At 60.3% G+C, this 42539-nt stretch carries 36 protein-coding genes and 1 tRNA gene (1 of these 37 cut by a window edge); 24 read left to right on the top strand and 13 right to left on the bottom strand.

The genetic code is table 11. The features are described 5' to 3' along the window. Positions 1 to 34: 34 nt before the first annotated feature. A tRNA-Met gene (locus ACIK7D_RS11945) sits at positions 35 to 111 on the top strand. A gap of 175 nt (positions 112 to 286) precedes the next feature. On the opposite strand, the gene dsbG is transcribed toward ACIK7D_RS11945, so the two are convergent. The 3 genes from dsbG to dsbD form a co-directional block, all read right to left on the bottom strand. Then, on the bottom strand, positions 287 to 1090 hold the full coding sequence (gene dsbG / locus ACIK7D_RS11940; protein ID WP_400156378.1) for a thiol:disulfide interchange protein DsbG: 804 nt from the start codon (positions 1088 to 1090) through the stop codon (positions 287 to 289). Positions 1091 to 1176: 86 nt separating this feature from the next. Further along, a complete protein-coding gene (locus ACIK7D_RS11935) occupies positions 1177 to 1785 on the bottom strand; it encodes a DsbA family protein (protein ID WP_400156377.1) in 609 nt (202 codons plus the stop codon). 62 nt (positions 1786 to 1847) lie between these two features. Beyond that, complete coding sequence (dsbD, locus tag ACIK7D_RS11930; protein ID WP_400156376.1) at positions 1848 to 3659, bottom strand: protein-disulfide reductase DsbD; 1812 nt, start codon at positions 3657 to 3659, stop codon at positions 1848 to 1850. 125 nt (positions 3660 to 3784) lie between these two features. On the opposite strand from dsbD, the gene ACIK7D_RS11925 reads away from it, so the two are divergent. From ACIK7D_RS11925 to ACIK7D_RS11915, 3 genes are all read left to right on the top strand, one after another. After that, positions 3785 to 4444 carry a response regulator gene (locus ACIK7D_RS11925; protein ID WP_400156375.1) on the top strand — a complete coding sequence of 220 codons (660 nt, stop codon included), beginning with the start codon at positions 3785 to 3787 and terminating at the stop codon, positions 4442 to 4444. Beyond that, a complete protein-coding gene (locus ACIK7D_RS11920) occupies positions 4444 to 5802 on the top strand; it encodes an ATP-binding protein (RefSeq protein ID WP_400156374.1) in 1359 nt (452 codons plus the stop codon). The genes ACIK7D_RS11925 and ACIK7D_RS11920 overlap by 1 nt, the downstream gene beginning before the upstream one ends. A gap of 80 nt (positions 5803 to 5882) precedes the next feature. After that, positions 5883 to 6584 (top strand): L,D-transpeptidase, encoded by a 702-nt coding sequence (locus ACIK7D_RS11915; RefSeq protein WP_400156373.1) that lies wholly within the window; start codon positions 5883 to 5885, stop codon positions 6582 to 6584. A gap of 122 nt (positions 6585 to 6706) precedes the next feature. On the opposite strand, the gene ACIK7D_RS11910 is transcribed toward ACIK7D_RS11915, so the two are convergent. Further along, complete coding sequence (locus tag ACIK7D_RS11910; RefSeq protein WP_400156372.1) at positions 6707 to 7555, bottom strand: LysR family transcriptional regulator; 849 nt, start codon at positions 7553 to 7555, stop codon at positions 6707 to 6709. Positions 7556 to 7658: 103 nt separating this feature from the next. Here ACIK7D_RS11910 and ACIK7D_RS11905 point away from each other — a divergent pair, with 103 nt between their 5' ends. Next, positions 7659 to 8993, top strand: coding sequence for an aspartate aminotransferase family protein (locus tag ACIK7D_RS11905; protein ID WP_137003994.1), 1335 nt, complete (start codon positions 7659 to 7661; stop codon positions 8991 to 8993). Here the strand turns inward: ACIK7D_RS11905 and ACIK7D_RS11900 are convergent. Beyond that, positions 8990 to 11095: a sensor histidine kinase gene (locus ACIK7D_RS11900; protein ID WP_400156371.1), complete on the bottom strand. Its 2106-nt coding sequence runs from the start codon at positions 11093 to 11095 to the stop codon at positions 8990 to 8992. The genes ACIK7D_RS11905 and ACIK7D_RS11900 overlap by 4 nt on opposite strands. Further along, positions 11092 to 11826, bottom strand: coding sequence for a response regulator transcription factor (locus ACIK7D_RS11895; protein ID WP_120947629.1), 735 nt, complete (start codon positions 11824 to 11826; stop codon positions 11092 to 11094). Before ACIK7D_RS11895 ends, ACIK7D_RS11900 begins: the two co-directional genes overlap by 4 nt. 238 nt (positions 11827 to 12064) lie before the next feature. Between ACIK7D_RS11895 and ACIK7D_RS11890 the strand changes: the two genes are divergently transcribed. The 4 genes from ACIK7D_RS11890 (at position 12065) to ACIK7D_RS11875 (ending at position 17591) form a co-directional block, all read left to right on the top strand. Then, positions 12065 to 13063: an ABC transporter substrate-binding protein gene (locus tag ACIK7D_RS11890; protein ID WP_400156395.1), complete on the top strand. Its 999-nt coding sequence runs from the start codon at positions 12065 to 12067 to the stop codon at positions 13061 to 13063. 114 nt (positions 13064 to 13177) lie between these two features. Next, positions 13178 to 14203 carry an ABC transporter substrate-binding protein gene (locus ACIK7D_RS11885; RefSeq protein ID WP_003503939.1) on the top strand — a complete coding sequence of 342 codons (1026 nt, stop codon included), beginning with the start codon at positions 13178 to 13180 and terminating at the stop codon, positions 14201 to 14203. 98 nt (positions 14204 to 14301) lie between these two features. Further along, entirely contained in the window at positions 14302 to 16533 is a 2232-nt protein-coding gene (locus tag ACIK7D_RS11880) for an ABC transporter permease (RefSeq protein WP_400156370.1), read from the top strand. Further along, a complete protein-coding gene (locus ACIK7D_RS11875) occupies positions 16530 to 17591 on the top strand; it encodes an ABC transporter ATP-binding protein (protein ID WP_400156369.1) in 1062 nt (353 codons plus the stop codon). Before ACIK7D_RS11880 ends, ACIK7D_RS11875 begins: the two co-directional genes overlap by 4 nt. Positions 17592 to 17666: 75 nt before the next feature. Here ACIK7D_RS11875 and ACIK7D_RS11870 read toward each other — a convergent pair whose 3' ends face one another. Continuing rightward, the gene (locus ACIK7D_RS11870; RefSeq protein ID WP_400156368.1) at positions 17667 to 19703 is read right to left on the bottom strand and encodes an FAD-dependent oxidoreductase; all 2037 of its coding nucleotides are present in this window, start codon (positions 19701 to 19703) and stop codon (positions 17667 to 17669) included. A 141-nt stretch (positions 19704 to 19844) separates the two neighbouring features. Here ACIK7D_RS11870 and ACIK7D_RS11865 point away from each other — a divergent pair, with 141 nt between their 5' ends. The 4 genes from ACIK7D_RS11865 to ACIK7D_RS11850 all read left to right on the top strand — a co-directional run bounded on the left by ACIK7D_RS11865 (position 19845) and on the right by ACIK7D_RS11850 (position 23635). After that, complete coding sequence (locus tag ACIK7D_RS11865) at positions 19845 to 20486, top strand: TetR/AcrR family transcriptional regulator (RefSeq protein WP_175422033.1); 642 nt, start codon at positions 19845 to 19847, stop codon at positions 20484 to 20486. Between the two features lie 161 nt (positions 20487 to 20647). Continuing rightward, entirely contained in the window at positions 20648 to 21322 is a 675-nt protein-coding gene (locus ACIK7D_RS11860) for a response regulator transcription factor (protein ID WP_080815821.1), read from the top strand. 35 nt (positions 21323 to 21357) lie between these two features. Next, a complete protein-coding gene (locus ACIK7D_RS11855; RefSeq protein ID WP_400156367.1) occupies positions 21358 to 22752 on the top strand; it encodes a sensor histidine kinase in 1395 nt (464 codons plus the stop codon). A 253-nt stretch (positions 22753 to 23005) separates the two neighbouring features. Further along, a complete protein-coding gene (locus ACIK7D_RS11850; protein ID WP_127757697.1) occupies positions 23006 to 23635 on the top strand; it encodes an outer membrane protein in 630 nt (209 codons plus the stop codon). A 130-nt stretch (positions 23636 to 23765) separates the two neighbouring features. On the opposite strand, the gene ACIK7D_RS11845 is transcribed toward ACIK7D_RS11850, so the two are convergent. Together ACIK7D_RS11845 and ACIK7D_RS11840 are read right to left on the bottom strand one after the other, a co-directional pair. Continuing rightward, positions 23766 to 24155 (bottom strand): hypothetical protein, encoded by a 390-nt coding sequence (locus ACIK7D_RS11845; protein ID WP_020810134.1) that lies wholly within the window; start codon positions 24153 to 24155, stop codon positions 23766 to 23768. A 133-nt stretch (positions 24156 to 24288) separates the two neighbouring features. Beyond that, complete coding sequence (locus ACIK7D_RS11840; RefSeq protein ID WP_004433168.1) at positions 24289 to 24720, bottom strand: MarR family winged helix-turn-helix transcriptional regulator; 432 nt, start codon at positions 24718 to 24720, stop codon at positions 24289 to 24291. Between the two features lie 206 nt (positions 24721 to 24926). Here ACIK7D_RS11840 and graD point away from each other — a divergent pair, with 206 nt between their 5' ends. The 7 genes from graD (at position 24927) to ACIK7D_RS11805 (ending at position 31607) form a co-directional block, all read left to right on the top strand. Then, positions 24927 to 25466 (top strand): FADH(2)-dependent resorcinol hydroxylase reductase component, encoded by a 540-nt coding sequence (gene graD, locus ACIK7D_RS11835; RefSeq protein WP_127757696.1) that lies wholly within the window; start codon positions 24927 to 24929, stop codon positions 25464 to 25466. A gap of 79 nt (positions 25467 to 25545) precedes the next feature. Next, on the top strand, positions 25546 to 26775 hold the full coding sequence (gene graA / locus ACIK7D_RS11830) for an FADH(2)-dependent resorcinol hydroxylase oxygenase component (RefSeq protein WP_400156366.1): 1230 nt from the start codon (positions 25546 to 25548) through the stop codon (positions 26773 to 26775). A 46-nt stretch (positions 26776 to 26821) separates the two neighbouring features. After that, a complete protein-coding gene (gene tsdA / locus ACIK7D_RS11825; protein WP_080815830.1) occupies positions 26822 to 27805 on the top strand; it encodes a gamma-resorcylate decarboxylase in 984 nt (327 codons plus the stop codon). A 3-nt stretch (positions 27806 to 27808) separates the two neighbouring features. After that, positions 27809 to 28864, top strand: a complete 1056-nt coding sequence (gene graC, locus ACIK7D_RS11820) for a maleylacetate reductase (protein WP_400156365.1) — start codon at positions 27809 to 27811, stop codon at positions 28862 to 28864. 15 nt (positions 28865 to 28879) lie between these two features. Then, a complete protein-coding gene (gene graB / locus ACIK7D_RS11815) occupies positions 28880 to 29767 on the top strand; it encodes a hydroxyquinol 1,2-dioxygenase (RefSeq protein ID WP_400156364.1) in 888 nt (295 codons plus the stop codon). Further along, positions 29764 to 30102: a YciI family protein gene (locus tag ACIK7D_RS11810; protein WP_400156363.1), complete on the top strand. Its 339-nt coding sequence runs from the start codon at positions 29764 to 29766 to the stop codon at positions 30100 to 30102. The genes graB and ACIK7D_RS11810 overlap by 4 nt, the downstream gene beginning before the upstream one ends. Before the next feature lie 218 nt (positions 30103 to 30320). Then, positions 30321 to 31607: an MFS transporter gene (locus ACIK7D_RS11805; protein ID WP_400156362.1), complete on the top strand. Its 1287-nt coding sequence runs from the start codon at positions 30321 to 30323 to the stop codon at positions 31605 to 31607. 99 nt (positions 31608 to 31706) lie between these two features. Here ACIK7D_RS11805 and ACIK7D_RS11800 read toward each other — a convergent pair whose 3' ends face one another. The 3 genes from ACIK7D_RS11800 to mprF all read right to left on the bottom strand — a co-directional run bounded on the left by ACIK7D_RS11800 (position 31707) and on the right by mprF (position 37239). Beyond that, the gene (locus ACIK7D_RS11800; protein WP_400156361.1) at positions 31707 to 33035 is read right to left on the bottom strand and encodes a telomere resolvase; all 1329 of its coding nucleotides are present in this window, start codon (positions 33033 to 33035) and stop codon (positions 31707 to 31709) included. A gap of 221 nt (positions 33036 to 33256) precedes the next feature. Continuing rightward, positions 33257 to 34642 carry a virulence factor gene (locus ACIK7D_RS11795; RefSeq protein ID WP_059755126.1) on the bottom strand — a complete coding sequence of 462 codons (1386 nt, stop codon included), beginning with the start codon at positions 34640 to 34642 and terminating at the stop codon, positions 33257 to 33259. Then, the gene (mprF, locus tag ACIK7D_RS11790; RefSeq protein WP_400156360.1) at positions 34639 to 37239 is read right to left on the bottom strand and encodes a bifunctional lysylphosphatidylglycerol flippase/synthetase MprF; all 2601 of its coding nucleotides are present in this window, start codon (positions 37237 to 37239) and stop codon (positions 34639 to 34641) included. Before mprF ends, ACIK7D_RS11795 begins: the two co-directional genes overlap by 4 nt. Before the next feature lie 275 nt (positions 37240 to 37514). Here mprF and ACIK7D_RS11785 point away from each other — a divergent pair, with 275 nt between their 5' ends. Further along, entirely contained in the window at positions 37515 to 37808 is a 294-nt protein-coding gene (locus ACIK7D_RS11785) for a hypothetical protein (protein ID WP_400156359.1), read from the top strand. Positions 37809 to 37863: 55 nt separating this feature from the next. On the opposite strand, the gene ACIK7D_RS11780 is transcribed toward ACIK7D_RS11785, so the two are convergent. Then, positions 37864 to 38904 (bottom strand): dipeptidase, encoded by a 1041-nt coding sequence (locus ACIK7D_RS11780; RefSeq protein ID WP_400156358.1) that lies wholly within the window; start codon positions 38902 to 38904, stop codon positions 37864 to 37866. 235 nt (positions 38905 to 39139) lie between these two features. Here ACIK7D_RS11780 and ACIK7D_RS11775 point away from each other — a divergent pair, with 235 nt between their 5' ends. The 3 genes in view from ACIK7D_RS11775 to nikC are tightly spaced (at most 2 nt apart) and all read left to right on the top strand, a layout consistent with a single transcriptional unit that may run on beyond the window. Further along, positions 39140 to 40735, top strand: coding sequence for an ABC transporter substrate-binding protein (locus ACIK7D_RS11775; RefSeq protein ID WP_400156357.1), 1596 nt, complete (start codon positions 39140 to 39142; stop codon positions 40733 to 40735). A 2-nt stretch (positions 40736 to 40737) separates the two neighbouring features. Then, complete coding sequence (locus tag ACIK7D_RS11770; protein WP_065114132.1) at positions 40738 to 41751, top strand: ABC transporter permease; 1014 nt, start codon at positions 40738 to 40740, stop codon at positions 41749 to 41751. Continuing rightward, on the top strand, positions 41748 to 42539 hold the 5' portion of the coding sequence (gene nikC, locus ACIK7D_RS11765; RefSeq protein ID WP_004433196.1) for a nickel transporter permease. The gene runs 111 nt beyond the window's last position; the window shows 792 of its 903 coding nt (coding positions 1-792); it begins with the start codon at positions 41748 to 41750; its stop codon lies beyond the right edge, outside the window. The genes ACIK7D_RS11770 and nikC overlap by 4 nt, the downstream gene beginning before the upstream one ends.

Genomic DNA, 42539 nt, shown 5'->3' with positions numbered 1-42539 from the left:
CAAGCGGCCTTTATGCTATAATAAAACCAGTCAACGCGGGGTGGAGCAGCCCGGTAGCTCGTCAGGCTCATAACCTGAAGGCCGCAGGTTCAAATCCTGCCCCCGCAACCAAATCTCAAAACCCCGTGGCACAAGCGACGGGCTTTTTGTTGTCACCAAGCGGGCAAGATTGATGACGGCCGCACGCAACATGGCGGGGTCGCTTATAGGATAATCATCCTTACATTAGCATATTCGATGCGTTTGATTTGCGGTTTGCCAGAGCGTCTCTTTCTCGAATTCTCAACTATCTCGAACCCAGAATCATTTCGAGCGCTGAATCTTGCGGCATGCCCGCAACGGTTCCGATGGTGCCATCGGCTTTCTTGAAGATGATTGCGGGCGTGCCTCCGAAACCGAGCTCGGTCATGAGATTGGCGTTGCGGTCGAGGCTGGCCGTGGTCTGTTCTTTCACGGACTGCAGAGGGGCGATGCCGCCATCCTTGTGCTTCAGTTCGTTTTCCTTCAATGCCTCCGAAGGAGACCTCGCTTCGAGTATGGCGGCTGCCTTTGCAGGTGAATCCTGTCTGATGACGCCGACCATGATGTGTCGCAACTGAACCTTGCCGCTGTTGATCCATGGACGCGCCGCCTGCCAGAATTTGTTGCAATAGGGGCAATTGGGATCGGTGAAAGTGTAGACGATCCGGGGTGCATCGGCCTTTCCATCCTGAACCCAGGTTGACTGGGAAAGCTGGTTCCAGCCATCTTCCAGAATCGGCTTCTCGACCATTTTCTTCATTTGCGCCGCAGCCATGTCCTGTCCCGTGGCATCGACCAGGGTGCCGACGACAACGTGTTTATTGTCGGGTGTCAAATAGATCGCGATCGGTTGTGCTCCGGCTTTTGCGGCAAATCCTCTCAGCCCTCCCGGAACATCCATTTCTCCGAGGATTCTAATGCCCTGAAGCTCGATAGAATGAAGAATTTCCGGAAGTCCGTCGTTCGATCCATTCTTTGCCGTATCCTGCGCCACGGAAGGAGAGACAAGCAGCAGGCTCGACAGAAAGGCGGCGATCGGCAAATTTCGTGTAAGATAATCATAGGGCATCGAGGGGTTCCTTAGGACGATTTCAACTGGCCACTCCCCTGACAATTGAGATGAAAGGGGGCGTTGTTCCGGGGGAGATTCGCGAATTATGACCGGGCCTGTTTGATGGCGGCCTTGAGGCCTTTCTCATCCAGAACACCGGGATAGATTGTCTTGCCGATGACGAAGGATGGCGTGCCGACAAAGTTGAAGGCGAGCGCCTGGCGATAGTTTCGATCGAGCAGCGCGGAGATTTTCCTGTTGTTGCTGTTCACCGCTGCGGCGATGTCTTTCATCGCCAATCCGGCGCCGGTCAGGGCGTTTTCGACATCGTTTTCGGAAATACGCGCTTTTGTTTTCATCAGCGCTTCCATGGCGACTTCATATTTGCCGATCTGGGCGGCCCCCAGCACCGCCTGTGCCGCGAAGACAGATGCGCCGCCGAAGATCGGCCAGTCCTTCAAAACAAGCCTGATGTCGCCGTCATTTGCGACAATCTTTTTCACCATGGCATGTGAAGTCTTGCAGTAGGGGCATTGATAATCGAAATATTCGACAATCGTGACCTTGCCTTTGGGATTTCCAAGCACGGGTGCGTCCCTGTCGAAGAACACCTCGTCCGTGCTGACCTGCTGTGCGAAGCCGTCTCCTGCAGACACCAGCGCCCCGCTAAAAGCCGCCAGTCCGCCCGCCATGAAATCGCGTCGTGAAAACATCAGAATTTTCCTTGTTGGATTATTGGATACCGGCAATGCGGCAGGATTGATCGCGACGTCGTTCACGGAGGCGATCCCTGCGCCCTGCGAGCCGATGCTGCCAGATCTGCGGCCGAGAATTCGCCGATCAGCCGCGTTGCTTTCGGCTCCCTTCGGTTGCTGTCGAGAAAAACCATCGTCGGCGGGCCGACCACCTTCAATGTCGAAAGCAACGCCTGTTTATTCGCGTCCAGTTCTGTCAGGTCCAGGCTGACGAGGTTAACTCCCTCCAACGCTTCAATCACATCGGGTGCGGTCAGAAGTGAGCGCTCGATTGTGCGGCAGGTCACGCACCAGTCGGCTGTCACATAGAGGAGTGTCGGTTCCTGTGGCGGCGAGGTGTCGAGCCGGGAGCCCAGGCCCGCGATGGAGGAAATCTTCTGGAAGTCGCTTTTCTTTATCGATGCGAGCGATCCGGAGCCGCTGGCGTAATTCAGCGGCTTCAGGGGAGAGAGCGGATCCGTTGCACCGATGCCGAGACCGACGAAGATCAAGATTGCCCAGATGATGGATGCGAGACCCGTCGTGCGCGAAAGTACGCTCACACCCGACTTCGGATCGCCGGCCCCTGCACCGAAAGCAAAAACGCCGAAGGAAAGGGCAAGTATTGCCCATCCGAGCAATGTCAGCCGTTCCGGCATGAGCGGTGTTGCCAGCCAAAGCGCGGTGGCCAGAAACATGAAGCCGAAAATCTGGCGCACTTTTTCCATCCACAGCCCTGCTTTCGGCAGCGCCTTGCCGCTTGCGGTCGCCATGATGACGAGGGGAATTCCCTTGCCCAGTCCAAGGGCAAATAGTGCGGCGGCGCCGATGACGACATCACCGGTGCGGGCAATATAGAGAAGCGCACCTGCAAGGGGAGCCGTGACGCAAGGTCCGATGAGCAATGCCGAGGAGAAGCCGAGCAGCATCGCGCCGGGAATCGTCCTCGCGCCCTGCGGTGATTTCGCAAACTGGGCCGAGATCGCGGTGGGAAGCTGAATGTGGAAAAGGCCGAAATTTGCGAGCGCGAGGACGGCGAACAGGATGGATATCGCGGCTACGGCGTAGGTTGATTGCAGTGCGATCTGGAGGTTTTGCCCTGACCATGCGGCGGCCATTCCCATCAGTCCGAAGGCGGATGCAAGCGCAAGCGCATAAGACAGGGACAACATGAATCCGCGCCGTGCGGTCAGTTTTTCGCCTTCTCGGGCGAGCATGGCCGCAACGATAGGATACATCGGGAAAACGCATGGCGTGAAGGCGAGCAGCAATCCGAAACCGAGAAATCCGGCAAGAAGCAGGATCAATCCGCCATCCGCCAGCAGCAGGTCGACCGCCGTCCGCGCGCTATCCTCCGCCAGTGAAAATCCTTCCCGTGTGGCGTCCATGGAGACGCCCGCCGAAGCCTGTGGGGCTTTAGCGAAGCTGTTTTGGGAAAACACACCTTCAGCGCCCACGGTCAGGCTTGCCATGTCGACCGTCTTGGTGGTCGGCGGATAGCAGAGCCCCTTGTCCTGGCAACCCTGATAGGTAAGGCGGAATTTTGCCGGCGCCCCGGCGATCGATGCCGTTGCGGTCTTGTAGTAAATCTCGGTAAAGCCGAAACTGGGGTCCTCTTTCATCTCGCCGGGGAGGGACTGGATTTCCAGTTTGCGGCCGTCCTCGCCTTCTGCGCTCAGATAGTCACGGTAGAGATAATAGCCGTCATTGATCGCCCAGCGAATGATGGCGCGGCCGTCGTTTCCTCGCTCGACCGTTGCCTTGAACGCCTGGTCCATGGCAAGTGGTGTTTCCAGCGCGGCCGCCGGGGAGACGACCCTGAAAAGCGCCAGAATCACAAATGTGAACGCCAATATGCGCATCCGGCATATCCTTTCATGTATTCTTCCATGCCGGGACTGATCTCGCCGTGAGCTTAAGGCAGGCTTAAGCTGAGGCGCGCATGGCAAAATTGGATGAACCGCTTGCGGAGGCGTGATTGCGAATTCTCATTGTCGAAGATGATCCGATCCTGCTCGACGGGTTACGGGAAGGTTTGAAGCTGAGCGGCTTTGTCGCGGACGGCGTGACAACGGCCGCAGATGCGTCGGAGGCGCTCGCGACAGATAATTTCGATGCGGTCGTTCTTGATCGAATGCTTCCGGACAGTTCCGGGCTGGATGTCCTTAATCGCTTACGTCGCAGTGGAAACCGGATCCCCGTCCTGCTTCTGACGGCCAAGGATGAGGTTGGAGACCGCATCGATGGTTTGGATGCGGGTGCCGACGATTATCTTGGCAAACCTTTCGATCTGGATGAGGTTGCCGCCCGTCTGCGGGCGATCATGCGCCGTGCGGCCGGGCGGGCGAGTGCGCAGATCAGTCTGCGAGGGCTGACGCTGGATCCCGCTTCGATGCAGGTTTTTCGGGATGGGTCGACCGTAATCCTGTCGCGCCGCGAGTTTTCGATCCTTCATGCGCTCATGGAAAGCCCCCAGGCAATTCACTCCAAACAGGCACTGGAAGAGCGTCTCTACGGCTGGCAGGAGGATGTGGAGAGCAATACGATCGAGGTGCATGTGCATAAGCTGCGCGCCAAACTTGGAAGTGCCGCCATCGAAACGGTGCGCGGCGTTGGCTACAGATTGGGGATGCCCTGATGCGTTCGATCCGGTTGCGGCTTTTTGCGATCCTGCTGGCGACGACGGGAGCCCTCTGGCTGCTTGCCGTCATGTGGACCTATTTCAGCGTGCAGCACCAGGTCGAGCGGGTGCTGGACGCGCGACTGATGGAAGCCGCCCGCATGGTCAGCTCGCTCCTCACCGATCACCATATCGACGTGGCTGCCGCCGTGGATGACACGAAAGCCACCGACGCGGCATCGCCGTTCGATCTCCAGGGGGACTACCGGCGGCAGCTCTCCTGCCAGATATGGTCGCTTCAGGGGCAACTCGTCAGCCGGTCGGAAAGTGCGCCGCGTGAATCGCTCACAGACAATCGCGACGGGTTTAGCGAAACCATCGTCGATGGTGTCCGCTGGCGTGTCTTTGCGGTTGTGAATTCCAACCTCAATGCCCGTGTTCTTGTGGGCGATAGTCTGGAGATACGCGACAGGCTTGTTGCCGATGTGGTCAAGGGGCAGCTCGTTCCGGCCGTTGCCATTTTGCCGATCCTTGCGGTGCTGATCTGGCTCAGTGTTGGACAGGGGCTGGGACCGCTCAACAGGATTGCCATGTCACTGGGGTTGAGGTCTGCAGATGAACTGCACGCCATAGAAAACAGGGACACACCCAGCGAAATCAAGCCATTGCTCAGATCGCTGAACTCCCTCTTCCTGCGGGTAGAGGCAGCCCGTGAGCGTGAGAAGACGTTTATCGCCTATGCCGCCCACGAGTTGAAGACCCCGCTTGCCGGATTGAAGACCCAGGCTCAGGTGGCGCTGCGGAGTAAGGAGGATGATGTTCGAGACAAGGCGCTGGCGCATATCTCGACGAGCGTTGACCGGACCGGGCGTCTTGTACGCCAGCTTATCGACCTGGCGCTCGTCGATTCGGCGGATCGCGGCGACGGGATCGAGACGGTGCGGCTCGCAGGGATAATGGAGGACATTCGTTCCGATCTTGAAGCCCAGAGCAGCAGGCGTGGCACCTCCGTGAAGCTTCGCATGCAACCGGATGAAATGGTGACCTTGAGAAACGTCAATCTCCTGCGTTTGGCTCTGCGCAACGTGATCGAGAATGCGATTCAATATTCGCCGGAAGGCTCAAGCGTTGAGATTTGTGCACTGAAGAACGGTCCCAAGGTCGAAATCGAAGTGACGGATCAAGGGCAGGGCATAAATCCGGAAGATCAGGCCACTGTCAGGGAGCGGTTCAAGCGAGGACATTCGGCCCATGGCGAAGGCAGCGGCCTTGGCCTGGCGATTGTCGACATGGCGATGCGAAAGCTCGGCGGGGAACTTGAATTTCGTCAGGCTGATTCCGGTTTCGTCGTGACGCTTATTCTGCCGCAGGATTGACCGGACTAGCGTTTAAGGCAGCCTTAAGGTTGGAGCTTCAGCCAAGTTTTATAGGCTCCAACCAATTCCAGCAGGCTCCCATGATTCGTCTAATTGTTTCTCCTCGCAGGCCGATGGCCGTCGCGTTGACAATCTTCCTCACCGCTTGCGCAAGCAATGCCGACCGTATTCCCAGCGCTGTGCCGCGCCCTTCCAATGAGCGTGTCGAAGATCGGGAGGCAGCCCCAATCGGAACCGACCCGATGCTTATGTATGGCGAAAAGACGGATGCCGGTTTTCATATTGCCGGCGTTAATACCGGAAAAATGAATCCTGCCTTCGCGCGACAGGTCGTAAGCTATGCCACGGACGAAAAGCCCGGTACGATCATCGTCGATCAACGAGCACGTTTCCTTTATCTGATTCAACCCGGCAACACGGCGATCCGATATGCCGTTGGTGTCGGCCCTGTTGCGCGCGCCTTCGATGGTGGCGACGCGATTATTGCGAGAAAAGCTGCCTGGCCTCGGTGGATCCCAACACCCGGCATGATCGCAAGGAACCCCGCGCATTACGGCCCGAACAAGGATGGAGTCGATGGCGGCCCGTCGAACCCGATGGGTGCCCGCGCGCTGTATATGCATAAGGATGGCAGGGACACATACTATCGCGTTCACGGCACGAATGATCCAGGCTCAATCGGCAAGGCTGTATCGGCTGGCTGCATTCGCCTTTTGAATCAGGATATCATCGACCTTTACGACCGGGTAAAGCCCGGTGCCCGGATCGTTGTACAAGGATAGGGTCGAGCCGCTTGATAGTCTGGCGAAGTTCCAGACGATTGTATCCTGCGTGATTGAAACGGAAATCGTGAATATCGCTAATAGCGGCAGTCCGTCGCTCCGAAGCCCGGATTAACCTAACGCTAGAGGCTGAGACCGGGAAGAACGGTGCGGATGTGATCGCCCAGCGCCCTGGCTGCCGACGATGTCTGCGTGTCGGCAAACTCGATGGCAATGCCGATCGTCGGCAGGGGTGGTAGCCCGCTTTTGACGATATGAAGGTCGGCTGGAACTGCTGTCCTTGTCAGCACGCTGATGGCAAGGCCGGAGCGCGCGATTGCGATGAGGCCGGAAAGGCTGTTGCTGGCGAAGGCGATGCGGTAGCGGCGATTTGCGCTTTGCATGGCGTCGCAGGCTGCGCGGTGATCGAGCGTCACGGGCGCGGAGAGCGCCAGGGGCAGGACATCCTTGGTGATGAGATCCGGCTCCGGCCTGTCCGCCACCCAGACGAAGCTTTCCCTGCGGAGCACGTCGCGGTGATCCGGATCGGATTGCGAAACCAGCGCCATGTCGATCTGGCGGCGCTGCAGCAGCGGACGCAATTCCGTCGTGGGCGCGCAGACCATGCGCAGATCGACTTTCGGGTAGGTGCCGAAGAAGCCTCTCAGCAGTTCCGGCAGGAAGGCGATGGAATAATCTTCAGGGCAACCAAGGCTCACGGTTCCCTGCAGCGTCGCCTCGCCCATATCGGCAAGGATTTCATCATGCCGGGCAAGCAGGGCGCTGGCGTGGGCAAGCAACTTCTCGCCCGCCGCGGTTACGCGCACTCCGGAACCCGTTCGCTGCAGCAGGGTATGGCCGACCAGCTCTTCCAGCCGCTGCATCTGGGTGCTGAGCGCGGATTGGGTGCGCCCGATCTGCGCGGCGGCGACGCTGATGGAGCCAGCGCGAGCGACAATGATAAAGTTCTTCAGCAGGGTAAGGTCGAGCATGGCGATATCAAAATTATCGATATCGGAGTAAAATACTATCAATTGGACTGAGGTGGCAATGGGTTGTTATGTTTCGGCAAGATAAACTTTTGGGGAACGTGCCATGGACAAGCTTGCGCAGAATTTCGCCTCGCTCAATGACGAACCGGCTTTCTGGGAGGCCGCCAATAAACATCTGACCCGCTACGGACCGGCCTTCGAGGAGATCATCGTCGAACGGGCCGAGGGAAGTTTCGTCTATGATGCGGATGGGCGCGCCATTCTCGATTTCACCTCCGGCCAGATGAGCGCTTTGCTCGGGCATACCCATCCGGATATCGTCACCACCGTCAACCGGCAGATGGCATCGGTCGCGCATCTCTTTTCCGGTATGTTGTCCCGCCCGGTCGTCGACTTGGCGGCGCGGCTGGCGGCGCTCGCGCCGGGTCTCGATCGCGTGCAATTGCTGACCACCGGGGCTGAATCCAACGAGGCGGCGATCCGCATGGCGAAGCTCGTGACCGGCGGGCATGAGATCGTCGCTTTCGCGCAGAGCTGGCACGGCATGACAGGCGCTGCGGCCTCCGCGACCTATAGCGCCGGCCGCAGGGGTTATGGCCCGGCCACGGCCGGCTCACTCGTTATTCCCGCGCCGAATGCCTATCGTCCGCGCTTCAAGAACCCCGATGGATCGAATGACTGGCAGGCGGAACTCGACGATGCCTTCGAACTGATCGATCGCCAGTCGACCGGCAATCTCGCCGCCTTTATTGCCGAGCCGATCCTGTCGAGCGGCGGTATCCTCGAACTGCCGGTCGGTTATCTCGCTGCGCTAAAGAAAAAGTGCGAGGAGCGCGGCATGCTGCTCATCCTCGATGAAGCCCAGACCGGCATCGGCCGGACCGGGCATATGTTCGCCTTCCAGCGCGATGGGGTGACGCCCGATATCATGACGCTGTCGAAGACGCTCGGCGCCGGCCTGCCGCTTGCGGCGGTAATGACGAGCGCCGAGGTCGAGCAAAAGGCCTTCGAGAGGGGCTTCCTGTTCTATACGACCCATGTTTCCGATCCCCTGCCGGCGGCTGTCGGCGTAACGGTTCTCGATGTGGTGGCGCGTGATGGGCTGGTGGAACAGGCGATTGCCCGCGGAAACCGTTTGAAGGAGGGGCTGCTCTCGCTGCAGCAGCGGTTCGAATGCGTTGGAGATGTGCGCGGGCGCGGGCTTCTGCTCGGACTTGAAGTCGTCGCTGACCGGCATACGAAAGCTCCGGGTTTCGAACTCGGTGCGCGCATCATGCAGGAGGCGATGTTGCGCGGCCTCAGCATGAACATCGTCAAGCTGCCCGGCATGGGCGGCGTCTTCCGCATTGCGCCGGCGCTGACGGTATCGGATTCGGAAATCGACCTTGGGCTGGAGATACTGGCGGATTCGATCGAATCCGCACAGCTTGCCCGCTAGGTGTGGCCGGCATTTGCCGGAAACGTCAGTTCAACCCTTGCGCCTTCGCCGGGTCTGGAACTGATATGCGCTTCGCCGCCGCTCTGGCGCACGAACCCGTAGACCATGGCGAGGCCGAGACCCGCACCGCCATGGTCACCCCGCGTGGTGAAATAGGGCTCGAAGGCCTTGTCCACGGCCTCCGGCGTCATGCCGACGCCCTCGTCGGTGACGGCGATCACCAGCGTATCTTTGCCCGAAGCGGCCTGGATTGAAATCAGGCCGCCATCGGGCATGGCGGCTGCGGCATTGAGGCATAGATTGAGGATGGATTGTTCGAAAAGGGCCGGGTCCAGCGGTATCGAGGGAAGATCGTCATCGATATCGAGCGCGATCCGGCATTTGGGACCGACGGCGATTTCGAGAATATCGGCCATGCCGCGCAGCAGACTTGCGACATTGATGACGCTTGGATGAATCGGCTGCTGGCTGCCGATGGTGAGCATGCTGCTGGCCAGAGAGCGGCCGCGATCCGCCGCCTTGCGGATGCGGGCGATATGCCGCTTCTGGCGATCGTTGAAACCGGCTTCCCGTTCCAGAAGACCGAGACTGCCGGTGATGATGCCGATCATGTTGCCCACCTCATGGCTGACCTGATGGGTCATGCGCATGATGCCATCAAGCCTCTGGGCTTTGACGGCCTCCGCTTCCTGGCGGTCGAGAGCGGTCACATCGCGGGCGAGCAGCACGATGCCGCCATCCGGCTGGCGTGACATCGATACTTCGATCACCCGCTGATCGTCGGTGCGATGGCGCAGGACCGCGCGGTCGAGCAGTTCTCCCGGCTCAGTATCGAAGGGCAGCAGAGCCGGATCGATTTCCGGGATCGGTTCGACAAACCTCCGAAGCGGCAGTTTTCGCGACGAGCCGGAGCGTCCGACGAGTTCGATGATGCGGCGGTTCATGGTGATGGGCCGGCCGGCCGGATCGAAGAGCGCAATTCCCTCATTCATGGTGCGGAAGGTCGAGCGGATGGTGCGGGCCGCCGCTTCGGCCGTGCGCCTGAGGCGCGAGACGCGGTCGACGCTGTCATGGAAGGCGCGAAACGCATCGAGCAGCCGGATCAACTCCGTCTCGGGACCGGTATAGGAGGGCGGGCCGACATCCTTATCTCCCTTGGCGAGGGCATTCATGCCATTGGAGAGCATCACGATCCCGCGCGAGACACGCATCACCGAGCGGATCGAGAAGATCGCCACGATGAGAACCAGAAGCGAGGCGACGGCGACAATGATCAGCAGCCGGTTGAGGGCATCAGAGGTCGAAATCAGGTCTTCGTTCAGGCTGCGCGCAACCGCATCGCCCTGGGTCTCGGTCACATGGGAAAGATCGCGCGAGACGGTGTGAAGGCGGGAGACCGAGGCGCGGATCGCGAACATTTCCAGAAGGTAACGGCTCTGGGCCTCGAAGACCCGCTCGTAGGGCTGTAGTTCGGCCACGGGCAGGCGCTCGCCGGGATAGCCCTGCTGGCGCGCCGTTGTTTCCGCCACGTAGCGGCGGCGCAGTTCGCCAAGCTGGAAGAGGCTGTCGGATGCGGATGCGGCCTGTACGATGCCGTTCATTCGCCGGCGCAGTTCCGGATCAAGGATGCCCTGACCTGTGGCGATTTCGCCGAGCGCCGCTGCCGCTTCCGCCTTGTGACCCTGTGCCGCATCGGCATCCTTCGCAAGATCGAGCGTCTGTTCCCGGATGATCTGGAGGAGTTCGACGATGCGTTCGCTGGCAAAGCCACGGGTGATCCGTTCGCCACTGTCCGGTCCTGTCATTTCGAGCAAGATATCGACCTGCTGGACCACCGAGCGGCTTTCGCTGGAAACGCGATAGGGCGAGGCGGCATTCATCAGGAACGGTGCGCTGGAGACGAGATCGGAGACCTGCCGCGAGACCAGCGACGCCTTGGCGAGACTGGAAAAGGCCTGCAACCCATAGGCCGCCATTTCATCGCGGGCCCGCTGCAGGCCGTAAATGGCGATGGCGGAAAGGCTGAAGACGAGGAGGCAGGTAAAGACGATCGCAAAGGGCAGGCGAAAGGCGATGGAGGAAAGGAAGGAGCGGCTGATCACGGGGAAAGCTCGCCCTCATCGGTGTGCAGAACATAACCCTTGCCGCGCCGCGTCTTGATATGGCGCGGCAGATCAGGATTGATCTCGATCTTGCGTCTGAGCCGCAGCACCAGCACGTCGACATTTCTGTCGATGTAGCGGTCGCTCTCCGAACCCAGCCTGTCGAGAATCTGCGAGCGGCTGACGGGCTGGTTGGGTGTTTCCGCCAGTATTTCCAGAAGCGCGAATTCGGCAGTGGTCAGCGTCCGGCTGCGGTCCGCGAGGCAGACGGCGCGGCGGGCATCGAGATCGATTGCCCAGTCGCCGAGGCGAAGCGCCCCGCGCCCATGATCGCTGTCCTTCTCCTGTTTCAGCGAAGGGATCGTCCGGCGCAGTACGGCTTTGATCCGGGCCGTGAGTTCGATGGGTTCGAAGGGTTTGACCACATAATCGTCGGCGGCTGTTTCCAGACCGAGAACCCGATCGGCGGCGCTGCCGGCGGCGGTGACCATGACGATGCCGATGTCGATCTGGCTGCGCAGCCGCTGGGCGAAGGTGCGTCCGGACGTTCCCGGCAGATTGTGATCGACGAGCACAAGCTGCATCCTGTCCCTTGCCAATATCTCTTCCGCCTCCTCGGCGGAGCGCGCGCAGGTGGGCAGCCAGCCCTCCGCCTCGATGAGGTCCGAGATGAGCTCGGCCATATCCGGATCGTCCTCGACGATCAGAATGCGAACCTTCTGATTAAGCACTGCACTTCCTCCCGCCATCATCATAGGCGCGGCGGCGACGATCTTCAAAGGCTCGCTGGTTATCTCCCCTGTCATAATTGTAATATCTGTAATCTTGTTCGGCGGTGCGGTGAAAGATTGGTAACCATTCTTCGATTGCGGTGCGGACAGGATGTGACATGCTATAGGTGGAGACTGGAACGGGGAGGTTCCGGGCAGGGAGGCTTAATTGAAAGCATTGACCGCACTTGCGGCGAGCATGGCTCTATGGCTGTGCGGCGCAGGGCATGGCATGGCCGAGCCGAAGTTGAACGTCCTTTGCGGCGTCGACGAGGCCTGGTGCTTGACCATGCAGCGGGCTTTTGAAGCCAGGGCCGGTCTCGAGATTTCGATGGTGCGCAAGAGCACCGGCGAAATCCTCGACCAGATTCGTGCCGAACGATCCCATCCCACTGTCGATGTCTGGTGGGGCGGTACTGGCGATACCCATTTGCAGGCGGGTTCTGAAGGGTTGCTGGATGAATACCGGCCCGTCCACCAGCAGGATTTGCTGCCCTGGGCGCAGAATTTCTCGGTGATGTCGGGATCGCGGTCTGCGGGAATTTATGCCGGCGCGCTGGGCTTCGCCTATAATTCGGAACTGCTCGCGAAGAACAATCTTCCGGCGCCGACCTGCTGGAAGGACTTGGCGAAGGATGTCTATCGCGGCCATATCCTGACCGGCAATCCGAACTATTCAGGGACGGCCTTCACCATGCTGGCCACTCTCGTCCAGCTTTTTGGCGAAGAGGAAGCTTTCGGATTCATGGCGAAGCTCAACCAGAACGTCGTGAGCTATACCAAGGTTGGTGCTGCACCGGTGAAGGCGGCGGCGCGGGGCGAGATCATGATCGGTATTTCCTTCATGCACGACGCCGTGACCCAGAAGATCGAAGGTTTTCCGCTGGTGATCGTCGCGCCGTGCGAGGGTACGGGCTACGAAATCGGGGCTGTCAGCATCGTCAAGGGCAATCGCAACGCGGCCCTTGCGCAGGATTTCGTGGAATTTGCGCTGAGCCCGGAAGGGCAAGCTACAGGGGCTGCGGCCGGCCAGAACCAGGTGCCTTCCAACGCCCGGGCGACATTGCCGCTGACGGCGCCTGACATATCGATGATCAAGATGGTGGACTACGATTTCGCCACCTTCGGACAGCCGGAAGAGCGAAGTCGGTTATTGAGCCGCTTCGACAGCGAAATCCACCCGACCCAGACCCAGTAGGGCCAAAACCAACATACCGCAAAAGACAGCGCGCGCGCCGCAAAGTGCCGCGACCGGCAGCGCCATGTCTGCGCGCGGCCCAAGAATTCAGACGCAAGCTACAGGAGGATAACCATGCGACTGACGATACTTTCCACCCTGCTTTTTGCCGGCACGGCACTCAGCGCCGTTTCCGCGCAGGCGGCGGGCGAACTCAACCTGATCTGCTCGGCCGATGTCGTGATCTGCGAACAGATGAAGGGCGATTTTGAAAAGTCGCACGACATCAAGGTCAATATGGTGCGCCTGTCTTCGGGCGAGACCTATGCCAAGGTGCGCGCGGAAGCCCGCAACCCGAAGACGGACATCTGGTGGGCCGGCACCGGCGATCCGCATATGCAGGCGGCGTCCGAGAACCTGACGCTCGAATATAAGTCGCCTATGCTGGATCAGTTGCAGGACTGGGCCGTGAAGCAGGCCGAAAGCACGGGTTACAGGACTGTCGGTGTTTATGCCGGTGCGCTGGGCTGGGGTTACAACACGGAAATCTTCAAGTCCAAGGGTTACAAGGAGCCGAAGTGCTGGGCCGACCTGCTGGCGCCGGAACTGAAGGGCGAAATCCAGATCGCCAATCCGAACTCGTCCGGCACCGCCTATACGGCGCTGGCGTCACTGGTGCAGATCATGGGCGAGGATCAGGCGATTGACTATCTGAAGAAGCTCAACGCCAATATCTCGCAATATACCAAGTCCGGCTCGGCACCGGTCAAGGCGGCGGCGCGCGGCGAAACGGCGCTCGGTATCGTCTTCATGCATGATGCGGTGGCGCAGACGGCGGAAGGCTTCCCGGTCAAGTCCATCGCGCCCTGCGAAGGCACAGGTTATGAAATCGGCTCCATGTCGATCATCAAGGGCGCACGCAATCTCGACAATGCGAAGACCTGGTACGACTGGGCGCTGAAGCCGGAAGTGCAGTCGCGCATGAAGGACGCCAAGTCCTTCCAGCTTCCCTCCAACAAGACGGCGGAAGTGCCGAAGGAGGCGCCGAAGTTCGAGGACATCAAGCTCATCGACTATGACTTCAAGACCTATGGCGACCCGGCCAAGCGCAAGGCGCTTCTGGAACGCTGGGACCGTGAGGTTGGTGCGGTCGCGAACTGATCTGAACCACTGATCTTAACTCCGGCGACAGGCATCCCGGCTTTTTAAGCCGGGGTGTCCGCCACTCTTTCATCGGCATGAAACAAGCGAGGTCGGCCATGACACGTGGCAATCGCAGGCTGGACATCGTCCTGGCGCTCGGGGCTTTTGCCCTCATTCTTCTCCCCTGGTATCGCATCGAAGGCGGCTTTTTCAGCTTTCGCTGGCTGTCCGGATTTTTCTCTTCCGCCAGCAATGCGCCCGGTGTTCTGCAAATATTGTCCTATGGAAAACCATGGCTGGTCGACGTCGTTGTCTTCTTCCTTGCCGCATGCCTTGTCCGGCCCATCCGTGATCCGATGCGGCGCGGGCGGCTGCTCGCGATTATCGGAGCCGTCGGGCTCATTTTCCTCGCCTTGCAGGGGCTGGCCATCGGCTTTACCGGCTGGAGCTGGACGGTAAGCGAAAACCTCTTCGGCATGCTTGCCGATGGCCAACCCTCCATGGGTGCCGGTGCCGTCGTCATGTCGTTCGTCTTCGTGCTGCTTTTCGCCTTCGGGCTTGCCGAGCGCGGCGTCATGAAAGGCGACGCCTTCGTCGTCGGCGCCATTTCCGTTCTGGTTTTCCTCGTCACGGTTTTTGTCTTTTATCCGATCGGCAGCATGCTGGTCGCATCCGTTCAGGATTTCGATGGCTCCTTCAATGCCGATGGCTTCATCCGCAATATTCAGGATCCCGGCATCTGGAGCCTTGGCTGCGTCATCGGTGAAGAGCGCTGCGGTGTTGCGTGGCGTACGCTGTTCCTCGCCCTGATGACCGCATTCGGCTCGACCGTGCTCGGTCTCGGCTTTGCCCTGATTGCCACCCGCACGCGCTTTCCCTTCAAGAAGGGCCTGCGGCTTCTGACGGTTCTGCCGATCATCACACCGCCTTTCGTCATCGGCCTTGCCCTGACGCTGCTTTTCGGTCGCGCCGGTGTCGTCACCGAGTGGCTTTCCTATCTCTTCGGCATAGAACCGGGCCGCTGGCTTTATGGCATGACAGGCATCTGGATCGCGCAGGTCCTTTCCTTCACGCCCATCTCGTTTCTGGTGCTGATCGGCGTGGTTGAAGGCGTCAGCCCGTCGATGGAAGAAGCCTCGCAGACGCTGCGCGCCGACCGCTGGCGCACCTTCTGGCGAGTGTCGCTGCCGCTGATGAAGCCCGGTCTCGCCAATGCCTTCCTGATCGGCTTCATCGAGAGCATGGCGGATTTCGGCAATCCGCTGGTGCTTGGCGGCACGCATGGCGTGCTGTCGACGGAAATCTTCTTTGCCGTCGTCGGTTCGCAGAACGATCCGTCCCGCGCTGCGGTTCTGGCGATCATCCTGCTGTGCTTCACGCTTTCTGCCTTCCTTGCCCAGCGCTTCTGGCTGGCAGGCAAAAATTTCGCGACGGTGACGGGCAAGGGTGACAGCGGTGCGCATATCGCGCTTCCGCGCGGCCTGTCCATCGGCGTTCACGCCGTCGTGGTGCCGTGGATGGTTTTCACCATCGTTGTTTATGGCATGATCCTTGTGGGCGGTTTCGTGAAGACATGGGGTCTCGACAATTCCCTGACCCTAGACCACTACGTCCGCGCCTTTTCCATCAGCTTCTCCAATGGCTCCATTGCCTGGACGGGCGTTGCCTGGAACTCGTTCTGGACGACCATGAAGATCGCGCTGGTTTCCGCGCCGCTGACCGCTGCCGTCGGTCTTTTGACCGCCTATATCATCGTGCGGCAGAAATTTGCCGGGCGGAACCTGTTCGAATTCGCGCTGATGATGAGCTTTGCCATTCCCGGCACGGTCATCGGCGTCAGCTACATCATGGCCTTCAACCTGCCGCCGGTGGAAATGACCGGCTCGGCGCTGATCCTGATCGCCTGCTTCGTGTTCCGCAACATGCCGGTCGGCGTGCGCGGCGGCATCGCGGCGATGAGCCAGCTGGACAAGAGCCTCGACGAGGCCTCGCTGACGCTGCGAGCCAATAGTTTCCGGACCATCCGCAAGGTCATCCTGCCGCTCTTGAGGCCCGCGATCACGGCCGCGCTGGTCTATTCCTTCGTGCGCGCCATCACCTCCATCAGCGCCGTCATCTTCCTCGTCAGCGCCGAATACAACATGGCGACCTCCTATATCGTCGGCCTTGTCGAGAACGGTGAATATGGGGTGGCGATTGCTTATTCCTCCATGCTGATCGTGGTGATGATCACCGTCATCACAGGCTTCCAGCTCATTGTCGGCGAGCGTCGCCTGCGGCGCGAAAACCGCGTCGCCGGCCTGCCATCCGCTTCCTCCGTTCCTCTTGCCCAGGAGAAAACCGCATGATTTCCGTAAAGCCCGGCTCCGTCACCTTTCAGAATGTCCGCAAGACCTTCGGCGCCTTCACCGCCATTCCCGACCTGTCGCTCAGCATTGAGCCCGGCACGCTGGTAACCCTGCTTGGCCCCTCCGGCTGCGGCAAGACGACGACGCTGCGCATGCTGGCGGGTCTTGAACATCCGACCTCCGGCCGCATCCTCATCGGCGACAAGGATGTGACCATGCTGCCCGCCAATGAGCGCGATGTCTCGATGGTCTTCCAGTCCTATGCGCTTTTCCCGCATATGACGGCGCTCGACAATGTCGCCTATGGCCTGCAATCCTCCGGGCTGCGCAAGGCGGAGGCGCGGGAGAAAGCGGAAGAGGGCCTGAAGCTCGTCGGTCTTGCCGGCATGGGCCATCGCCTGCCTGCCGAACTTTCCGGCGGCCAGCAGCAGCGCGTCGCGGTCGCGCGCGCTCTGGTGCTCGAGCCCCAGGTGCTGCTGCTGGACGAGCCGCTTTCCAACCTAGATGCCCGCCTTCGCCGGCGGGTTCGCACCGAAATCCGCGAATTGCAGCAGCGACTGGGTTTCACCGCGGTTTACGTGACGCATGATCAGGATGAGGCGCTGGCCGTTTCCGACCGGATCATCGTGATGAAGGACGGCGAAATCGCCCAGTCGGGTGCGCCACGCGATCTCTACGAAGCGCCGGCCTCCGCCTTCATCGCGGATTTCATGGGCGAGGCGAATGTCGTCGGTTGCGAGGTCATTGGCGTTGAGGGCGCCGATGCGCTGATCCGCGTCGGCGGAATCGATCATCGGATCTCGGCCCGCAATGCCCGGCCAGGCCCAGCCAAGCTTGCGGTCCGCCCCGGCTCGATTTCCATTGGACAGCCGGGTGGGCAGGGGCTTGCCGGCCGGGTGCTGCACAGCGCCTATCTCGGCGGTCATGTCGAATATGAGGTGGAAACCGATATCGGTACGCTGTTCATTGTCGACCATGCCGTGGAGACCAGCCTGCCGGCGGCGAGCGATGTGACGCTGGGGTTCAAGAACCGGGGCATTGCCTTGATTCAGGCTTGAAGCGTCCGCCGATCCCGCATTCCTGTCGCGACAGAGGCAGATTTGTTCTGCCTCTGTCTGTCGGGAACGCCGGTTTCAAATGTCCTTTGCCAGACGAAGCGCATCGTAGATTGCCGCATGGGTATTACGTGCGGCGACCGCATCGCCGATCCGGAAGAGCCGGTAGGCGCCTTGCGGGTTGCGCTCGACCGCTTGGACGGCTCCCGCAAGCAGGGCGTCGTAGGAGATTTCCCCGAGGTTCTTCGAACCGGGCTTGAGTTCGAAATAAAGGTCATCCAGCGGGATCGTGCCGTGGTTGACGACGATCTGGTCGACGGTTCTCGATTTCGTCACGCCGCCATAATCGCTGCCGACATGGGCAATGAGTTGGTTGCCGTTTCTTTCCGCCGCTTCCAGCCGGTAGGTAACGGTGAAAGTCACATCGAGTTTTTGCAGCGAGCGCATATAGGGAACGAGGTTCATGGCCATGACTTCCGGGGCGAAGGCCCGGTCAGGCGTCATGATCTCCACTTTCGCCCCTGCTTTTGCGAGGAGTTCGGCCGCCTGCAAACCTGCATGATCGCCGGCATCGTCAAAAACCAGCACATTCGTTCCCGGCTTGACGTCTCCTGAAATGATATCCCATGCCGAGACGACGAGATCGTTGCCGCGGGAAAGCACATCGGTGTGCGGCAAGCCGCCGGTGGCGATGATGACCACGTCAGGGTTTTCCGAAAGAACCGTGTCCGCTTCGGCCCAGTTGTTGAAATGAAAGGTGACGCCCAGCCTTTCGCACTGGCTCATGCGCCAGTCGATGATGCTGATCATCTCACGGCGGCGCTCGCTTTGCGCCGTCAGTCGAATCTGGCCGCCGGGATTGTTGGCGGCCTCGAACACGACGACCTCATGGCCGCGTTCGGCACAGACACGCGCGGCCTCGAGCCCGGCCGGACCGGCGCCGACGATCACCACCTTCCGGCGTTCCGCCGCTTTGGGTATCTCGTGCGGCATGGTCTCCTCACGACCCGTTGCCGCATTGTGAATGCAGAAGGCGAGGCCGCCCTGATAGATGCGGTCGAGACAATAATTGGCGCCCACGCAGGGGCGAATATCGTCCTCGCGTTTTTCCATGATCTTGCGCACGATATGCGGATCGGTCATGTGGGCACGGGTCATGCCCACCATGTCCACCTTGCCGGCGGCGATGGCGTGGCGCGCGGTGGCGACATCGGGGATCTTGGCGGCGTGGAAGGTTGGGAAGCTGGTCGCGGCGCGGATTTCACCGGCGAAATCGAGATGCGGCGCGTTGGCCATGCCCTGAATGGGGATGACGTCGGTCAGGCCCGGGTCGGTATCGATATGGCCCCTGATGACATTGAGATAATCGATCAGGCCGCTATCCTTCAGGCGTCTGGCGATTTCGATGCCCTCTGCCTTGCCGGTGCCGCCCTCAAGACATTCGTCGGCGGTATAGCGGACACCGAGGATGAAATCGTCGCCCACGCGTTCGCGCATCGCCCTGAAGACATCGAGACAGAAGCGCATGCGGTTTTCGAGCGGACCGCCATAGGGGCCGTCCAGTTCGTTGGTCAGCGGCGAGACGAACTGGTCGATGAGATGGCCATAGGCTTCCAGCTCCACCCCGTCCATTCCACCCGCCTTCATGCGTTCGGCGGCGTCGGCGAAGTCCTTGATGATACGCTCGATATCCCAGTCCTCGATCTTCTTCGGAAAAGCCCGATGCGCCGCTTCGCGGTGATGGGATGGCGCAAGGATCGGCAGCCAGTCGCCCTTGTCCCAGCGGGTGCGACGGCCGAGATGCGTGAGCTGGATCATGATCGCCGCACCCTGTTCATGCACGGCGTCGGTCATTTCCCGGATCCATGGGACGATCTCATCCTTGTAGGCGAGCAGGTTGTTGAAGACGGGCGGGCTGTCCCTGGAGACAGCGGCGGAGCCGGCCGTCATTGTGAGCGCGACGCCACCCTTCGCCCGCTCCACCGTGTAGGCGCGGTAACGCCCTTTCGGCATGCCATCCTCGGGATAGGCGGGTTCGTGCGAGGTGACGATGATGCGGTTGCGCAGGGTGAGGTGTTTTAGCTGGTAGGGCTGAAGAAGGGGATCGCTCGACATAGCCTGCTCCAAAAGGGTTTCTGTCCCAAGGCTAAGCGGAAATGTACACTTGTGTCAATTTACAAAACACAATTGTCTTTCCTTTTGACATTGGTGTACATCCCGCTTGTCGCGAAGAGACCGATTTGCTACGAACGCGTCATGGAAGCGACATTGAACGACACCGGCTGGCGTGGATCGCAGGAGGGGTGGCTTGAGGCCGCCTATCAGGCTTTGCTGGAATCGGGCGTGGATTCCGTCAAAATCCTGCCATTGGCGAAGAAGCTCAATCTGTCACGCACAAGCTTCTACTGGTTTTTCAAGGACCGGGAGGAATTGCTGGCCGCGCTCGTCGCCCGCTGGCGGGAAAAAAACACGGGAAGCATCGTCCGGCAGTCGGAGGCCTATGCCGAGACGCTTGGCGAAGCCATGCTGAATGTTTTCGACTGCTGGCTGGATCCTACGCTTTTCGACAACAGATTTGAATTCGCCGTTCGAAGCTGGGCCCTTCAGTCCGATGAGATTCTTGCGGAGGTTCGCAAGGCCGACGAGATGAGAATGGCGGCGCTTGCACGCATGTTCGTGCGGTTCGGCCACAATGAAAACACGGCGGATGTGCGTGCCCGGACCACCTATCTGGTGCAGATCGGCTACATTTCCATGCAGTCTGAAGAAGACGTGGCGGTGCGGATGCAGAGGATTCCCGACTATATCGCCATTTATACCGGTGAGATGCCGCAGCAGCGCGAGCTTGACCGGTTTTATGCGAGACACGGCTACAGGCCTGGAACTGCACAATCGTGACATTTGCAGAGTGGGGTCAGCGTGAAAGCACACGCAATGACGTCGGATTATGTGCTGTAAGGTGGTAGAAGACGAATTGTCTGCCCGCCCTCCTGCAATGTAGCTGCAACATTTTTCGACCAGTGGTGGGGATGGCAAGAATCCATCTCTGGGGGAAGTCATTGCGAATCTTGCTTCTTGAGGATGAACCCGAAATGGCGCGCGCGCTTCTTGAAGCCCTGCGCCGGCGCGATGTGCTTGCCGATCATGTCAGCACCATCAGCGATGCTGACGCCCTTGCGCGGGACGGGTCTTACGATGTTCTGGTCCTCGATCGCCGTCTTCCTGATGGCGAGGGGCTGAACCTGGTGGCTTCGCTTCGCCGGAGCAGGCATTCCGTGCCGATCCTTGTTCTGACGGCGCTTGGAAGTGTCGATCACCGTGTCGACGGGCTCGATGCCGGAGCGGATGATTATCTTGCCAAGCCCTTTGCAATCGAGGAGCTGCTCGCCCGCCTCAGGGCTCTCCATAGACGCGGCCCTTCTCTTTCCGACAAATATGCGCATTTCGGAAATCTGAGCATCGATCCGCGCAGCAATGAAGTCAGCATTGCCGGCTCCATCATCGAGTTGCGGCGTCGGGAATATCTGGTGCTGGAGGCGCTGATGCGGCGTCCGAACCGCATCGTTACGCGGTCGAACCTGATCGAGGCGGTCTATACGCTCGATGACGAGATCGAGTCCAACGCTCTCGATGCGCATATTTCCCGTATCAGGAAGAAGCTGGCACAGGCTGAAGCCACGGTGGAAATAAGAGCCGTGCGCAATATCGGTTATCTCATCCGGTTGAAGACATGAGACAGGAGCGCAATCGATCCCTGCGATGGGGGCTGATGAAGCGCCTTTTCGCATTGCAGGCGTTCCTGCTCGTCCTTTTCGTCATCCTTCTCATCGGCTGGATATGGATCATCGATCCGCGGCTCGAAGGTGCGAATGAAGAGGCTGCCCGCATCGTCGCGGAGAGCGTGACGAAGGACGAACAGGGCAGGCCGCAACTCTCGGCGACGCCGGAGCTGGCGGAGCTGAAACGGCGCTATCCGAATCTCTGGTTTGTGGTGCGCGATGCCGATGCCCTCGTCTTTCAATATGGCGCGGTCCCGCCGCCCGCCCTGTCGGCGGTGTTTCCCCGGAGTTTTGACCGTGCGCGTCTGGAGGCGGCCGGAACGCTCCGCGCGACCGTTGAAAACCGTGATACAGCAGCCGGGCGGCTTCAGTTCATTGCCGGGACGGAGGAAGGAATTCCCAATGACGGGCTGAGCATCTGGATCAATGTTCAGCTGGATCTGGAAAAGGATGCCGAGGGCGCCATCCGCTGGCTGACCATGCTGCCGGCACTAGGCTTCATCATTCTCATCGCCGTCGTGCCCATGCTGATCCTGACGGGCATCGCGACATTGCTCGTGACCCCGCGGGCGGTCGGCCGCTCTTTGAGCGGGCTGATGGAAACCGTCAAACAGGCGCAGTCCATCGATTTCGAGAACCGGTCCGAGCGTATCGACCGTTCGAAAGTTCCCCTTGAAATCATCCCGCTGGTGGATGCCTTCAATGTCGCGCTGTCGAGGCTCGATGACGGGTATAATCGTCGCAACCGCTTTCTTGCCGATGCGGCGCATGAGCTGAGGACGCCGATTGCTATCGTACGCACCAGAGCCGACCTCTTGCCCGATGACGCGCTGAGCCGTCAGATCAGGGCCGATATCGACCGCTTGACGCGCGTTGCCCATCAGCTGCTGGAGATGCAGGCGGTGGGTGCGGTGAAACTGCCGGCGGAGCCGCGCGATCTCAACAAGCTTGTCGAGCGTATCGCGACCGACCTCGCCCCGATTGCGATGGATGCCGGTTACGAGTTCGATTTCGAGCCAGGCGAGGGCGATGTCGTCTTCACGGTGCAGACGTCGATTATCGAGATGGCGGTCGTCAATCTTGTGCGCAACGCGATAGACCATGCCGGCGGCAAGGGCGCAATTGCGATCCGGGTCGATCCGGCGGGGGCCATCGAGGTTTGCGATGAAGGGCCGGGCATAGCTGTCCCGGAGCGCGCGCAGGTATTCGAGCCGTTTCACCGCATCAACACGAACTCGCCCGGAGCAGGCCTTGGGTTAAATCTGGTCCAGAAGGCGGCGGAGCTTCATTGCGGCCGTGTTTTGTTCGTCGATCTCAATCCCGGCTTTTGTGTCCGGCTCGAAATTCGATCGATAGGTTCGAAAGGCACTACGACCGCGTTTTGATAATGAAATTTCTTACGATTTGGTTAAGGAAATTTACCTAACTTATTTATTTAAATAAATAATTTCGAATAAAATTCGTTCCATGCAATGCAGGCGTAATTCTCGCGGGGAAAATCCCCTTATCTGCTGAACGCATCCGCACGTCATGTCGGTCGGCGCAGCAGACAAACGGGAGCCGGTTTCCGGTTCTTCAACGCGAACTGAAACTTGGCTGCGCCGGAAGATGGCGCATCGGTTTCGTCTGGAGTCATTCATGTCGATCGTCAAGAAATCGCTTGTCGCCGTGACCATCGCCGTCGCGGTTGCAGGCAATGCCCATTCCGCCGATCTCACCAACTACAATACGCAGCAATCCTTCGATTACGGCAGTCCGCCGGCCTTCTCCTGGGGCGGGGCCTATGTGGGTGTGCATGGTGGCGTCGCTTCCCCGAAATTCAACCCGTTGGCCAGCGGCCGCGGCCTGACGGGCGGTGTTCAGGCCGGTTATAACTTCCAGTTCGGTTCCGGCGTGGTCGGTGCGGAACTCGAAGGTTCCTATCTCGGGAATGAGGCGCGTGTGCCGAACGGTCGTTTGCGGGAGCGTTTCCGGGGCGCGGCCAAGATGAAGGCCGGCGTGGCGCTCGACCAGACGCTGGTTTACGGCACCGCCGGCCTGACCACGACAAAGTTCAAGGACGGAAACGGCGTGACAGGTCCCGATGGCTGGAAACAGGGCTATCTGGTCGGGGCAGGCGTCGAACAGAGTTTCGGCGGCGGCCTGTCGGCGAAGTTCGAATATAATTATGTGAGCACCGGAAATGTGGCCACGACGACCGCCAGCGGCAAATCGAAAACCGATGTCAGCGATCATGTCATCAAGGCCGGCCTGAACTATCGCTTCTGATCGGCCCTTCCCATGACAGATTCCAGGGAGAATTCTCAAAAGAACGCCGCCGCTTTCGGCCTGGAAGCGGCGGTGAAAAGGGCGGGGCGCAAAACATGCGGAACCGGCCGAAATTTGAAACCCGCAACGGTCATTCGCATTCGAGCGAAGGTTGCCGGAAGCTCGTAACATACCATTCGGCCCCGGAATTGCGAGTGTAGAAGGTATAGAAGCAATCGATGCGCTCGATATAGGCCGGCGTTTCGGACACTTCGTAACGTTCGCCACGCCGTGTTGTCCGCACTTCGCCACTCGACGATCCGGCGACAGCCTGCGTCTTGTTTTTCCGCCATTGATAGGCCTGCTGGCCGGGACCCAGACTGTAGATATTGTCCGGCGGCCCATAGTCCAGCATCACGCTGGTGATGGGTGCGCCGATATAGCTTTTCATGACAGTCGAGGCGCAGGCCGTGAGCAGTATCGATGCGCCGGCGATAAGGAAGATTGCTGCCGGGACTGCAAGGGACGATCTGTTGGACATGGAAATTCCTTTCTGCGGTGACGTTCGCAGGGATAGGAACCGGTTATTGCAAGTACATTGCACGGGAAGATTGTCGGGTGGGCGGTGATTCCGGTCGGTTACAGCTCGAGAGCTAGTTTGCCGGCTATCGGCGTCAGAGGCCGGCAATGTTGCGGCCGATGTGGCGCAGGATGCTTTTGAAGAGCTTCACTTCAGCCGGATCGAGGCCTTCGATCGCGGTTTTTTCGAACATGGCGGCGATGGGCATGAGTTCATCGGCCAGTTCCTCGCCCTTCGGAGTGAGGGTGATGCGCACGATGCGCGCATTGTCGAGCGGCCGTTCGCGGCTGACGAGGTTACGCCGGACCATCAGCCCCACGAGCCGGGACAGCGTGGAAATCTCCACCGACACCATGTCCGAAAGCTCGGTCAGCGTCTTGCTCTCCTGCTGCCGCAGCGTCGCCAGCACGCGATACATCGGCAGGGTGATGTCATAGGAGGCCAGTCTTACGGAAAAGCGCTCGCCAAGCCGAACGCCCACCCAGTTGAGCAGGTAGGGTACCGAATCGGTGAATTGATAGGACACGAGCAAATCCCCGTTTGAGAACCATCTGCGCAGATGCTGATGTGCGCCTATCGGCTGTACCGGCACAATCCATCCGTTTCAATAGCTTCGCCCCATAAGACAGGGGAATGCGGCGTTCTCCCCTTCACAAAAAATGACGAAAAACATTTGCATTGACAAACATTGTAAATGCAAATAAATAAGAATGCAGGATTTGGGAGGATCTCATGACATCAGCATTGTTTGGCCTGAGCAGCCTTGCGCCTGAAGGCGTCGGTCAGAATTTCCGTTCGACGATGCGCCGTTTCCCGGCGACTGTGACGGTTATCACGGCCCGTGCTTCCGGTGATCAGCGCGATCACGGCATGACGGTAACGGCCGTCACTTCGGTCTCGATGGAGCCGCCGTCCCTGCTGGTTTGCCTGAACAATCGCACCCTGCTGCATGAACTGCTGCTGTGCCGGCCCGATTTCATCGTCAATGTGCTGACGCAGGATCAGATTGCCCTGTCGGATGCCTTCAGCGGCAAGGTGTCGCCGGAAGAGCGTTTCCGCGACGGTCAATGGCAGCGCCACGACAATGGCGTTCTCTATCTGCCCACGGCCCATGCCGCCATCGCCTGCCGCCGGGTCGCGGCCATGCCCTACGGAACCCATACCGTCTTCATCGGGCAGGTTGTTTCGGCCGATGTCAGCGAGACGACACGGCCGCTGCTTTACGAAAACGCCCAATATTGCGCCGCAAGCCCCGCGAGCCTGCCCGCCTGATCATTGCCGCCCAGATAATCCCGGCGGGATAACCTCCGGCAAGCAACATCCGGCCAGTAAAGTCCGGAAGGAGACAATCATGAACGATATGAGCCATGCGCCGCTGCCGGCGCAAACGAACCCGCGTGCCCGCCTCGCAAGCCGCGTTACCGGCATAGCCGATCTTTTCCGGGCGAGCGCCCGGCAGACGGAGGAGGCCCGGCGCATTCCGGCCAGCCACATCAAGGCGCTTCGCGGCATCGGTTATTTCGATATCGTCAAACCTCGCGCCTTCGGCGGCAAGGGCGGTGACTTCGCCGAGCTGGTCGAGGCCAATATCGAGCTTTCGGCCGCCTGTGCGTCGACCGGCTGGGTCGCCGGCCTGCTGTCGGCCCATCAATGGCTGCTGGCGATGTTTCCGGAAGAGGCGCAGGCCGATGTCTGGGGTGAAAACCCCGATGCACTGCTGTGCGGTTCCTATGCGCCGGTGAAGATGGCGGAGCTCGCCGATGGCGGTTATCGCCTGAGCGGCAAATGGGCTTTCGCCTCTGGCTGCGAAAACGCGCAATGGTCCCTTTGCGCCGCCATCCTGCCGCCGCAGGGTGAGGGCAAGCCGGTTCCGGCCTTCCTGCTGGTTCCCGCCGGGCAATATGTGATTGAAGACACCTGGCACGTGGTGGGCCTCGCCGGCACGGGTTCCAAGACGCTCGTTCTCGACGATGTCGTCGTTCCCAAACACCGGGTTCTGACCTTTCCGGACGCGACCAGCGGAAAGACGCCCGGCGGGCATTATTATGCGGAGGAAGGCCTGTTCAACATGCCGCTTCTGACCGGCATTCCCTCCTGTCTCGCGGCGGCAGGCGTCGGTGCGGCCAGAGGCGCGCTTGCCGCTTATGTCGATCATGTCGGCGGCCGGGTGACGCGCGGTGCGGTGGCGGGCGGCAATAATCGCATGGCCGAATTTCCAACCATCCAGCTGCGTGTCGCGGAAGCAGCGGCGAGCGTCGATGCGGCTTGCGAAATATTGCTGCGCGATGTTGCCCGCGCGCAGGCGCTCTCGCGGGCAAGGATCGAAGGCCGGGCGGAGTTTACGGTGGATGACCGCCTTCTCAGCCGTCGCGGCCAGTCCTTTGCGGTGTCTCTCGCCCTGCGCGCCGTGCAGGCGCTCAACGATTCCACCGGCGGCGTCGGGCTCGACCTTTCCAACCCGGTGCAGCGGGCGTGGCGGGATGCGAATGCAGTCGGCCGCCATATCAGCATGAACTGGGACGCCGTGGGCACCATGATCGGCCAGAGCATGCTCGGGCTGGAACCCAAGGGCCAATATTGATCGCCTCTCAGGCGGCAAATCAAAGAGTGAATTCGGAGGAAATAACATGCAAGGCAAGGTCGCTCTCGAGGAGCATTTCGCAATCCCTGAAACGCTTCAGGATTCGGCCGGGTTCGTGCCAGGCGATTACTGGAAGGAACTGCAGCACCGCCTGCTCGACATTCAGGATACGCGCCTGAAGCTGATGGATGCGCATGGCATCGAAACCATGATCCTGTCGCTGAATGCGCCGGCGGTGCAGGCCATTCCCGACAGGAAGAAGGCGATCGAGATCGCGCGCCGCGCCAATGACGTTCTCGCCGAAGAATGCGCCCGGCGGCCGGATCGTTTCCTCGCCTTCGCAGCCCTGCCATTGCAGGACCCTGACGCGGCGACTGAGGAGCTTCAGCGCTGCGTCAACGATCTCGGTTTCGTCGGCGCGCTCGTCAACGGCTTCAGCCAGGAGGGCGACGGCCAGACGCCGCTTTATTACGACCTGCCGCAATATCGCCCATTCTGGGGCGAGGTGGAAAAGCTCGACGTGCCCTTCTACCTGCATCCGCGCAACCCGCTGCCGCAGGATTCGCGCATCTATGACGGCCATCCCTGGCTGCTCGGCCCCACATGGGCTTTTGCGCAGGAAACGGCCGTGCACGCATTGCGTCTGATGGCGTCCGGCCTGTTCGATGAGCATCCGCGTCTCAACATCATTCTCGGCCATATGGGCGAGGGCCTGCCTTACATGATGTGGCGCATCGACCACCGTAATGCCTGGGTGAAGCTGCCGCCGCGTTATCCGGCCAAGCGCCGTTTCGTGGATTATTTCAACGAGAATTTCCACATCACCACCTCGGGCAATTTCCGCACCCAGACGCTGATCGACGCCATTCTGGAAATCGGTGCGGACCGCATCCTGTTTTCCACGGACTGGCCCTTCGAGAATATCGACCACGCCTCTGACTGGTTCAACGCGACGACGATCGCCGAGGCGGACCGGGTGAAGATTGGCCGCACCAATGCGCGCCGCCTGTTCAAGCTCGACGGGCGCTGAACCATGCAGCCCTTCGTTTACATGGCCGCTCCCGCCCGCATCGTTTTCGGCGCGGGCAGCTCGGCGGGCGTGGCGGAGGAAATCCGCCGCCTCGGCCTGTCGCGGGCGCTGGTGCTTTCCACGCCGCAGCAGAAGGGCGACGCGGAGGCGCTTGCCGGCCGGCTCGGCCGGCTTGCCGTGGGTGTCTTCTGCGATGCGGCCATGCATACGCCGGTCGAGGTGACGAAAAGCGCGGTCGAAGCCTATCGCGCCGCCAGTGCGGATTGCGTTGTGGCGCTCGGCGGCGGTTCCACCACCGGTCTCGGCAAGGCCATTGCGCTGCGTACCGATGCGGCGCAGATCGTCATTCCGACCACCTATGCCGGCTCCGAGGTGACGTCCATTCTCGGCCAGACGGAAAACGGGGTGAAGACCACCATGCGCGGGCCGGAAATCCTGCCGGAAGTGGTGATTTACGATGCGGAACTGACGCTTGGGTTGCCTGTCGCCATCAGTATGACGAGCGGGCTGAACGCCATGGCGCATGCGGCGGAGGCGCTTTACGCGCAGGACCGTAATCCCATCGCCAGCCTGATGGCGGTTGAGGGGCTGCGGGCGATGATCGAGGCGCTTCCCGGCGTGAAGGCTGGACCGCAGGATGTAAAGGCACGCGAGACCGCGCTTTACGGTGCGTGGTTGTGCGGCACGGTGCTTGGCGCCGTCGGCATGTCGCTGCATCACAAGCTTTGCCACACGCTGGGCGGCAGTCTCGATTTGCCGCATGCCGAAACCCATGCGGTGCTTCTGCCGCACACCATTGCCTATGTGGAACAGGCGGTGCCGGATCTGCTTGCGCCGCTTGCCGCTCTTGTCGGCGGCGGGGCCGGGGCAGGGCTCTACGATTTTGCCGCCCGGCTTGGCGCGCCGTCGAGCCTTTCGGCTCTCGGGGTCCGGGCGGACGATCTCGACCGCATGGCGGAGCTTGCAACGGCCAATCCTTACTGGTGCCCGCGGCCAATCGAAAAAACTGCGATCCGCGACCTTTTGCAACGCGCCTTCGAGGGCGCGCGGCCGGAGTGATGGGAGGAGGAGACGATGGATATGAAGATGAGCAATGATGACGGCTACTTCGTCGAGGAACGTTCGGCCGAAACCGTGATCGCGCGGATGCGCGACTGTGACGATCCGCGTCTGAAGGAAATCATGGCGGTGGTGACGCGCAAGCTGCACGAGGCGGTGAAGGAAATCGAACCGACCGAGGAGGAGTGGATGAAGGCCATTCATTTTCTCACCGAGGTTGGCCAGATCTGCAATGAATGGCGGCAGGAATGGATCCTGTTCTCCGATATTCTCGGCGTCTCCATGCTGGTCGACGCCATCAACCATCGCAAGCCGAGCGGCGCGTCGGAATCGACCGTTCTCGGCCCCTTCCATGTGGCGGATGCACCGGAAATGCCGATGGGTGCGAATATCTGCCTCGATGGCAAGGGCGAGGATATGGTGGTCACCGGCCGCATCCTCGATACAGACGGTGCGCCGGTCGCCGGCGCGCGCATCGATGTCTGGCAGGCCAATGACGAAGGTTTTTATGACGTGCAGCAGAAGGGCATCCAGCCCGATTTCAACCTGCGCGGCGTCTTCATCACCGGCGAGGACGGGCGCTACTGGTTCCGGGCCGCCAAGCCGAAATATTATCCGATCCCGGATGACGGTCCGGTCGGGCAGCTGCTGCGCGCCATGGGGCGTCATCCCTACCGGCCGGCGCATCTGCACTATATCGTTTCGGCCGAAGGCTTCACTACGCTCGTTACTCATATCTTCGATCCCGACGATCCCTATATCCGTTCGGATGCGGTCTTCGGGGTAAAAGAAAGTCTGCTCGCCGATTTCCAGCGGGTGGATGATGCGCAGAAGGCGCGGGACCTGGGTTTCATCGGCGACTGGTTCTGGTCGGTGAACCACGATTTCGTGCTCGCCCGATGAGCGGCGGGAGCGACCGAACCCGGCTTTACGTGCGTTTCGCCGAAAGCGATCCCGCTGCGGCCGCGCAACGGGCAGCGCAGATAGAGGCTCACAAGGCCCATCTGCGCAATGGCGAGGCGATGGCCGAAGGGTTCAGGATTCTTGTCTCCGGCCCGATGAGCGCGGTTGCCGACGGCCCATCCGCCGCCCTCATTATTGCGCAGGCGCGCTCCATCGAAGACGTCATCGCCTTCAGCGATGCCGATCCATTCGTCATTCACGGTGTCTATAACCGCATTCATATTTTGAGCTGGACGCCGACGCTGTCGACGATTTCCGGGCTGGGGCCCGGCTGAATTTCGTCGGCGCGACGCGCCTGGCATTTGTTAATATTGCATTTGCAATTTTTGCAAATGCAACATTTAATCGAAGGCGGGTGATGCTGGCGATATGTGCTTGACAGGAGCAGGGCACATATCAGTGTGGAGCACGCCGGGCACTCACGGAGGATATCGCAGGAACGGGAGACGCTTATCCATACCGGATGGCGCGTTCATGCGTGAAAGGGAGGAACATGTCCACGAATTATCTGAGCGCCGCGTCAGCGCGGACGAAGAACCCGGCCGGCGTTATCGCGACATGCGGCCTGATGATCATGTTTGACGGTTACGATCTGGTCGTTTACGGCGCCGTCGCACCGGCACTCTTGAAAGAAAGCGCATGGGCGCTCAATCCGGCCATGGTCGGGCGTGCCGCCGCGCTGACGCTGGTGGGCATGCTGCTCGGCGCGCTTTTTGCCGGCACCATGGCCGACCGCATCGGCCGCCGCAAAGTGGTTCTTCTCAGCCTCGCCGGCTTTTCGGCGATGATGATCGCCTCGGCCATGACGCCGAATTTTCTCGCCTTTGAAATCACGCGTTTCTTCGCCGGTCTCGGGCTTGGCGCGCTGTTGCCGACGGTCACCGCGCTGGTGCTGGAATTTTCGCCGCCGCATCGCAGGGCGCAGGCCAATTCCCTGTCTTTCCTCGGTTATCTTATCGGCGGCATCATTTCCGGCGTCATGGGCATCCTGCTTCTGGAGACCTATGGCTGGCGGCCCTTGATGTTGATCGGCGGCCTGCCGCTTATTCTTCTGCCGATCTTCATGCGGTTCCTGCCGGAATCGCCGGAATGGCTGGCAAGCAAGGGCCGGCAGGCGGAGGCTGACGGCATTTGCGACAGCTACGGTCTGCAACGCATCATGCCGCATGCGAAAATTCAAAAGGGCGGTGTCGGCGCGCTGTTCTCGGAAGGCCGGCTGCTCTCGACGCTGAATGCCTGGGGCATCCACTTCTGCTCGCTGCTTCTCACCTTCGGCATGGTCAACTGGCTGCCCACCATCATGAACAAGATGGGTTATGACATCAGTTCAGCGCTCAGCTTTTCCGTCATGCTCAATGTCGGGGCTGCGATCGGCATTCTCATCGGCGGGCGGTTTGCGGACAAGGGCAACGTCAAGGTGGTCGTGGCGATCCTGTTTGCCATAGGCGCCGCCTCGATCTTCGCCCTGACGGTGAACAAGGGTCCGCTTCTTTATGCCTTCGTCGCCCTTGCGGGTGCGGGCACCATCGGCACGCAGATTCTCGCCAATGTTCTGGTCGGAAGGCTCTACCCCGTTCATATTCGCGGCACGGGTCTCGGCTTCTCGCTGGCGGTCGGGCGGCTCGGCGGCATTGCCGGCCCGATGATTGGCGGCCTCGTGCTGCAGCGGGGTCTGGCGCCCGAGTGGAATTTCTACATTTTCGGCTCGGTCGCACTTGTGGGGCTGATGCTGACGGTATTGACGCTGCTTTACCGCACCTCCGGTGACGCGCGGGTTTGATGAATGAAACGGCCGGCCGCGGAGGACTGAAATCCGCGGCCGGAGCATTTCCGGTAAAGCTGCCGAGCGGTTTTACGCCCGGAAAATGACTTTAACGCATCATGCCTTGCGGGAAACCGGCGCGATTGTCGCCATCTGCTGCAACGTCCGTTCGTTGACGCGTCTGGCCCGTGCCAGCGCATCGTCGCGATCTTCCGGCAGCGTATAGGTCATATAGGACAGCGAGGTTTCGAGGTCGTTGTTGTTATGTCCGAGAATGGCGGCGAAGTAGCTGTTCTTGGTCACATGCGGCGGCGCGAAATTGTGAAAGGCCACCTCGGCATAGAGGTGCCGGAGGCCATAGGGCTTGGGAAGCTCTTCCTTCGGCCAGAGATCCTCGAACAGGTTAAAAACCGTGTCCCGGAGCAGCAGGCGGGTTTCCGACGAAAAATCGTCGATCGACATGCCATGCCACAATTTTCCCTGTCCGCTTTCCCGCAGGCGCCTATAGGCGGCCAGAATGGTTTCCGAGCGGGCAAGCACCGGGATTTCATAGGTAATCCCGAATTTCGTTCCTTCGCCCTGTTTCGTCTTGGCCTGGCCGTTGAACAGGAGGCTCCATTTGGAAACACCCCTGCCATAGGGGGCAGGTGAAAATTCCGCCTGGGTGAAGACCTCGTAGGGACGGCGCCCGGTCATGCCGATCAGGCCGATGCCGATCATCAGGGGATCGGCGGACAAAAGACAATCCGCGCAAATCTTCAGAACCTGCCGGTAATTTTCGAAGGTGATCAGCGCGCCGTGCTTTCTGGCGATCTTCTCCATCTTCACCCGGCGCGCATCGTCATACATCGTGGCATCGCCGGTGGCGATCTTCAGCATCGGATGGTCGTCGCCGAAGGCCTCGCGGATGGCGTTGCGATATTTGGTGATGTAGGAGATGATCGTGGTCTGGGCTCTGCCCTTCATGGTGCTGATTTCAGCATTCCACAGGGTCTGCATCTCTTCTTTCGTTCCCATGCCGTTCATCGCCGAAATGAAGTCCGCGATGCGCAGCAGAACAGTCGGCTTGCGACCGGCGGTATTGAACTCCGCCCGCTCGATTTTTTCGACGATGGATGTCGCCACGCCGGTTTTCGTATAGTCGGCGCGCGCAATATACGTGTTCAGCCGCTCGCGCAGCTTCTTCATGTTGCAGATGGCAAGCGGCGTGCTCTTGACGCCGAACTCGGCCTTCAGCGCATTGCGATATTTCATGATGTAGAGTTCGAGCGTCTTTTCGGTGCGGCCATTGTCGAAATGGTAGCGGACCTCGGCATCCCAAAGATCGCGGATTTTTCTATTGCGCAGCGTGTCATCGCTCTTCATCGCCTCTTTGACCTGGCTGACGAAATGATCGATGCGTTCCACGAGGACTGGTGTTTTCGTCTTTCGCTTTGAAGCGGGCATGCGGCGGCTCCCTGAACCCGTCCGGAAATATAAAATCCATGGTTGGCGATCAACAGCAGCACGGTTGCGGAAATGTGATGAACATCCACTGCAGGCCGGTTTCTTTTGAATAATAGTTTAAGCGATTCCGCAAGCACGGCCGCGACGCGAAGAAGCATCGGCGATGCATTCGCCGTCAAAGATTATCCGAGATGCGGAATATCGGCCTGTGGTGATGCAGGCTATTTCGGCAGCCGGGTCTTCAGCGAGGTCACGATACGCTTGGCCAGCCCCTCATAGTCTTCGTCAAAATGGTGGCCGCCCTCGATGCCGACCGCTTCCACGCCCTTGGCCTTCAGGCCGGGGCAGGGGTCTTCATCTTCTTCTTCCGTGCCATAGATGCATTGCACCAGCTTCGGATCGATCTTGGCGATGTCGTCCACCGTCTTGCCGCCCTTGCCTTCACCGGCAACGCCAAGCCAGCCTTCGACGGAAATCTCGAAATCCACTTCGGTCGAAAGTCCCATCAGGGTCAGCTGCACGACGTGCGACTTGTCGCGGTCCGGCAGCAGATTATAGGTGGCGGGAAGAATATCGGCACCGAAGGAATAGCCGATCAACACCACATTGCGCACTTTCCATTCCTTGCGATAGGTGTCGATGATGCGGCCGAGATCTGTGGCGACTTCCTGCGGTTTCTTTTCCTTCCAGAAATAGCGGAGCGAATCGACGCCGATGACGGGTATGCCTTCCTTCTGGAAGGCGCCGCCGACTTCCTCATCGAGATCGCGCCAGCCGCCGTCGCCGGAATAGATCACCGCCATGGTGTCCATCACCGGGCTGGTTTCCAGAACCTTGATCGGCAGGCCGAGCGGGCTGTCGGTGTCGCCCGCGGCGTCGATCTGGTCGGACAGGGTCTGGGTCAGAACCTCGTCCGCCTTGTCATCCACATCCGTCACGTCGATATCGGGATGCAGCTTGACGAGCGCATTGACGTGGTCGCGGCCCTTCTGATCCGCGGCAGGCGTGAACAGCACGCTGACGGGGGCGGGCAGCGGGCCGTCGGTCAGGCCATAGACCGTTTCGCCATCCGCCTTGTCCTTCGTGGCGGGGGTGCAGAGGATTTTCTCAAGCGGCAGGCCAGCCTTGGGGTCGACGGCGATGGCTTCCCGGACGGTGGAGACGGGGCTCTGCGCAATCATCGCCAGCGCCAGCGTTCCGCCCTTGCCGATGCCGGTGAGGATGGGCTGACGATAGCTGCTCGTGCCGGCGGTGCGCTGAATCTGCTGCGAGAGCGACTCGATGTCCGAGATCATATAGATGCACTCGTCGTCATCGGCCTCGAGCGCCTTCAGATATTCCTTGAAGTCGATGCCGACCACGGCTGCGCCCTTTTCCACCAGCGCCTTGGCGCGGGTTTCATCGGCGGCCGTCCATCCGTCCGCATCGGAAATCAAGAAGACGCTGGCGAGGATATCGCCATCCGGCACCATGATGTGTCCGGCGGGGATCATGCCGGTCTCGTAAGCGGGCTTGTCCTGCGCAAAAACGGCGCCAGAAACAAACAAGGGAGAGGCGAACAGGGCGGAGGCGGCAAGAACCGCTTTCAGCATGCTGGATTTTCTCATTTTCCGATCACTCCTCTGACGCCGCCGCTGATGAGAACCGTCGCATCCATCAGCGCCAGAGCGGCGTCTGCGCCGTTCTGCACGGCAAGGTAACGCGGTTCCCATTTCGGGTGGAACTTCGCCTTGAAGGCGCGAAGTCCCTTGAAGTTGTAGAACCGTTCGCCGTGTTCGAACAGCGTGCTGCCGATGCGGTCCCAGACGGGGGCGGCATCGCGTTTCGACATGCCAGACATGGGGGCCATGCCGAGATTGAAGCTCTCATAGCCCGCCTCGCGCAGATATTGCATGATGCTGACGAAGAGAAAATCCATCGAGCCGCGTGGCGCATCCGGCGAAAAACGCATGAGGTCGACGGTGGCTTCCTTTTTCGTGTCCGTCACCATCAGATTGGCGAAGGCGGTGATCTTTCCATCCTTGCGCAGCACGGCGACGGGTTGCGACAGGATGTAATCCGGCTCGAAAGCGCCAAGCGAGAAGCGCTTTTCCCGGGTATTGTGGTGGGCGAGCCAGCCATCGGAGACCTGTTTCAGCTCATCCAGAATATCCGCCACCTGCGCTTGCTCTACCACCTCGAAGGTCAGTCCGTCGCGCGCGCCGCGGCTCAGCGACTGGCGAAGATTGGCAAGCTTGCCGCCCTTCAGTTCGAATGCGGTGAGATCGACCAATGCCAGTTCGCCGAGCTTGAAGGCGCGCAGGCCCGCATCGGCGCAATGGGAGAGGAGGAAAGGCGAAATCTGGTAGAAGGCGGCGCGCGCGCCGGCGCCACGGGCGGCTTCCACGAATTGCCAGACCAGATCCGGAAAATCATCCTCGTCGCCGACCGGATCGGCGAAGGCGATCCATGAACGGCCCTGAATCCCATACATGATGAAGGCGTTGCCGCTTTCGGAGAACATCACATGCTTGTCGCCCATGCGCACCAGATTGGCGTCGGCCGCATCCTGTGTCATGACGATGCCGGTCGCACTCGTGACGTCGTCGGCCTTGATGGCGTCCGGCCTGAAGGCCACCGGCCGCATCAGGCTGAAGATGGCGATGGTGGAGGAGGCGAGCACGAGGCCGAGAAGGGCGCGCAATCCGCGCGGCGCTTCCTCGGAGAATTCGAACTGCCACCATAATGTCTGGCTGTAATCCGTATCGCGATAGACGAAGAGCAGGATTGTCGCCGCGCCCGCAATGATGACGGCCATGGCGGCGAGCCAGCTTGGCCCCAGCGCCTGCTTCACCAGCGAGGCATGGCGGTTGAAGCTGCGCATATTGACGGAAAGGGCCGCGATGAAGACGCCGAGAATGGCGGCTTCGAACACGGCGATGGCCTTGAGGAGCGAGAGGACCAGCGCCAGCGAGGCGGCGACCAGCGCAATCCACCAGGCGCCGTCCAGCCGCTGCCCGAGGCCGCGCGAGGCTACGACAAGCACGAGGCCGAGAATGCTCGTCAGAAAATGCGCCGCCTCGACGATGGGAAGCGGCACGAAATTGGAGAGGAAATCCAGATTGCTGTCCGGTGTCGGTGTCACACTCGAGAAGATCAGCATGGTGCCGAGGATCATTGCGAAGGTCGATAGCAGCGGCGGCGCGAGCCTGACGGCAAGCTGGCTGATATCGGAGACAACGGGCTTTGCCGCGAACTGCTTCATCTCCGAAACGAGCATGACCAGAATGGCCACCACCAGCGGCAGCACGTGATAGATCACGCGGTAGAGAACGAGGCTTCCGAGCAGCTGGTCGACGCTGATGGCGTTGCCCAGCCCCGCAACCATGACGGTTTCAAAGACGCCGAGACCGGCGGGCACATGGCTGAGGACGCCGAGGCCGACGGCGGTGGCGTAGATGGCGAAAAATGTCGGCCAGCCGAGATGCGTGTCGGGCAGCAGGACATAAAGCACCGAAGCGGAGGCGGCGATATCGAAGGCGGAGACGAGAAACTGGCGTGACGATGTCCGGCTGTCCGGGAGACGAAGCCGCCATGCGCCGAGCCGGATGGCGCGCCCGTTGCGCCCGACATAGGCCGCCACCACGAGAACCGCGATTATGGCAAGCGCTCCACCCCTGAGAATAGCGGCATCGACGCCGATGATGGCGGCGATGCGCGGTGCGACGATGAAGGTGGAGATGGCGCTGACCGAAAGCAGCCCAAGCCCGAAGGACAGCGTGACGAAGGCGATGACGCGGGCGATTTCGCCGGGTGACAGACCCAGCCGGGAATAGGCGCGAAAGCGGATGGCGCCACCGCTCAAGGGGCCGAAACCGGCAGTATTGCCAATGGCATAGGCCGCAAACGCAGTTGCCGCCATGGGCGGAAAGGGCAGCTTGCGGCCGATATATTCGATGGCATTGGCGTCGTAGAATATCAGCGCCAGAAAGCTGAGCGCGGTAAATACGATGGCGAGCAGCACCGCCGAGGCCGAGGTCTGCGTCAGCGCATCGATGACGTCGTCATAGCGGACTTCAGAGGTCAGGTGATAGATGGCGAAAGTCATCATCACGAAGACCAGCGTAATGGCGATCGCGGTCAGATAGGGGCGGTTTCTGGCAAAAAAGCTTTCAACCGCAGATTCCGTAACATCGGTTTGTGTAATTTCGCTCTTGTCTGCCATTTACTTTGCCCAGCGCCAGTTCCTGTTGGCGAACCACAGGATTGTGTCGCTAATTCGTTTCGGTTGAGGAAATGTGATTAGCAGAAAAGCATGAAGTGTCGATGTGAAGTTTATGTCCGATCATACGTGAATTTCCCCGGATTTGGGGCGGAAAATGCAACTATGGAATGCATGATTGACGGGATTGTTCCGAATGACGCCAAATTGACCGTTGCGGTTGCTTGGTGGCGCCGTTTGATGCGATTACACGCTCCTTTCGATTGAAGGAGATGCCAATGAACACGCCCACAAGAATAGTCGTTTCGCTCGTCGTTGCCCTCGTGGCGGGCGGCGGATACATGGCGGTGGATAAGATGCGCGGTGCCGAATGGGTCGTTTCGCCGCAGCAGATCGCGGATGCCAAGGCGAAAGGGCAGATGGGTTATGAATCCCGTCCGGGCACCGTGACCGTATTGCCGATCCGAAGCGAGACGGCGGATGTGCTGCCGATGAAATGGGCGCTGATCGGCGTCGTCGCCGGGCTTCTTGCCTTCCGGGCGAGCGGCAAGAAAAAAGCGGCAAAGGCTTAAGGGCCTGCCGCTCACATCTCCGGCGCCTTGCGCCGGAGATAAATTGCAATATGCCTCACGCGGCCCAGGTTTTTTCCAGCACGCGAATCCAGTTGCCGTGGCAGATTTTGGCAAGCGCTTCGTCGTCATAACCACCCTTGCGCAGGGCTTCGACCAGCAATTGCAGGTCGGCTGCGTCCTTCATGGCGGCGGGAATGGTGGTGCCGTCGAAATCCGAACCGAGTGCGACGTGATCGATGCCGATGCGGTTGACGATATAGTCCACGTGGCGGACGAGTTCGCCAAGATCGGTATCCGGGTTCTTCACGCCATCCTGACGCAGGAACAGAACGCCGAAATTGATGCCTGCGAGGCCGCCCGTGTCGCGGATGGCGTCAAGCTGCCTATCCGTCAGGTTGCGGCTGTGGTTGCAGAGCGCATAGGCGTTGGAATGCGAAGCCACCAGCGGCGCGTCGGAAATCCCGGCAATGTCCCAGAAACCTTGCTCGTTCATGTGCGACAGGTCGACCATGATCTTCAGTTCGTTGCAGGTCTTTATCAGCCGCTTGCCGGCATCCGTGAGGCCGGGGCCGATATCCGGCGTCGAGGGGAAACGGAAGGGAACGCCGTAAGCGAAGATGTTCGGGCGGCTCCAGACCGGCCCGAGCGTGCGAAGGCCCGCTTCGTAGAGCACATGCAGCGCATCAAGATCAGCGCCGATTGCTTCCGCTCCCTCGATATGGAAGACGGAGGCAAAAGCGCCCTCTGCCATGGCGCTGCGGATATCGGCGGCCGTGCGGCAAACCTTCAGTGCGCCGGCGGATTGTTTTTCGGCGCGGAACAGCAGGCCGGCCATGGCAAGCGTCGCCTTCAGCGCATCCGCCTCGGTTGGCGTCGGGTAGTCGCCGTTGGCGTCCTTGTCCATGCTGGGCGAAGGCACATAGGCGGCGCAGAGGCCACCGGCCAGCCCGCCTTTCTTTGCGCGCGGCAGGTCGATGTGGCCGACGGTATCCCCTTCGATGAGAAGCGTTTCGGGGGAAGCATTGCCCGATCGCCATAACCGCAGAAGCACGTCGTTGTGGCCGTCGAAGACGGGTACGGTTTTTTGATCGGTCATGGTCATTCACCTTCGGAAATGGGATTGCGCGGACGCGCGTGCGGACGAGTTTTCTGAATTGGTAGAGGAAAGGTCAAGGCGGGAGCAAATGCAATCCGTGCATAGGCTCTGCCAAATTTGGAATTGGTCGGGCCTCGTTTGCTCGTGTTAATCGCGGGAAAACATAAAAAAAATGACTGGATTGGGGCAAACCCATACCGTTTTCCGAAAAATAAGGTCCGAAAGGGGATTTTCGATGATTTCAAGACGCAACCTGTTGATTGCCGGCGCTGCCGTTCCGTTCCTGTCCTATGCGCGCATTCCGGCATTTGCCGCGACACCGAAGGATATTCTTGTCGTCGCGCAGCAGCTGGACAATATGACGAGCCTTGACCCGCATGAAGGTTTCGAAGCCGTCGGCGGTGAAATCATCTCCAACATGTATCAGAAGCTGGTGCGCGCCAACCGCGAGGATTCCACCAAGGTTGATCCGGTTATCGCGAAATCCTGGGAAGCCGATGCGGACAGCAAGGTCTTCACCTTCGTGATCGGTGACGAAGCGACATTCGCGAGCGGTGAGAAAGTCACCGCGGAAGACGTCGCGTTCTCGCTGCAGCGCGCCATCAAGATGAACAAGAGCCCGGCCTTCATCATCAGCCAGTTCGGCTTCACGCCTGAGAATGCCGAGACGACCATCGTTGCCGCCGACGAGAAGACGGTGAAGCTGACGACGGCAGAGCCGACCGCCATCTCCTTCCTGCTTTATTGCCTCTCCGCCAATATCGGCGCGATCGTCGAAAAGAAGGCGGTTCTTGCCAATGCGTCGGGCGAAGACCTCGGCAATGGCTGGCTGCAGAAGAACAGCGCCGGTTCCGGCGATTTCATGCTGCAGGCCTGGAAGCCGAGCGAAAGCGTCGCACTCACCGTCAACCCGAACGGTCCTTACAAGGGCAATATCAAGCGTATCGTGCTGCGCCATGTCACCGATCCGTCTTCCCAGCTGCTGATGCTGCAGAAGGGCGATATCGACATTGCCCGCGACCTGACCTCGGAGCAGCTGCGTACCGTCAAGGATGACGCCAATATCGAGCTGGAGCGCAAGTCCATCGCCTCGCTGGTGTTGATCTCGCTCAACCAGGGCAATGAGAACCTTGCCAAGCCGCAGGTCTGGCAGGCGATCAAGTGGGCGCTGGACTATAAGGGCATGCAGGAAAACCTGGTGTCGCTGACGCACGAGATCCACCAGAGCTTCGAGCCTAAGGGTTTCCCCGGCGCCGTTAACGACATTCCGTTCCAGCGCGATGTCGAAAAGGCGAAGGCGCTGATGGCCGAAGCCGGCCTTGCCGACGGTTTCGAGATTAGCATGGACCACTATTCCGCCCAGCCTTACCCGGATCTGGCGCAGGCCATTCAGGCCAACCTTGCCGATATCGGCATCAAGGTGCGTCTGCAATCGGCTGAAAACCGTCAGGTTCTGACCAAGATGCGCGCCCGCGAACACCAGATGGCGCTTTCCGCATGGGGCACGGATTATTTCGATCCGCATTCCAATGCCGATGTCTTCAACATCAACAAGGACAATGGCGACGACGCCAAGTCGAAGCCCTTCCTGTGGCGTTCGCGCTTCAAGAACGACGACTTCGCCGCCAAGGCGGAAGCCGCCCGTGACGAGAAGGACCCGGCAAAGCGCGTGGAGCTTTATGAAGCCCTGCAGCGCGAGCACATGGAAAACAGCCCGTTCGTGTTCATGTTCCAGACCACGAAGACGGCAGCCTTCCGCAAGGGCGTTTCAGGCTTCGAACTCGGCGTTCTCTCCGAGGGCAATTCCTACCACGATGCGAAGAAAGCGTGACATTGAACAAGCGCGTTAAAAGCATATCGTCGATACTGAGCAGCGTCCTCCTGACGCTGTTCGGTTTGATGGTCATCACCTTCATGATCGGGCGCGTCATGCCCGTCGATCCCGTCATCGCGGCGGTCGGCGATAACGCGCCCGAAGACGTCATCGTGCGGGTGCGGGCCGAAATGGGCCTCGACCAGCCGCTGGTCGTGCAGTTCTTCCACTATGTCACGCAGGTCCTGCATGGCGATTTCGGCAACTCGATCCTGACCCGCAATCCGGTCTGGATCGATATCAAGCGCGTTTTTCCCGCCACGTTCGAACTTGCTACCGCAGCGCTTATTCTGGCCGCGCTGATCGGCATTCCGCTGGGCGTCTGGGCCGCCGTGAAGCAGGGCAAGCTGACGGATCAGGTGATCCGCGTCGTCTGCCTTGCCGGTCACTCCGTGCCTGTTTTCATGCTGGCGCTGATTTCGCTGCTCGTCTTTTACGCCACGCTTGGCGTCGCACCGGGACCGGGTCGGCAGGACATCATCTATGACGGCATGATCACGCAGGTCACCGGCCTGATGACGGTCGACACGCTGCTTGCCGGTGACTGGGACGCCTTTTACGACGCCATCGCCCACATGGTGCAGCCCGTCTGCATCCTCGCCTATTTCAGCATGGCCTATATCACCCGCATGACGCGCGCCTTCATGATCGACGCGCTGAAGGGTGAATATGTCATCACCGCCCGCGCCAAGGGGCTTTCGGCCATGACCGTGATCTGGGGCCACGCCTTCCCGACGGTCGCCGTGCAGCTCGTCACGGTTCTGGCGCTCACCTATGCCGGCCTTCTCGAAGGTGCCGTGGTGACGGAAACCGTCTTCAGCTGGCCGGGCCTTGGTCAATACCTCACCGTCTCGCTCATGAACGCGGACATGAACCCGGTCGTCGGAGCAACCCTGTTGATCGGCTTCATCTATGTCGCCCTCAACCTGCTTGCAGACGTGCTTTACAGAGTTATGGATCCTCGCGTTCGATGATGTTAGCTAATTTCAGAAACTGGGCTCTGGATGAGACGCCGCATTCCCGCACACAGGCTGCCTGGGGAAACCGGTATCGCATCTGGCTCAACCTCAAGTCCAATCCACTGGCGGTAATCGGTCTGACCATCATCGTCCTGTTCATCGCGCTGTCGCTGCTGGCGCCGCTGCTTGCGCCCTATGATCCGGCGACGCAGAACCTCGGCAATCGCCTGGCATTCCCCAGCGCCGAACACTGGTTCGGCACCGATGAGCTGGGCCGCGACATTCTCTCGCGCATTCTTTACGGCGGCCGCGTCACGCTCGGCATGGTCATTGCCGTCGTCGTTCTCGTGGCACCCATTGGCCTCGCCATCGGCTGCATCGCCGGTTATTTCGGCGGCATTGTCGATACGGTGCTGATGCGGGTGACGGATGTGTTTCTGGCCTTCCCGCGCCTCATCCTCGCGCTTGCCTTCGTCGCGGCACTGAAGCCCGGCGTTGAAAGTGCCATTCTCGCCATCGCGCTCACCGCATGGCCGCCCTATGCGCGTCTGGCCCGCGCCGAGACCATGACGGTGCGCGGCAGCGACTTCGTCGCGGCCTATCGCCTGACCGGCGCTTCCGCCTGGCGCATCATTGCGCGTCACATTGCGCCGCTCTGCGTGCCGAGCCTTATCGTGCGCATCACGCTCGACATGAGCTCGATCATCATCACCGCCGCCAGCCTCGGCTTCCTCGGCATGGGCGCACAGCCGCCTTCGCCGGAATGGGGGGCGATGATTGCAACGGCCAAGCGCTTCATCTTC

This window comes from Agrobacterium sp. P15N1-A (assembly GCF_044626815.1).
Classification (GTDB): domain Bacteria; phylum Pseudomonadota; class Alphaproteobacteria; order Rhizobiales; family Rhizobiaceae; genus Agrobacterium; species Agrobacterium leguminum.
Note: the sequence above shows the minus strand (reverse complement) of the source record. Positions and strands in the feature narration are given on the sequence as shown.

Bases quoted from the DNA above. Each gene is read 5' to 3' on its own strand.
- dsbG (WP_400156378.1), bottom strand. From the start codon at position 1,090: ATGCCCTATGATTATCTTACACGAAATTTGCCGATCGCCGCCTTTCTG.
- ACIK7D_RS11935 (WP_400156377.1), bottom strand. From the start codon at position 1,785: ATGTTTTCACGACGCGATTTCATGGCGGGCGGACTGGCGGCTTTTAGC.
- ACIK7D_RS11920 (WP_400156374.1), top strand. From the start codon at position 4,444: ATGCGTTCGATCCGGTTGCGGCTTTTTGCGATCCTGCTGGCGACGACG.
- ACIK7D_RS11915 (WP_400156373.1), top strand. From the start codon at position 5,883: ATGATTCGTCTAATTGTTTCTCCTCGCAGGCCGATGGCCGTCGCGTTG.
- ACIK7D_RS11910 (WP_400156372.1), bottom strand. From the start codon at position 7,555: ATGCTCGACCTTACCCTGCTGAAGAACTTTATCATTGTCGCTCGCGCT.
- ACIK7D_RS11905 (WP_137003994.1), top strand. From the start codon at position 7,659: ATGGACAAGCTTGCGCAGAATTTCGCCTCGCTCAATGACGAACCGGCT.
- ACIK7D_RS11890 (WP_400156395.1), top strand. From the start codon at position 12,065: ATGGCTCTATGGCTGTGCGGCGCAGGGCATGGCATGGCCGAGCCGAAG.
- ACIK7D_RS11885 (WP_003503939.1), top strand. From the start codon at position 13,178: ATGCGACTGACGATACTTTCCACCCTGCTTTTTGCCGGCACGGCACTC.
- ACIK7D_RS11880 (WP_400156370.1), top strand. From the start codon at position 14,302: ATGACACGTGGCAATCGCAGGCTGGACATCGTCCTGGCGCTCGGGGCT.
- ACIK7D_RS11875 (WP_400156369.1), top strand. From the start codon at position 16,530: ATGATTTCCGTAAAGCCCGGCTCCGTCACCTTTCAGAATGTCCGCAAG.
- ACIK7D_RS11870 (WP_400156368.1), bottom strand. From the start codon at position 19,703: ATGTCGAGCGATCCCCTTCTTCAGCCCTACCAGCTAAAACACCTCACC.
- ACIK7D_RS11865 (WP_175422033.1), top strand. From the start codon at position 19,845: ATGGAAGCGACATTGAACGACACCGGCTGGCGTGGATCGCAGGAGGGG.
- ACIK7D_RS11855 (WP_400156367.1), top strand. From the start codon at position 21,358: ATGAAGCGCCTTTTCGCATTGCAGGCGTTCCTGCTCGTCCTTTTCGTC.
- ACIK7D_RS11850 (WP_127757697.1), top strand. From the start codon at position 23,006: ATGTCGATCGTCAAGAAATCGCTTGTCGCCGTGACCATCGCCGTCGCG.
- ACIK7D_RS11845 (WP_020810134.1), bottom strand. From the start codon at position 24,155: ATGTCCAACAGATCGTCCCTTGCAGTCCCGGCAGCAATCTTCCTTATC.
- graD (WP_127757696.1), top strand. From the start codon at position 24,927: ATGACATCAGCATTGTTTGGCCTGAGCAGCCTTGCGCCTGAAGGCGTC.
- graA (WP_400156366.1), top strand. From the start codon at position 25,546: ATGAACGATATGAGCCATGCGCCGCTGCCGGCGCAAACGAACCCGCGT.
- tsdA (WP_080815830.1), top strand. From the start codon at position 26,822: ATGCAAGGCAAGGTCGCTCTCGAGGAGCATTTCGCAATCCCTGAAACG.
- graC (WP_400156365.1), top strand. From the start codon at position 27,809: ATGCAGCCCTTCGTTTACATGGCCGCTCCCGCCCGCATCGTTTTCGGC.
- graB (WP_400156364.1), top strand. From the start codon at position 28,880: ATGGATATGAAGATGAGCAATGATGACGGCTACTTCGTCGAGGAACGT.
- ACIK7D_RS11810 (WP_400156363.1), top strand. From the start codon at position 29,764: ATGAGCGGCGGGAGCGACCGAACCCGGCTTTACGTGCGTTTCGCCGAA.
- ACIK7D_RS11805 (WP_400156362.1), top strand. From the start codon at position 30,321: ATGTCCACGAATTATCTGAGCGCCGCGTCAGCGCGGACGAAGAACCCG.
- ACIK7D_RS11800 (WP_400156361.1), bottom strand. From the start codon at position 33,035: ATGCCCGCTTCAAAGCGAAAGACGAAAACACCAGTCCTCGTGGAACGC.
- ACIK7D_RS11795 (WP_059755126.1), bottom strand. From the start codon at position 34,642: ATGAGAAAATCCAGCATGCTGAAAGCGGTTCTTGCCGCCTCCGCCCTG.
- mprF (WP_400156360.1), bottom strand. From the start codon at position 37,239: ATGGCAGACAAGAGCGAAATTACACAAACCGATGTTACGGAATCTGCG.
- ACIK7D_RS11785 (WP_400156359.1), top strand. From the start codon at position 37,515: ATGAACACGCCCACAAGAATAGTCGTTTCGCTCGTCGTTGCCCTCGTG.
- ACIK7D_RS11780 (WP_400156358.1), bottom strand. From the start codon at position 38,904: ATGACCGATCAAAAAACCGTACCCGTCTTCGACGGCCACAACGACGTG.
- ACIK7D_RS11775 (WP_400156357.1), top strand. From the start codon at position 39,140: ATGATTTCAAGACGCAACCTGTTGATTGCCGGCGCTGCCGTTCCGTTC.